Here is a 57,163-nt window from a genome sequence, read left to right on the forward strand (position 1 = left end):
CGTCAGTTTTAGCATTTCGAGGCCCCTCTGTGTTCGCTTGTTTCAGAATTGGTCAGCCCAGGGCACGTGAATCACTGTGAAAGGCTGGGTTACATCCACGGCGGTGGCGGCGGGAGATATCAAATCGAGCGCTTCGCGATCTCCTAACTGCGAGAGACTCAAGGTCAAAAGGCGGAATGTCGCGGTAAAGTACGGAAGTCCCTGATCGATCGAACGCCTCAGCCAATGGCCTGCGGCGTCGCCTTGCCCCTTCTGAAGGCATCGATAGCCGTAGATGGCCGCCGCGTCGGGCAAATTCGGAAACCAGTTGGCAAGATTTCCCAGCCAGGTATCCCAGCGTTCGTCACGACGCTCTGCGACATTGGAGACGAGAATGATGCCTCCGAGCACAGCTACAAGCGGATCCTGCAGCTTGCCCTGCAATGCGTACTCCGGTAGGCTTTTGGGAAATCCAATGCTATCGTTTTGCATGAAGCTATCTGGGGTCGGAACAAGAGCAGTGCAAAATCGTACGCTAAGGGCGAACGGAATGAGAACTTATGCGACCCGCCGTAGCCCGACTGGCAGACGGAGCGGTCGAAATCCGTTGGGCATCTGATGTTCGGCATCCCAGGTGTAGATGCCGGTAAGGTTGATATGTTCCCAACTCAGCGGCGAGATGTGCTTCAAAAGAGTATCAGGAATGTCTCGTCCCGCTCGTTTCAGCTGTGTGACCGCGCGATTAAGATAGACCGTATTCCAGTGCACGATTGCACTGACGACGAGATTGAGCCCTGAAGCGCGGAATGCCTGGCTCTCGAACGACCGATCACGGATCTCGCCTCGCTCGTGAAAAAAGACAGCGCGCTTCAACTTATGAGCGGCCTCGCCCTTGTTGAGACCGGCTTGGCATCTCCGCCGTAGTGCCGGACTTGAGAACCATTCGATCATGAAGAGCGAACGCTCAATCCGACCGAGTTCGCGGAGCGCCTTCGCGAGATGGCTTTGCTTCGGAGACGCAGAAAGCTTCTTCAAGATCGTAGACGGCACCACAGACCGCGTCGTAATCGACGCTGCAAGATGGAGCAGATCGTCCCAATGATCGAGGATCAGACTGGTATTGATCGGCGCGCCGATGTGGTTCGACAGTGCCGGATATGCACCGCTCTTTTCTAGCGTGTGGAACTTCCGGTCTTTGAGATTGCGCAGTCGCGGCGAGAACCGCTTTCCGATCAAAGCGAAGAGCCCGAAGATATGATCACTTGCGCCGCCTGTGTCGGTAAAGTGTTCATGGATGTCGAGGACAGTGTCCTGATCGAATAGCCCATCGAGCACATAGGCCGCCTCGCTCTCGGTGGGACTGATGGGCAAAATGCTGAAGTAGCCCCGTATTGATCTGACAGATGGCTATAGAATTTCGATCCGGGCTCGCTACCGTAATGCAAATTGATGTCGCCGCGCTTTGCAGCCCGGTCGCTCGTACGGAAGAATTGGCCATCGGACGATGACGTTGTGCCATTGCCCCAAAGGCGCGAATGCGGATGCTGGGTGTGGGCATCGGTGATGCACGCTTGAGCCGTGCGGTATGTCTCCGATCGCGCGTGGAATGTGCGCATCCACCCAATCTGGTGAGCGCTAATCCCTTTGGAAGCGCCCGCCATTCGTTCGGGGCCAAGGTTCGTAGCATCGGCCAATACACCAGCAAGCATGGCAGAAACATTTTTTGGGACGTCGCCGGTGCGAACATGCGTGAATAAATCTGCAAAGCCAGTCCATTCATGCACTTCCCTTAACAGGTCGGGAACCTCGACCAACGGATACATATCGCTGATCTCGGCATTCAGTGCCTCGGCGGCCACAGGGATTTCGCTGGCAGTTGGTGTGATGATCAACGTTCCGGCCTCAAGACGAACTCCTTCGAGCTTTCCGGATCGTGCCCTGTGCGCCAGACGCTGCAGGTTGAACTCGAGCATCTGACTCGCTTCGGCAAGCCACTGCGCGCCGTCGCTCTGGACCCCCAAACCGAGACGATCTTCTTCCTTCATCGTGATGAATGTTGTTCGCGGCATCAGATGCTCATCAATGGGCCGGAAAGATCGGCTGCCATCGACCCAGATCTCCGCAGATCGAAGCCGGTCTCGCAAAGAAGCGAGCGTTGCGATCTCGTAGAGACGGCGATCGGGTTTTTCCCGTTCGAAGATGAGCCGTCGATCAGTTTGGCTGAGGTGGGTGAGCGGGACGCGATCGGGGAGTGGCCGCCGCTTTTCGGCATAAAGCCGTTTAAGCAGTCCAATTGCCGCTAAAAGTGGATCGTGGCGACGCGCCGACCGGAATGTGAAGGCCTGAAGGAACGCACCAGTGTATTTGTGGACGGTCGCATATTGCTCGGCTGCTACGATCAACGACGGCGCCTCGTTGTCGTCGACCATCGACTCGAGCTCAGGCTTCATCCGAAGCAGTCGATCCCAGCCAACTCTTTGGTCGAGAACATCCATTGCATTCCGACCATTGTTGTTGGCGGACTGCAGCGCGGTGATCGTATCGAGAAACATGCGCAGCGCTTTGGCGGTGTTCGCTCTGCAGTCCATCTGTCGCTGCTTCTTTCGGTTGTTGGCTTGCGAGAACAACTTACCCATCAGCTTGATGAACATCGTCACCGCATCGTCCGTGAGCTTCTGGCAAAGCTTGATGACTTGAGCCACAATCAGAGCGTGGCGACGGCTGGCATTGAAGTCGTTGGCAAGCCAGGCCGGGGTTGCGTTACCCTCCCGGATCATCTGGCCCCACCGTCCTGCTGATATGCGCGCCTGTAACGTCGGATCGATCTCCAGCTGCCGCAGAAAGGCTATCCGCTCTGTCAGCCCGACCAGATTCGACGCACCTGGCGCTTCTGGCGCCGAGCGTAGCCAATGGAAGCGCGTCTGGCCGATCGACGGGTCCACTTCTAACAGCCGGTCCAATGATCGGAGCGTATCGAGCGGGATGTCTTTAATCAGCGTTGTCTCTGCCCAACGGCGGGCTATCGCACGGCCGGCAAGGCCAATCCGTTCGATCGTGTCGATCGCCGGTAGAAGAGCGCCGCGTTCACGAAACGCGACGACAATCGAACTGACTATCGCAGCACCGTCGTCGGACGTCGCCGCCGCCTGAATTGCAGACAATAGCGCGGCGCGGCGATCTTGCAGCGTCGCGCTTCTCGTATCCAGATACATCATTAGCCGTGCTGTGTGATCCCGACGGGTTTCTTCACGGCGTGCATAGAGCGAAAATGCTTCCGGGGCGGCGCCGATCTGATCAGCAACATATTTAAGCATGGCGCGTGGCGGAATTTCTTCTGCCCCCACCACTCGACCCGGGTATCGCATCAGACATAAATGAATGGCAAAGCCAAGCCGGTTGTGATTACGTCTGCGCAGTTCGATCTCCAGGCGATCGGCCGATGACAATGAGTAGTGTCGGATTAAGCTGTCCTCGTCGACAGGGATATCGACAAGCTTTCGGCGATCTTGATCTTTGAGAAGCTTGCGCTTTGCCATAGCCCGACTCCATTCATAACCAATCTGCGCTTAGCGTTGTCGAGTCGCGCCGGACAGAGAAATCAAAACCAGCGAATATCGATGGCAATCCACAGAGATCGAACGTCCAAAATCCGAACTGCGGCATTGTTCATGCTTCGTTCAGCCTTAGCGTACGATTTCGGACTGCTCTTGTTCTGACCCCTTTGCTGCGGAAGGTGCCAAGGTGATCGTCACCGACATGAACGGCGAAGGCGCCGAGGTGACCGTAGCCCAGATCACCGGCAAGGGAGGAACTGCTCGTGCATTGGCGAGCGACATCTCCGTAGCTCAAGGCTGCCGTGCCGTGATTGAGAATGTCATGGCGCATGAGGGCCGGATCGATGTGCCGTGCAACAATGCCGGCATCAACCGTCGTGGCAATCTCCTGTCGCTGACGCCGGAAGACTGGCGACTGAGCTTTGCCGTCAATATCGATGCCATGTTCCATCTGTGCCAGGCGGCTCTTCCGCACATGATCGAGGCTGGCGGCGGTGCGATCGTCAACACCGCGTCGCAATGGGGCCTTTATCCGGCGCCGAACCACGTCGCCTATAATGTAACAAAGGCGGCAGTTGCGAGCTTCACGCAGAATCTCGCCCGAGACTACGCTCCGAACAAAATCCGCGTCAACGCTGTCTGCCCCGGCGAAATCCACACGCCAATGCTGGAAGCGGGCGTGAAGCGCTCCGGCCGCACGATCGCTGATCTCGACAAGCTCGTGCCCTTCGGCCGGATCGGAAAACCGGAAGAGGTCGCAGCCCTCGTCGCGTTCCTCGCATCGGATGAGGCTGCCTTCATGTGCGGGTCACTGGTAGAAATTACCGGCGCGCAGGCAGTCGCCTGACCAAAATATAAATAGACTGCAGTGCTTGCCAGAAATTCGAGGCAAACTTTGGAAACTAGAGGTTCGATTCCTTCACATCAGGATTTTTGTCAATTGTTTATTCGAGTAGCATCGAATTTCTCCTTTGTAGGCGGATCCGCGGTCTGAGCCCATCGCTTTGACGTGGAAGACACGTTCCGCAATCAGAGTTTTCCGCTCCCGCCCGATACGACGGTTGTCGTCCTCCTCGGGTGTAAGAAGTTTGACCATCGAGCACGCGCGGGGCTCGCCACGTTTCCATGCCATCAACGTGCGGATCAGCGTTTCACCGTCGATGCGATCGGTCTTCGCCCGGCGATGCCGGCGCGGCATGGCAATCGATGCGGCCTCTACAATGTGGCTCTCTATCCAAGGTTCCTTGCTGAGCACTCGTCCTAGCCAGAAGCCATCAAGTCCGGCCTCCTGGATCACCACCAGCGGATAAAGCTTGTCCTTACGCCGCGTGGCCTTCTGGCGAAGTGCGGCGAAACACCAGAATAGTCCGGCGGTGTCGCCTCCAGTGATAGTATGGCGAGACATCTTTTCGCTTCCTGGCGATAAAGCCGTTACGAGCCATGTCGCTTTGCTCAATTCCAACGAGACGAAAATTGCGCCAGGATCGATGGGGGTAGCGGTCTGTGCTTTAGCTTGATATGCTGTCATCGGCATGATTGGCCTCCAGAAAGTTTTCGAGCGACCTCACTCTGCCACAGTGCTGGCCGCTGCTCACCGCTGATGGGATATCAAGGCGATTGCGCTCTGATTTTTCCAACGGGCGGCGACACTGCCTTATCAATGTAGCCCGCGCTCGGGGAAGGATCGTCGAATGATGTCGTGGATATCGGAAACCCTACGGCTCGTTGTCCGCGGGGGCCTCCACGGTCGCGATCGGTGAAGTTATGACGGCGCAAATTCTAGCGGCACTAGGTTAAAGTCTTGTCGCTCACCGTGGTTCCACCTCAGGCGTTCACTCCCCGGGCATGGTTTATCGTTTTTGGGCATCGCGACGACGGAAAATTCTAAATGACGAACTCGGGTTGCGGGGCGTCTCGACCGTCAGGGAAGGCTGCTCGTGTGGATGGCAAACTCGGGATCCGACTCGATCAGGTCCGCACGAACAGCACAACGACCTTGTTTGAGCGCCGGCCGGGCAACATTCTCCGCAGCGTCGTAGACTGTCTTTAAAATTCTCTTCTTGTCTTCGGTCGAACGTCCCGGCGCGATGCGCAATATGATCTGAACAAACTGGTTGTCGGGGTCTTCATCAGCCACCAATGAATATGTTGATTCCCGCGCGAACGTACGCACCGCATTCGGTTTCACCATCCCGCTTTCCCGAACACTTCGATGAACCGCTCTGACCAGATCGGGCATGTTGATGCGACCGACAGCACCTTCGCTGTATTCGATCACGATATGTGGCATGCCTTAGTCCCCTCATCAAAGCTATGGGAACCTCCCAATTCCAGACCCCGAATTTAGGCGCCGGTTCTGGTACGGGGTTCCGCAGTTGAAATCGCGCTGAATATATTAGGCGGCATCGGTGTCTTGGACACCTGAACATGGTGTCATCCTCAGACGATGCCTTTTTCTGACAAATGCTGTCGCAAATTGCTTCCCGTCCGATGGATGTGAAGTCGCAGTCTCTCACACGCATAATCGGAATCGCGCGCGACAGCGCCTTGCGCAATTTCGCTGTGCTCAGTGTTCACGTTGCGGTCGCCTGAAGTTCGCCTCAGGAATATTCGCCGATACCTGTCGTTCAGATTTAAGAGGAGCGTGCAAAAATTCAGCAACAGAGGCTTTTTGCATCCGGAGATCAAGGTGAGGTGAAATTCACGATGTGCGGTCTCCCACTGCTCGAAGGTTTCCGGTCTGGCTGCGTCGCGTTCGATTCGGTTGAGACGATGCAGCGCCCTCATGACGTGGCCCTCCCAATCAGCCCCTCCCACCCGTATCGATTCCCGCAGAGCATGTGTCTCGACCTCTTCGCGCAGGCTGGTGATTTCCTCGAGATTGTCGAGCGAAACTGGCGAGACGCGATAGCCCCTGTTATCTTCAAATTGAACCAACCCGTCCGAGATAAGCCGGGCCAATCCTTCGCGAAGAGGGCTCAGGCTCACGTTGAAATGTTGTCTTGCCCTATCCAGGTTGATCTTGCTGCCTGCTTTCATCTCGCCCGAAATGATTGCTTCGCGCAGTCGCGTAGCCAGTTGGCTGCCCATCGTGTTCTTGCCATTGTCCGTGAACGACGCGATGGCCTGATCTTCCGTGTAGAGCGGCTCGTCAAGGTCCGCATTCAACTTCATCGGGGTCTCCGCAGTCTGAATTCATCCAGCAGTGTGCACGGGCAGTGACAATGACGCCAGGTACAGGTCTTCTTTTGCGCCAACGTTGACCCCGAGCCTGCCTCATCCGGTCTGTTGCGCGCGTCCTTGGAATTCGATGCTCCCGACCGGCACCTGATTTCTCTCTCTTATAATCGATAATAATGTCAAGGGAAATGAGGCAATAGGGTTCTGAACCATTGTTTTTCCCTTTTTTTCCAGCTTCATGCAAAAGTTATCACTAATCCCGTTGACAGATAATCGATTATTCTTGTATTTCTGTTGCAACGAGACGGGAGAGAGGTCATGGTTATCAGAACACAGGAGGACGTTACCGACGCCGTCCTAGGGGTGATGCAGCAAACGCAGGACGAGCGATTGCGCGAGATTATGGTTGCTCTGATCAAGCATCTCCACGCGTTTGTCCGAGACGTAAAGCTGACCGAGGTCGAGTTTCGCAACGCGACGGCCATCCTGAACGAGATCGGCCAGTTGCAGACGGATAGCCACAACGAGTTCGTGCTGATGTCGGGGTCCCTCGGGGTTTCGTCATTGGTCTGCCTGCTGAACAACGGTGCCGACGGACAAACGGAAACTTCGCAGTCCTTGCTAGGCCCTTTCTGGCGGCTTAACTCGCCACGTGTGGAGAATGGCGGAACGATCATTCGCTCCGATACTCCAGGCGAGCCGCTTTTCGTCCGCGGGCGCGTCATCGATCAGGAAGGCGCACCGGTCGCGGGCGCCGAAGTGGATGTCTGGCACGCATCTCCCGTCGGTCTATATGAAAACCAGGACCCCGATCAGGCGGAGATGAACTTGAGAGGCAAGTTCACGACCGACGCAGATGGCAGGTTCTGGTTCAGAACCGTCAAGATGGTTGGCTACCCCATTCCAGTGGGCGGCGTTGTCGGCCGATTGCTGGAAGCACAGGGACGTCATCCTTTTCGCCCGGCGCATCTCCACGCCCTAATCTTCAAGCCAGGCTTCAAAACATTGATTTCGCAAGTTTTCGACCCCACGGATCCATACATCGACACCGATGTTCAATTCGGGGTTACGGCAGCGTTGACTGGTGATTTCGTCCAGCATGACGAGCCGCATTCGAATGAGCCGGAGGTCGGCACACCGTGGCTATCGCTCGACTACACCTATGTCATGGTCCCTGGCGAGGCAGTGCTGCCACGCGCACCAATCAAGTAATACGAAAGGATGTAGCGCGATGTTGACCGACGACCAACACCAAGAAGCAGCGCAGAGTCTTCTCGATGCGGAAACGAGCCGCAAGCCGATAGCGCAACTGAGCAAGACCTATCCGGATATGGAAATCGCTGATGCCTATCGCGTCCAGCACTTGTGGGCACAGGCGCGTATAGCCAAGGGTGCTCGCGTTGCGGGACACAAGATCGGCTTGACCTCGCGCGCCATGCAGATGGCGTCGAAAATGACGGAGCCGGACTACGGATGCATCCTCGACGATGCTCTTTATAACGACGGCGCGCAAATCCGCGCAGATCTGTTTATCAAGCCGCGCCTCGAAGTTGAGCTTGCCTTTATCATGGGTGAGGATCTTAGAGGACCTGCAGCGCAGGTTTATGATGTGATGCGCGCGGCGGAATTTGTCGTTCCAGCTCTGGAAATCATCGATTATCGGACCGAGGTGCCGCGCGCGATCACCGACACCATCGCCGATAATGCCGCTTTCGGTGCGATCGTCGTCGGTGGTCGTCTGATTCGGCCGATGGATGTCGATATTCGCTGGATCGGCGCGACTTTGTCGAAGAATGGGATCATCGAGGAATCCGGTGTTTCGGCCGCGGTGATGGGCCATCCGGCGGCCGGCGTGGCCTGGCTGGTGCGCAAGCTTCATGCCGTCGGTACTGGGCTCGAAAAGGGCCAGATCGTGCTGGCCGGTTCGTTCACACGGCCGGTCGATATCACCGCCGGCGATGTCATTCATGCCGATTATGGCCCGCTCGGTGCCATCGGCTTGTCGTTTTTGTGAGGGGGATGCGATGGATATGCCGATAAACACGTTCAAACAGCGCCTGATGCAGGGCCAGCAGCAGATCGGCCTGTGGTGCAGCCTGCCTGGTAGCTATGCCGCCGAGATCGTGGCCCCGTCCGGCTTCGACTGGCTGTTGTTCGATACCGAGCATTCGCCCGGAGACGTACTGACGGTTCTTCCGCAGTTACAGACCGTAGTGGCTTATGAGACAAGCGCGGTGGTGCGCCCGGCAAGCAACGATGCCGTACTGATCAAACGCTTCCTCGACGTCGGGGTGCAGACGCTGCTGATCCCCTTCGTCCAGAATGCCGAAGAGGCCCGGTCCGCGGTAAATGCGATGCGTTATCCGCCTGCCGGCATCCGGGGTGTTTCGGGGCTCACCCGCGCCACCAGATTCGGCCGCATTCCAGGCTACGCGAAGCGGGCGGAAGAGAACTTGTGCCTGCTGGTCCAGCTGGAGACACGCGAGGCGCTTGGCGAACTGGAGGCGATCGCTGCCGTGGACGGTGTCGATGGCATCTTTATTGGACCCGCTGATCTTGCAGCCAGTCTCGGCCATCTCGGTGAACCCGGTCATCCGGAGGTTGTGGCGGCCGTTGAGGATGCGATCCGTCGCATCGTGGCTTGCGGCAAGCCCGCGGGAATTCTGACGCCGGACCTTGTGTTTGCAAAGCGCTGTATCGCCCTTGGCACTACATTCACAGCCGTTGGTATCGATGTCGGTGTGCTTGCGCGCGGGTGTGAAGCGCTCGCCGGAACCATCCGGCAGTCCATACCGGGAGTGGGAACATGACGATCGCACCGGAACGACTGCTAAGCGCTTCAACGTCCCGCACATCGTTGCGTGTCGCCGTCAATTTCGGAAATGTCGCCCTTGCACGGAAAGACGCCGAGAGTGGAAAACTCGAAGGTGTGAGTATCGAGCTTGCAAAGGCGCTGTCGAGCCATGTGAACCTGCCCTTGGACTATGTCGCCTATCCGTCGGCCGGAAAAGTGGTAGATGCGGCCGAACACGACGAATGGGACATCGCCTTCCTGGCGTTTGACCTGTCGCGACAGGACCATCTGACGTTCTCCCCGCCTTATGCATTCCTGGAGGCAACGTTCGTGGTCTGCGACACTGACCCTTACCAGTCGTCGGCAGAGCTCGACGTCCCCGGCGTCAAGCTTTCCGTGACGCGAAACGCGGCCTATGAACTTTACCTTCGGGACCGTTTCCAGCGGGCGGAAATGCTGCATGCCGCAACGCCCGCAGAATCACTCGATCGCTTTGTCAATGAGGATCTCCATGCCGCTGCCGGTATCAGACAGGCGTTGGACAAGTTCGCGGCGACCAGCCCCAAATTCCGGGTTCTTTCGGACTCATTTCTCTCCATCAGACAGTGCATCGCTACGCGCAAACACACCCCAGATGTCGGATCGCTGGTCGCCGATTTTATGGACGCGCTTAAAAGCCGCGGGCTTCCCAAAACCATGTTCGATGAAGCCCGACGGTCCGGCGTGAAGTTGAGCTTTATGAATTCGTCGTGAGTGACAAGATTTTTGTTGAGTCGAGGGTCGAAGCATCAAAACCGCTCACGGCTGAGTGGACAACCAAAATCCCGCAATAGCGGAACGAGCTAGAATTTGACAGCGGAGGAGAAACTACCATGAAAAATCTTGAGCAGGTCATGAGCGCGCACGCCAACCCGGTGGAAATGCTGCGCAATTCGCAGATCGGGGCGTATGTCTACCCAGTGGTCGCACCAGAATTTTCGAACTGGCGCGACGAGCAGAAAGCCTGGCGCGAAACCGCGGTCCTTTTCGATCAGTCACATCACATGGTGGATCTGTTCATCAAGGGTCCAGACGCCCTCAAGCTCATTTCCGACACCGCCGTCAATTCGATGAACGGCTTTGTCGTCGACAAAGCAAAGCAATATGTCGCCGTGACGCCTTATGGGCATGTCATCGGAGACAGCATTCTGTTCTATCTCGGCACGGACGAATTCGTATCCGTCGGCCGTGCGCCTGCGAACAACTGGCTGATGTATCAGGCTGAAAGAGGCGGCTACGACGTCGAGATATTCAAGGATGACCGCTCGCCGTCACGCCCGATGGGCAAACCAGTAAGGCGGAAGAACTGGCGCTTCCAGATCCAGGGTCCAAATGCCTGGTCGGTCATCGAAAAGCTGCATGGCGGTCCTCTTGAACAGCTCAAGTTTTTCAACATGAGCACCATGAACATAGCTGGTCGGAAAGTTCGTACGCTCAGGCATGGCATGGCCGGCGCGCCAGGCCTCGAACTCTGGGGACCGTACGAGGAAGGCGATGAGATCCGCGCTGCGATCATCGAGGCCGGCAAGGAGTTCGGACTTGTCCAAGTCGGTAGCCGCACCTATCCATCCAACACGTTGGAGTCCGGCTGGATCCCATCGCCACTGCCGGGTATCTACACCGGCGATGAATTGAAGGCTTATAGAGAATGGCTCCCTGCCGACAGCTATGAGGCCGCCGGCAGCCTGGGTGGCAGTTTCGCCTCATCGAACATCGAGGACTATTACGTCAACCCCTACGAAATCGGCTATGGCCCGTTTGTGAAATTCGATCACGATTTCATCGGCCGTGATGCGCTTGAGGCTTTGGATCCAGCCGAGCAGCGCCAGAAGGTAACGCTCGCATGGTCAGGTGACGATATGGCGGCGATATTTGCCTCCCAGTTCGATCCGGCCGAACTGCCTTACAAGTACTTCGATCTGCCGCTGGCGAACTATGCGTCTTCCAACTACGACGCCGTCGTTGACGACAAGGGCCAGCGGGTCGGCATTTCGATGTTCACCGGTTACAGCTCGAACGAACGCACGGCGCTGAGCCTTGCCACCATCGATTCATCTTTGAAAATCGGGGACCGCGTCCGCGTGGTGTGGGGCGAGGAAAATGGCGGCACCCGCAAGACCACCGTCGAACGTCATCGCCAGAAAGAAGTCACCGCAATCGTCAGCCCCGTTCCCTACGCTGTCGTTGCGCGCGAGGCCTACGAAGGGGGATGGCGCGTGAAAGCCGCAGGATAATCGACCGTCACAGCCTCTATAGCGGAGATCACTATGTTCAATACCGAAGAGACACTGGGCGCCCGGATGCCTGAGACAGACGATGGCCCAGATTCGTCCGCGAAGCAGGCATTGATGGCGCGATACTCTATCGAGATCACGCCAAAGGATCTGCCCGCGCTGCATGAGGTGAAGTCCGATCTCCCGCCAGGCACGGCCGTGTCGGTCACGTTTCTGGCGGGGGACGGCCTCGACTGCCGTCTCAACGCTGCGGTTGATGCAAGACGGCTGGGATTTGTGCCGGTGCCACATTTGTCTGCGCGGCGGTTGCGCTCAGCCTTCGAGCTTGAAGAGTACCTGTCGAAACTCGCAGCGCAGGCGAGGATCGACCAGGTCTTCGTCGTTGCAGGCGATGCAGCGCAGCCGGCCGGGCCGTTCAAGGATGCCGCTGCCATTATCGGAAGCGGACTGCTCGGCAAATATGGCGTGCGGACCATCGGAATTGCCGGATATCCAGAGGGGCATCCGGACTTCCTGGCGGAGGTGCTCTGGCAGGCGATGGCGCAAAAGCATGCTCTCATCGCCGACCTTGGACACTCCTGCGAGATCACCACGCAATTCGGTTTCAATGCCGATCCGGTCCTCGCCTGGCTGCGGGACCTGCGGGAGAGGGGCTTTTCGTCGCCGGTCCGGCTTGGCGTTCCCGGTCCGGCTAGCGTCAAAACCTTGCTGCGGTTCGCGACGCGGTGCGGTGTCGGCGCGAGTACAAAAGTACTAGCGAAATACGGCATGTCGATCACCCGCTTGCTTTCGACCGTTGGACCCGATGCCATTGTGACGGAATTCGTCGACAGACTGGACCCGAAAGTCCACGGAGAGGTGCGGCTGCATCTCTATCCATTTGGCGGGCTGCGCCACACGGTTGATTGGAGCCGGCGGTTCGCGACTGTCTGATCTCGAAGACACCCGAGCCGGAAAATCAGTCCGAGCCGGTTCGAGTGACCAACAACTGCTTGCGGAGGAGGCGAGCAATTCATGCCACCGAATTTCATTCTGACGCTTTCATGCGAAGACAAGCCGGGGATCGTTGCGACAGTCACGACCGCCCTTGCGAACCTCGGCGCCAACATCATTGAATCGAACCAGTTTTGGGACAGAGCCTCAAACCGCTTTTTCATGCGGGTAGCGTTTGCCGGGACCGAAGATCTGTTGGAGGAGCATATCCAGCCGGCACTCGCTCCGGCCGTCGAACGTTTCTCGATGGCAATCAGCCTTTTCAATGCGGACCGCAGACCTAAGATCATCGTGATGGTCTCGAAGCACGATCACGCCCTGCTGCATCTTCTCTATCAAATCCGCGTCAACTGGCTGAAGGCTGAGGTCGTCGCAATCGTATCCAATCATGAAGATGCCAGCCTCATCGCCGAAAGAAACAACATTCGTTTCCATCATCTGCCCGTGCAAAAGGACAACAAGGTGGAGCAGGAGGAAAAGCTCCTGCGGATCGTTGAAAACACACAGGCTGACCTCGTCGTTCTGGCGCGGTACATGCAGGTTCTGTCGGACAATCTTTCGAAGCGTTTGTTTGGACGCGTGATCAACATCCACCATTCCTTTCTCCCAAGCTTCAAGGGCGCGAAACCCTACCACCAGGCGCATGAGCGGGGTGTGAAACTGATCGGCGCAACCGCGCATTACGTCACGCCCGAACTCGATGAGGGGCCGATCATTGAGCAGGAAACCGAAAGAGTGACGCATTCGATGACGTCAGACGACTTCATTGCAACGGGTCGCGACATCGAGAGCCGTGTTCTTGCACGCGCGGTGAAATCGCATCTGGAAGCAAGGGTTGTTGTGAACGGACACAAGACCGTCGTGTTCTGAACGTGTTGAAGGGTTTGGCCGATGACCGCATATTGCTACACGACCAGCAAAAATCCTGGTGTTTATCGGTCGGCCGCTGTCATCGATAAACGAGGCGACTGTTTTGCCAGCACAGGACCACGAGGCGCCAAGGTCGTCGCAGACCTTGGATACTCGAATTCAGGTGCTGCGACGTTGCCTCCCACGGCGTTTTCCATTCAAACCCTCAGGCGCAACGATGGCTTTTCGGCCCTCGCCGAGATTGACGTTCATCCGGTTCAGCAGCGAAATCAGCTGAGCGCGTTCCTTGCCAGAAAGACTCGCCGTATACAGCTCGTCCAGGTCGAGAACGCGTTGGTCCACCGAGGCAAGAAAAGCATCACCGTTGTCTGTCAGCCGCAAAGAGACAGAGCGTTTGTCATCAGGATGGCTTTCACGAACGATCAGCCCGCGCGCCTCCAACTCGGCGACCAATTTGGTCATGTTCGGGTCGAGAATATGCAAGGTCGCGGCAATGACGCCCTGACGGATGCCGGGGGATCGGCGGATCATGGAGAGCGTTGCCTGTGTAGCGGGGGACAGGCCGTCGCTACCGAACTCGTCGAAGAACGCTTCGAAAATCCGGATCTGCACCGCGCGTACCAGATAACCTACAGATGCCAGCAGATCCTTGTCCGGCGCATCGCTCGGGGATTGCCTGGGAGGATCGTCACCCTCTCGATGACGTCCGTCGTCGATCATTCACTCACCTCTTGTTTGCTGTTCGTCGCATACAACACCCGGGCCGCAAAAGCCAGCGCTATGGCTGGGCATGATGCTGGAACATTCAAGAAAATCAATGGAAAGTGCGTTCAACGCACCTCTGAAATACGGATCTATTCGATTGACATCAGTGGAGTTTATTCTTATATTAAATAAGCAATTTAGCTGGACTACGGTTTGGGAGGATCGTCATGTCGTATGGAGGAAGCGTCCCCGGTGGCGCGCTTAAAGTAGCCAACCCATCAAACGTTGCCGTCGCGGATGCGCCCGTTATGATGCGCGCTGCGCGAATGCACAAAGTCGGGCAACCCCTGTCTATCGACTGGGTGGAGAAGCCAAGACCTCGGCCCACGGACGTGCTCGTCGAAGTAAAGGCATGCGGCATCGTGCCCAATCTCGGCAATGTGCTCAATCACCTCAAGGAATGGTTTCTGCATCTCTACGTTCCCAATCTGCCGGCGATCTACGGCCTCGATGCAACGGGTATCGTCGTCGAGAAAGGTGAGCAGGTGCATGGCATTGATCTGGGTACGCGCGTCTACGTCAACCCGGCCCGCTACTGCGGCGGTTGTCGAGACTGCCGGATGGGAAAAACGACCTCCTGCCGGTCCTTTACCTTCAACGGATATTTCGGCTTCAGCCCTGCTTCCCAGCAGATCTTCGAAGACTACCCCTATGGCGGTCTGGCCGAATACATGACGGCGCCGCAATACAGCATCGTTCCGCTTCCGGACAATGTTCCTTTCGAGATGGCTGCACGCTGGGGCTATCTTGGAACCGGCTACCAAGCGTTGCAGCGCGCCGATGTCCGCGTCGGCACTACGGTTCTGATCAACGGCATCAGCGGGACACTCGGTCTCGGCGTCGCACTGTTTGCTTTGGCCCTTGGTGCATCGAAGGTTTTAGGGACTGGTCGCGAGCATGCGCTCCTGCAGAAGGTCAAATCGATCGCCCCTGATCGTATCGAGGTTCACGCGCTGGACGAAGAGGTCTCGGTTGGAGAATGGGCGCATGCGGTCACCTCTGGAAGAGGTGTCGATGTCGTGATCGATACGCTGGGGCCGGGCGCCCCTCAGTCTTCCATGCTGGCTGCCCTTGAGGCGCTTGGGCGTGGCGGGCGCCATGTCAATATCGGCGCGGTTGCAGGCGATATACCGGTCAATCTCCACAAGAACATGGACAACAACCAGGACATGCTCGGCTCTCTCTGGTTCACGCCCGCCCAAGGCCAGGAAATGGCAGATCTCGCGGCCATCGGCGCTGTCCGGTTGGATGTTTTCGAGCACGAGTTCTTCAAGCTCGAAGATGTGAACACGGCTTTAACCGTTCTGAAGAACCGCCACGGCGGCTTCAGCAACTATGTGATCTGCCCCTGAGCACATCGGCTCACGGGTCACAGCTTTAAAGGCTTCAACAACTCACTGGAGCGACGATGCCGGGGCGGAAGCGTTGGCGTTGCCGTCTGGCAATGGACAGTGGACAGTGGACAGTGGAGAACATCATGCAGGTCAGACGAGTGGTCATTGGCGAAAATTCGCAAGGGAAATCCGTTTTCGTCGAGAGTGGCGCGGCGCCGCTTGCACATGAGTTTAAACATCTTCCAGGGCAGGGGCTGGCGCGTATCTGGATGACAAACCCAGGCCAAAAGATCGGTCAGAACGCCGGATTACCTGATGGCGAACCGATGACGGCGACGGGGCCGATGCTACCGGCCGCCGGTGGCACGAGCTTCGTCATCGCGAAATACGCACCGGACAGCGTATTCCTTGCGCCGAATTTCAATGGACCGGCAGCAGGCGGCGAGTTTTATATCTACGCCCCTGACCTTGCCGCGACCATGGAACCCGACGCTCCGGGCATGCACAGGACCGACAGTATCGACTACGGCGTCGTACTCGACGGTGAGATCTGGCTGGAGGTCGATGATGGGCGGGAGGTGCAGTTGAAGGCAGGCGACACGATCGTTCAACTAGGCGGTCGGCACGCATGGCGAAACAAGTCCGATCGAACAACAACCGTTGCCTTTGTTCTGTGCGGTGCATCGCGAACCTGAAAAGGCAGACGCGCTCTGCGCCAACAGCGACATCTGGCGCAATTGAAGATCATTGACGTTTTTGCAGAGGTTTTTCGCGTGAACGATACAGGCTACAGCGAACAGGCCGCCATTATCCTGCGCCAGATAGAAACGGTGCCGGGATATGCCGTGCTTCGCGAGCGTCTCGGAGAGGCCACGGATATCTCGTGCGACGCCCTGGAGATGGTGCTCGGTGCTGCGGCGCGTTTTTCCGAGGAGATCCTGTACCCGGTCAATCGGGCAGGCGACATTCAAGGATGCCGTTTGGAGAATGGCCGTGTACATACGCCTGACGGTTACCCCGACGTCTGGCGGAAGTTCGTCGCGGATGGCTGGAATGCAATCGACTATACGCAGGCTGAGGGTGGGCAAGGACTTCCCTTCTTTGTCAACGTCGCATGCCGGGAACTCTTCGACCGCGCGGGCATGGCCTTCGGGATGTTCGGTGCATCGTCGAGAGCTGGGTCGCAAGTCCTTGCCGCCTATGCCGAGCCTGCGTTGCGCGATGAATGGATCGCCAAATTCGCGGAGGGCCGATGGTCGGCGGCGATTGCCATTTCGGAGGCCGATGCCGGCTCCGATGTCGGTCGCATCCGCACTCGCGCACTGCCGTCCGATGACGGGACCTGGCGCATCACCGGCGAAAAAATGTGGACGACGTTTGGCGACAGCGACATGGTCGAGGGCATTGGCCATTTCCTCTTGGCACGAACGCCTGACGCGCCGCCCGGCACATCTGGGCTCAGTCTTTTCCTTGTCCCTAGCGTCGTGCCGGGGGATGGCGGCCTCGTATCGAACGGTGTTCATGTTCGGCGCATCGAGGAAAAGCTCGGCCTGCATGGTTCCCCGACCTGCGTCACCGGCTTCGAGGATGCGAAGGGTTGGTTGATTGGCAGCATCGGACGCGGCCTGCCGCAACTGTTCGTCATGCTGCAGACCATGCGTGTCATGGTGGGCGTCCAGGGGATCGGTGTGGCGTTCGGCGCCGCTCAAACCGCAACCCGATATGCCTCCGAGCGACGGCAGGGCGGTGATCCCGCAAAGCCGCCGACACCGATCGCCAGCCATCCAGATGTTCAACGATTGCTGCTGGGGATGGCGTCAAGGGTCGAGGTTTTGCGTGGTCTTGCTCTCGAAATGGCCATTGGTCTCGACGCCTTGCCCCTTGAGCCAGATCAAACCGAACGCAAACGCGCCTCCGACGTCATTCAATGGTTGATGCCGATCCTCAAGGCAGCATGCTCGGAGGCCGCCTTCGATGTCTCGAGCGACGCGATCCAGGTCCTTGGTGGGGCGGGCTACACACGGGAATGGCCGGTGGAACAGTGGCTGCGCGACGCCCGCATGATGTCAATCGCGGAAGGGTCATCGGGCATCCAGGCGCTGGATCTCGTCTATCGTAAATTCTTGCGAGACGGCGGGGTCGGTCTTGGGCATTTCCTCTCTGTCGCCCGCACGGAACTCGTCGGTGCTGAACCCAGCGTGCGCCGCGATGCATCCTCTGTCCTGGATCGTTTGGAGCGCTGCGCAGGAGCGTTGCTGGCATTAAAGAAATCACCCGGTGAAGTTGAGGCTGGAGCCACCGCTTTTCTCCGGCTGGCAACGCTTGCCGCAACCGGCTGGATAGCTGCACGTCTTGCGTCTCTCGATCCGCAACGCGACACCGTCAATCGCCGACTTATTGCCGCGGGCCGTTTCTGGTTGAGCGATCTCCATACCCGTGCCGCGTTCGAAGAGGCGCAAGCGCTTGCCGGATCTGAACGGCTTGCGTTGTTCGACGCCTTGTCACCGACGACATAAGATTTTGCTTTCATCGAAAAGGAGTTCGCCATGAGTGTTGAAGATCCGGTTTCCGTCCATATCGAAGACAGAATTGCATGGGTGCGTTTTGCGCGTCCGGAGAAACGCAACGCCATGAGCCCAGAGCTCAACCGGCGCATGATGGAAGTACTGACCGAGCTCGAGTTCCGGGACGATATCGGCGTTCTCGTCCTGGGTGGCGAGGGATCCGCGTGGTCGGCCGGCATGGATCTCAAGGAGTATTTCCGCGAGGCCGAAGCGAACGGGACCGGCGGCATCCGCAAGGCGCAGCGAGAGTCCTACGGCTGGTTCCGACGGCTGCGCTGGTACGAAAAGCCGACGATCGCCATGGTGCATGGCTGGTGCTTCGGCGGCGCATTCGCCCCGTTGTTCGCCTGTGATCTTGCCGTCTGTGCCGACGAAGCGCAATTCGGTCTGTCCGAAGTCAACTGGGGAATTATCCCCGGCGGTGGCGTGACCAAGGTGGTCTCTGAACTCATCCCGATGCGAGACGCCATGTATCTGACGCTGACTGGCGAAACGTTCGACGGCAAGAAGGCCGCAGCTTGGCGCCTCGTCAACGAGAGCGTTCCGCTTGAGCAGCTTGAAGCGCGCGTCCGGGAGATCGCCGATGTTCTACTCCAGAAGAATCCTGTGACGTTGAAGGCCTGCAAGGACGCCTTACGCCGCATGCCGGACATGACCTATGACAACGCCGAGGATTACCTCGTGCGCGCGCAGGAATCCTTGAGCTTCCTCGACAAATCGGAGGGCCGCAAAGAGGGCATCCGCCAGTTCATTGACGAGAAGAGCTACAAGCCTGGGCTGGGTGCCTACGATCCAAACAAGAAGAGAGCGTGAGGGCCATGTCGAGCGCATGCGATGACGTCGGACTTCAAGCGCGTCTCAATCCGGAGCGTCTGGCATTGGTCGACCTCACGACGAGCCGGCGCTGGACCTATGCGGAACTGAACGGTTCAATCGGCCGCTGCGCAACCGTTCTGGCGAGTCTTGGTCTCACGGAAGGTCACCGGCTTGCGGCTTATGCCCGCAACCGAGCCGAACTGATCATCGTTCATCTCGCCTGCGCTCGCCTCGGCCTCATCTATGCGCCACTTAACTGGCGTTTGGCGGATAGGGAACTGGCGGGACTGATCGACGACATAGAACCATCCCTGCTGATCCACGATGATGGAAACGACCGGGGTTGCTCGGCGATTGGTCTCGATGAACTTGCCCAGTGTATTGAAACTGCGCCGCCCTTGCCCGAGCAGGCGTTCCACCGGGACCGCCCGTCGTTGATCCTTTACACGTCAGGGACGTCCGGGCGTCCAAAGGGCGCGATGCTCAGCGAGCGCAATATTTCTGAAAGCGCTATTAACTTCAGCCTGGTCGGACGAGTGGCGCGCGAGAGCCGGTTCCTGTGTGACAGCCCGCTGTTCCACGTCATCGGCCTGATCGTCAATGTGCGTCCGGCGCTCATGATGGGAGGCGCAGTGCTGATTTCGGATCAGTTCCAGGCCGAGCGGACGCTGGCGCGTCTCTCCGATCCCGATCTCGGCGCTACGCACTATGTGTGCGTTCCCCAGATGGCGACCATGATGCGAGCATGTCCCGAGTTCGATGCGGCGACGTTCAGAAATCTCAATCTGTTTATTGGTGGCGCCCCCAATCCGACTTCAGACGTGCTGCAATGGTTGTCGGAAGGCATCACCATGGTCAACGGTTTCGGCATGAGCGAGAACGGCACCGTTCTGGGTATGCCGATCGATGCCGAGATCATTGCGCGCAAACCCTCTTCGGCTGGCATCCATACGGCGCGCACGGAACTGAAGATAGCCGACGACAATGGAGAGCCCGTGCCGGATGGACATGCCGGCGAGTTGATGATCCGCGGACCGAACGTCACGATCGGGTATTGGCGTCAGCCGGAAGCGACAGCGGCGGCGTTTACGGAAGATGGTTGGTTCCGCACGGGCGACGTCGCGATGCGAGACGAGGATGGGTTCTATTTCATTCTCGACCGCAAGAAGGACATGTACGTTTCCGGCGGAGAAAATGTCTATCCGGCGGAAGTGGAACTGGCGCTTGCCGAACTGCGGCTGCCAGGCGTCAAGGAATTTGCGGTGGTTGGAATGCCCGATCAACGGTGGGGCGAAGTCGGCCATATCGCTTTGGTTCTCGAAGATGGGCGTTCGGACTTCGAGATCAATGAGATCTGCAATCGGCTGGAAGGCCGAATTGCCCGCTACAAGATGCCCAAACGCCTTTCAGTTCTGCCGGCGCTTCCACGCACTGGCAGTGGCAAAATCATGAAATCGACGCTTCGCTCCATGCTTGCTGAGCAATGAGCGGATTGGGCCAAGTTCGTATCGAGCAGACAACAAGCCGACGTGCATCAGCACCGCGTGGCCACGAGTCAGCATTTAGAGAATTCGTCGATTGAAACCTGGAGGAGACCGTTATGAATAGCATAAAGCCATCCAACTATTCCGGAGCCGAACCGACGTTCGTGCGATTGAACCCTTTGACCGGAGAGGTTGCGAGTTCCGCCCAAGCCATGAGCCCAGCAGACGCAGTCGCCATTGCCGACAAAGCCCATGCCGCCTTCGCATCATGGTCACAGACCGGTCCCAATCTCCGGCGTCAGCTGCTTTTGAAAGCGGCGGACTCCCTCCTTGCCCGCAAGGACGATTTGATCCGCCTGATGCAAAACGAGATTGGCGCCACGTCAAGCTGGGCTGGGTTCAATGTCGTGCTTGCAGCCAGCATGGCGCGGGAAGCGGCATCGCTGACGACCCAGATCGTCGGTGAAACCATCCCGTCCGACAAGCCAGGATGCCTTGCCATGACGGTCCGCGAGCCAGTCGGCGTTTGCCTTGGCATCGCGCCCTGGAACGCGCCGGTCATTCTCGGCGTTCGCGCCATCGCGACTGCGCTTGCCTGCGGAAACACGGTTGTTCTCAAGGCCTCCGAAAAATGCCCCGCAACCCATCAGTTGCTTGTCGAATGCTTCCAGTCAGCCGGCTTCCCGGCCGATGTCATCAATGTCGTAACCAACGCGCCCGAGGACGGGCCCGACGTGGTGAACATCCTGATCGATCATCCCGCCGTCTTGCGCATCAACTTCACTGGTTCTACGCCGGTGGGCAAGGCTGTCGCCAAGCGCGCTGCAGAACACCTGAAGCCGGTTCTTCTTGAACTCGGCGGCAAGGCGCCACTTCTCGTTCTTGACGATGCTAACCTCGACGAGGCCGTGGCGGCCGCCGCTTTCGGTGCCTTCTTCAACCAAGGTCAGATTTGCATGTCGACCGAGCGCATCATCGTCGTAGAGGAGATCGCCGAGGCGTTTCTCACGAAATTCCGCGAGAAGGTCGCAACGCTGGTGGCCGGAGATCCGGTCGTGGGCAAAGCACCACTTGGTGCAATGATTGGCCAGGAGGCGATCGACAAGGTGCAGGCGCTGATTGCCGACGCCGTGTCGAAAGGCGCCGAAAAGGTGGTGGGCGGGCATTCTGAAGGCGTGTTGATGTCGGCGACAGTGATCGACAAGGTCACCAAGGATATGAACCTTTACGGCGAGGAAAGTTTCGGCCCGGTCGTCGCGATCCTTCGCGCCAAAAACGAGGACCATGCCGTCGAGCTGGCCAATGATTCGGAATTTGGCCTGTCCGCTTCCATCTTCACCCGCGACGCCGCGCGCGGATTGCGTCTTTCCCGGCGCATCCGGTCGGGCATTTGCCATATCAACGGTCCAACGGTCCACGACGAGGCCCAGATGCCATTCGGTGGCGTCAAATCCTCCGGCTACGGCAAGTTCGGTGGCAAATCGGGCGTGGCGGAATTCACCGAACTTCGCTGGATCACCATCGAGACGCAGCCGGGTCACTATCCGATCTGACATCTCGACCGAAGAATTCCGGTCGGCTCGGAGGGGGAGCCGACCAATCAACACCATCTGACAGTGGCAACGCGATATTTGGGGAGAGCCATTATGGACACGAGACATCTCATCACCGGTCGACCGGACCAGGACGTTTTTCCGACGCTTCGGTATGCGTGGTATGCCGTCGCCGTTCTGCTTGTCGTCTACAGCATCGCATTCGTCGACCGCATCATCCTTAATCTTCTCGTCCAGCCGATCCGGGCGGACCTTGGGCTGAGCGATACCGGCATCAGCCTCCTGCAGGGGCTGGCTTTCACCATCTTCTACAGTATTTTCGGTCTGATACTCGGCCGGTGGGCCGACCGGAACAACCGCAAGCGCATGATCATCGCGGGCGTCATCGTCTGGTGCCTGGCGACTGCGGCCTGCGGATTTGCACAAAATTTCTGGCAGTTGTTTGTCGCTCGCATCTTCGTCGGCGCCGGCGAGGCGGCGTTGTCACCCGCCGCCTACTCACTGATCTGCGACAGTTTCCGCAGGGAGCATCGATCCCGCGCTATCAGTACCTACAGCATGGGTATTTACGTCGGTATTGGCAGTGCACTGATCTTCGGGGGGATCGTTGTCGCCGCGACGTCGAGCGCCGGTATGATCAGGCTTCCCCTTCTTGGCGAACAGGCCGCTTGGCGCGCGTCGCTGATTGTCGTCGGCCTGGTCGGGCTGCTTGCGGTCTTGCTGCTGATGACACTCAAGGAACCCTCACGAAAGGAAGTGACGAAGACCGACGGGTCCTTCCGGGATGCACTCGGTTTCTTCAGAAGCAGACTTCGCCCACTCGGAACCGTCATGTTGGCCAACGCTCTCGTAGCCTTGATGACCTACAGCATCTCGGCCTGGCTTCCTTCCTATTTCATTCGCGTCTTTGGCTGGAGTGCGTCTCAGATCGCAACGGCCTATGGCACGGTTATGCTGACAGTCGGGTGTGCAGGTGTCGTGTTCGGCGGGTGGTTGGTGGACCGGCTGACAGCCTCGGGCAGGATCAACGCGATGATGCTGGTCTTCCGCTGGAGCTTTGCGGCCCTGCTGTTGACTGCGGGATGGATGGGCTTCGTCGGTTCGCCCGCGATCGCCGTCCTTCTGCTCGGAGTGACCTGCTTTCTGATCGGCATCCCAACCGGGCTCGGGCCCGCAGCGATCAACGCCATCACCCCCAATCAATATCGGGGCCAGGCCGTCGCCATTTATCTCTTCTTCACAGCGCTCATCGGGCTGGGTATCGGACCGACCGCAGTGGCGCTGATCACGGATTATGTCTTTAAGAGTGATGTTGCTGTCGGCATGTCCTTGGGAACGGTTCTCGTCGTCGCCAGCTTGATTGCGGCAATCCTGCTGTTTTCGGGCAGCGGAAGTTACAATCGAGCGCTCAAGGATTCACAAGTCGAGCGTTAAGCTTGAGCGCAAACGCTGTTTTCTTTTGCTTGGATGACCGCTTGCGAAAAACCCCGCTAAAATCAGGTCATTTGTCTGAGTTGTTCCAAGGTTTGCGAATATTTTACGCGTTTTTAATTATATAATATCAGTATAATTCGGAGTTTTCGTCTCGGCAACGGAGGTTGGTATTTGATGTTCGGAAATCGCAAAAGGCAGATGCTCTCAGAAATCGCCTCCCTTCGAAGCCAGCTTGAAGCTTGCGAAAACAATGAGCGCACGCTGCAACAGCGATGTGGAATAGGGCTTTGGAGCGCCACCATGTCTGACAAAGCCTCAAAGCAGTCAGATGCGGCTTGGAACTGGTCTGACGAATGCAGGCGTCTCATTGGCGCAGCGGCGAAAGATATGTCGTCGACCAATTTCAATGTCCTCCTGGATCGCATGGCGCCAGTGGGCGCGACGTTCGTCCGGGAGAAATTTGAGGCTTTGAACCGCACCGGCTTTGCCGGAGACCGTTTGGTTTAAGTTATGCGGCCAATGCTGGTGCGTCCAGCATGGCGTAGTATCGTTCCTCGGCCTCTGCAGGCGGAATGTTTCCAATGGGCAGCAGCCTGCAGATCGGCTCGACCCCGAGCACCGTGCGGTGTTCGTCGATGAAGGAAATCATCGCTTCAGTGGGCGGTCGAGCTCCGCCTGGGCAAAATATGCCGAGGCTTTGCGCAAAATCTCGTTCGCCTGACGAAGCTCCCGGTTCTCCCGCTCCAGTGCCTTCATCTTCTCGGCCACGTCGCTCGGCAGGCCAGCCCGCTTGCCGCTGTCGACCTCGGCCTTCTTCACCCATTCATGGAGGGTATGCGCCGAGCAACCGATCTTGGACGCTATCGATGATACCGCTGCCCAGCGGGAGGGATGTTCGGCTTCATGCTCCGTCACCATACGCACGGCACGGGCGCGGACTTCAGGGGAGAATTTGTTCGTCGTCTTGCTTGTCATAGACCCTACTTCTCACGAGTTGGGGTCTCCGGTAAATCCGGGGCGGTTCAATTCGTTCCGTACTCGTTCGTTAAAGTTCTTTAAGATATTAGTCATAATTAAACTTATACTGCACCCGCCCGATTGACCAAACTGCCGAATACAGATTTGTCCTTGCCTGTCTGCTTGGCTTCGTAGAGCAGAGCATCGGCATTGGAAAACGCAGCGCCGAAGTCTTGTTTGACAAAATCCTCGATATGGGTGACTCCCACGCTCACGGTGAAGCGAATCTCTTGCCCGTCGAAACTGACCCTCTGATGTCTTGCCTCTTCGATGATCCGGTTACAGACCAGTTTGAGGTTTTCAGTCGATATGCCGGGGAGGATGACAAGGAACTCCTCCCCGCCCCATCTGACGGCGATATCGGTTTTCCTGACACAGCGCCTTATAATGTTGGAAACGGCGATAATCACCTCATCACCGACATGGTGTCCATAACCGTCGTTGATCTTCTCGAAATTGTCGATGTCGAGAACGGCGATTCCTATCTTCGGCCGCACGGCCAAATCTTTAATGATCCTCAGTACGAAACTGCGATTGCGCAACCTCGTGAGAGGATCGGTGTCCGCATCCCTTTGCACACCCTGTAGCAGCCGGCTTCGCTGGCTGAAGAGATCTCCCATGAATACCACAAGAGTTGCCACCATGACGATATTGAACCGGTGCGCAAAGATCTGCTGGTAGAAGGCGTCATTTTGAAAGTCGACGTTCATGGAAATATACTGGTCGAGACCACTGAAACTGATTGCCGAAGCACATGGCCTTGATGCCATTCGCCTCGCCAGAGCTTGTGACGAATACGAAATTGCCCGCCCGCTCGCCGGACACTGGCAAAAGCTGGAACACGGTAAAACTGTCGTAAAGCCTCCGCTCACCAACGGCAAGTTCGAGCCGGATGACGTTCCCGATCTGAAGGCTCGCAGACGGGTAAAAACAAAGAGATAAAGCGCATCGCATGAATCCGTTTTGACGCGATGCGCTTTAAAAAATGCCAGCGTCGGACACAGGATTGGTATCTGACGCTGGCACATAGCTTGAATAATGATTTAGTCGAGAAGGTCGGCCGGAACCTGTCCACCGTTCTCCGACAGCTTCTTGATGACAGCTTTGTGCAGCCACACGTTCAGGGTTGCCGAGTCCGAGGCGTTTCCCGAATAGCCGAGTTCGGATGCGAGTTCCTTTCTGGCAGTCAGGCTGCTATCGATTTTCAGAGCTTTGAGCAGGTCGACGATCGAGTGTTTCCAATCGAGCTTTTGGCCGCTTGCTTTGACAGCGGTATCAAGGATCGCGGCAACATCGACAACTGGAACGACAGGTGTCGCAACGGCCGCCGTCTCTGCCGCCGTGCTGGTTGTGCTCTCTGCCGAAGAGATCGGAGCGACCGCCTCGGTCGAGGCACTGATGGTTTCAGCCTTTGCTTCCCCGAAGATCGCATTTTTGATTGAAGAGAAAATTCCCATTTCGGCGCTCCTGCTACCTGTTTGATTTCATGACGAGACTACTTTTGATTGAAAAGCCTGACAAGGTACGCAGCATGTCGTCAACTACCCAAGATAGAGTGACGGTGAGCGTCCCTTTGAGGATTGCCCGGCTAGAAGCCGCCACCTGTGCGAAACCCGCCGCCACCCGATCCTGACGAACCGCCACCAAAGGCGCCTCCTCCGGGTCGAGAGGGCAGGCCAGATCGATTTCCCCCTTGCTGGTAGCCGCTTCGCAGTGCATCACGCAATTCGCGCGAGGAGAGCGCGCCGCCTATAATGCCGCCCAAAACATCCCCAATCAGCTTGTCGTTCGAAAAACCACCGCCTTGTCTTTCGTAGCGGCGTGCCTCATCACGGGACCGCTCAAGCTCGGCACGCTTGCGCGCCAGCTCAACGGTTGCGCCGCGTGCCTCATCAGCAGCCTTCGCCTGATCTGCCAGTTCGTCTTCCAATGCCAGAAGCCGCCGCACGATGCGTTCGTCGTCCGGTGTGGGTGTGTCCAGCGCCTCGCGCAGAAGCGAACGCAGATCCTCGCGCTACATGGACGCGGCAAGATCGCCAAGCACCTTTAGCTCACGATTCATGGTTGAGTGAGCGCCGGCAGCAACGCCGAACGCTGGATCAGACGATTTGTTTGATGAAGCTCTCCAACATGGTCTTGAGACGCTGAGCGTCCTCGTTGCCATAGTTGTCCTCCACCTTGGCTTCGTGTTCCTCGACGCGCTTGTTTTGTGAGGCAAGCATGGATGCTCCCTTATCGGAGAGAAACATCCGCACCTTACGGCGATCGACAGGATCGGGCACGCGATAGACGAGCGCATCTTGAACCATGCGGTCAACGAGTTTGGTCAGTGTGGGCAGATTGAGCGCCAACTCTTCGGCGAGCTTGCCCATTGGCAAGCCGCCGGCCTCCGACAGAACCTTCATCAATCGCCATTGGTCCAAGGAAACACCCTCGGCCGTGAGCTGTCGGCTCAGATGCCGATTGGCCTGGGCAAGCAGGTGTGAAAGATGTTCGTTTAACGAGCGTTCAGCCATGATACTTTAAAGAGCAATTGTTTAATCGGAAAGTATATATATAGTGCTTCTGTCGCGCCGCATAGGGCGGGATCAACGAAAACAAAAAATTCACAATCCGCCGTTGCGGATTGCGCTGTCTGGGTTGGAGCGGAGAACAAAAAGGGAGAATGCCGTGACGCTCGATTTCGCTCTGGCCAATGGCGCAGACAGGCTTTGGCTGCGCAGCCCTCCCCAACGACGACCTGCCGCCTTCGCGCGTCATGCGCTAGTTTCGCAGCGCGTTGGTGGATCCAGTTTTCCCATCCCCCGCAGACAAGATCCTATACGGATCGGACTTCTGGTTCCGTTTCAAGGTGCGGATGCTATTTGGGGACCTTCTTGCCAATACAGCGCCGTTCTTGCCGCTGCTGAGCTCAATGAAAAAGGCGGCATTCTCGGCAGACCGATTGAACTCTTGGCTGCGGATGCCGGAGGAAGCCCTCAGGCGGTGGTCAAGCGCGCACGCGATCTTGTAGACAACCAGGGAGCCCACGCTCTGGTCGGCGTGCATCTCTCGTCCGTCCGCGTCGAACTTTCGCAAGCCCTCGCAGGGTGTGTGCCCTACGTCTTCGCACCGCTATTCGAGGGCAGCGCGGAGAAAGAACAGGTTTTCAGCATCGGCGAAGTTCCGCAACGCCAGTTCTCTGGCCCTGTAAGCCATTTCATGGACCACCACCGAGCTGATCGCTGGTTTCTGATCGGGAACGACTACGTATGGCCGCGCGCCTCGCACAACTGGGTACGCGATTTCGTTCGCCGCCGCGGCGGCAAGGTAGTTGGTGAGGAATACGTTGGGCTTGGCCAGGATACATCGCACCTGCTTGACCTCATTGACGGAGCAAATCCGGATATCGTATTTCTCTCGCTAGTCGGATCCGAATGCGTCCCATTCAACCGGATGTTTGCGGAACGGGGGCTGTCGGGTCGCATCCTCCGGCTGTCCGGCGCCATTGAGGAGAATACGCTCCTAGCCATTGGCGGAGAGAATACTGAGAATTTGTTTTGCGCCGCAGGATATTTTAGCGCGTTGCAGACGCCGGAAAATCGAACTTTCCTGCAGCGATATCGGGATGCGTTCGGTGTCACGGCCCCGGTGCAGGGTGTTCTCAGTGAGGCCTGCTACGAGGGACTGCGTTTCTTTGGCGCGCTCGCAGCGAAGGCGCAATCATTGAAGCTCGACGCTTTGTCGGCTGCCTTTGAAGGCTTGAGTTTCGAGAGCCCGCGCGGGATAACCATTGTCCGGAACGGCGTCGCTTCCGGCCCGACATACCTCGCCCGCGCCGATGGGGCGGAATTCGAAGTCGTGCGCACTTTCGACGCCTTTTGAACCTTGCGCCTTCCCGAAGGACGCAGGTTCATTCCGTTCACAAAGCCAATCTTATTCTTCCATCATATTGTTTTGACATCACTTTTTTGGATCGTTCAAATCCCTCGACAAAATCTCATACCCGCATAAAAATACTTGAAAAAGAAAATATTGAATATATAAACATATTGACCGCACGAAATCCAAATCAAAACCCTCCCGCTGCAGCGCTGGAGGGAGCCTGCAGACGGCGTCTGCTGGATGGGGTTCGTGCGTCCATTGAAACCAAAATAAAGAGGGTGAGCATATGAAAATCAATCGACGCCTTTTTCTAGGCGGCACCGCGATGGCGCTCACGGCGCCATGGGTCAATCGCGCCTTTTCCGCTGACGACATCACGATCGCGAGCATCTATGACCTCTCGGGCGGGCTCGAAATCTACGGTCAGCCGATCGACGCCTGCCTCGATCTGGCAGTATCCGAGCTTAACGACGCAGGCGGCCTCCTCGGCCGCAAGATCAAAGTCCAGAAGTACGATCCGCAGTCCAATATCCAGCTCTACACACAATTTGCTACGGAGGCTGCGACAAGCCTTCAAGCTTCGGCCGTCTTCGGCGGCATCACCAGTGCATCCCGTGAAGCCATCCGCCCGCTTCTCGGTCGCTATCAGACCCTCTACTTCTACTCACCACTGTATGAAGGCGGTGTCTGCGACCGCAACACCTTCCTGACTGGCTCAACGCCGTCCCAGACGATTGGCCAGCTGATGCCATATGCCGTCAAGAATTTTGGCAAGAAGGTCTATGTTCTTGCTGCGGACTACAACTACGGCCAGATTTCCGCAAAATGGGTTCGTGACTACACCGGGAAGGCTGGTGGCGAAGTGATTGCGGCCGAATTCTTTCCGCTCGATGTGACCGATTTCAGTGCTGCCATCCAGAAGATCCAGCGTGAGAAGCCGGATGTCATCTACACGCTGCTCGTCGGCGGCAACCACATGTCCTTCTTCCGTCAATGGGCCGCGGCAGGGATGGCAGAAAAGATTCCGATCGTCTCGACGTCGTTCGGTGGTGGCAACGAACATATCGTGCTGACGCCTGCGGAATCTGATGGTGTCATGGCGGCGTTCGGATACTTCCAGGAGATCAAGTCTCCGGCCAATGACGCCTTCGTGAGGCGATATCACCAGAAGTTTGGCGACAACGCTCCGTACGTCACAGAGCACGCATCTGCCACGTACAACGCGGTTCATCACTGGGCCAACGGCGTAAAGAAGGCAAACTCTCTCGATCGGATGGCTGTGATCGAGGCCATCGAGAGTGGTGCCACGGTGGCAGGTCCAGGCGGCCCGTCCACCATTGATCCGAAGACCCATCATTGCGCTACGGACGTTCATATCGGCCGGGTCAAGAACCACAGCTTCGAGATCCTGGAGAGCTACCCGAACCAGCCGCCCGCGGATACCGCAGCCGTCTGCGATCTCGTCGCGAACCCCAACGACAATCAGCAATACGTCATCCAATAACGGCTGACCCATTGCCTCCCGGAGTGTGGCAAGCCGCACTCCGGGAGCTTGTACGGGACAATCTCAGTGGACTATTTTCTTGTTGTGCTGTTCCAGATTGTTGGAACGGTCGGCAATCTTGCGCTCATCAGCGTGGGACTAGCCGTCATCTTCGGCATGATGCGAGTGATCAACCTCGCCCATGGCGAGTTCATCATGCTGGGCGGCTTCGCCGCCATCTTCAGCGTCCAGGCAGGCGTGAGCGTCTGGATCGCAATGCTTGTCGTCGCCCCACTGAGCGTGGCGATGCTCGGCATCGTGGTGGAGCGGCTCATCATGCGCCGCCTTTATGGCCGAATGGTCGACACCATGCTGGCGAGTTGGGGGCTCAGCCTGCTGCTTATCGGTCTTGCCACGACCTTTTTCGGCAATCGGGTCGTCGGGATTGCCGCGCCCGTCGGCAGCTTTCACATCGGCGCCTATAGTCTCGGCGCCTACGACTTCGTGCTGACTGGGGTCGCCCTCGTGGTGTTCGCCGGAGGCTATGCACTCTTGCGCTTTACCCAGGCAGGGCTGATCGCGCGTGCGACCATGCAGAACCGCGAGATGGCCTCCTCCCTCGGTATCGAACCGTCTCGGGTCTACGCCATCACATTTGCGGTCGGCGCAGGTCTGAGCGGCCTCGCGGGTGGTCTTCTTGCCCCAATCTCGGGAGTCCTTCCGACCATGGGCGTCGCCTATGTCGCGAAGGCCTTCATCACCGTCATCACAGGAGGCGCCAGCGTCATCGTCGGCACGGCACTTAGCTCGGCGCTGCTGGGTAGCATCAACACCGTCTCGACCTTCCTGACCACACCTGTCATCGGAGATGTCGCGTTGCTGCTCGCCGCTACTGTCTTCCTTCGACTCCTGCCGACCGGGATCACCGGACGAATCCTCAAGGGGGCACCATGACCATTTCGGCCCTATACCGATCGAGTGGCGCGCATGTTGCCCTCGCCGCACTCGCCACGCTGACTGCCGTCGTCGTTCTGCCGAATGCAGCACCGCTCTACACGTTGATCAACGTGACGCTTTACATGTCGATGGGTGTCTTTGCGCTCAGTCTCGCTCTGCTCTGGGGCTACGGCGGCATCCCCTGCTTCGGCCAGTCGGCATTTTTCGGCCTTGGCGCATATGCCTATGCCATTGCGGCGATCAACTTCGGCGATACGACCCTGGCTGTCGCCTTCGCTATCCTGGTGCCCGCTCTTTTTGCAGCTGGGCTTGGCTACTTTCTGTTCTACGGCCGACTTAGCGATGTCTACCTCGGAGTGATCACGCTGACGGTCACCCTCATCCTGTTTAAGCTGATCAATAGCACGGGCGGAGACGCATGGCGGATCGGCACGGCGCGGCTTGGAGGCTTCAATGGCATCCCCGCCACGCCGCTGATGATCATTCCCTTTACAAAGACGCCTCTGTCCCCCTCTCAGATGTTCATCTTTGCCTCGGTCGCCCTGTTTTCAACCTATGCGCTTTACAAAGGTCTCATTGTCACGCGCTTCGGACGAGCGGTCATCGCCGTCAAGGAGAACGAGATGCGGGCTGAGTTGCTGGGATACAACGCCAAGCGGCTCAAGCTTGCCGTGTTTGTCATCTCTGCCGGAACCGCCGGGTTGGCAGGTCTGCTTTTTGCGAATTCCGTCTTCGTCAGCCCGACGATGTTCAGCCTCTCGATGGCCGCACAGGTTCTGATCTGGGTGGTGGTCGGCGGACTGGGCACGCTGTTCGGCCCAGTCGCCGCCTGCTTCGCCTTGCAGATGGCCACGACGGCGCTCGGCAAACTCGGCCTCGTTGATCCCAACATCGTGCTGGGACTGGTGCTGATCATTTTTGTCGTCTTCGTACCGGGCGGCATCCAGCCCGCCATTGCAGGGCTTCTTTGCAAACTGAGGGACCTCAGCTCGAAAAGGCACTCCGCCCGGGAGGTAGCGCAATGAGCGACTATCTCCTCGAAGCTGAGAACGTCGCTATGCATTTTGGCGGCGTTAAAGCACTGGATGGCGTCGATTTCCGACTGAAGAAAGGCGAACTGCGTTGCCTCCTGGGTCCGAACGGCGCTGGAAAGACCACGTTCTTCCGCTGCCTTACGGGAACGCACACGCCCACTCGCGGGCGTATCCTTTTCAAGGGAGCGGATATCGCCGGAAAAGAACGGCATGACATCGCTCGCTCAGGCATGGGGGTGAAAACCCAGGTTCCGAGCCTCTTCGATGGGTTGACGACCCATGAAAACCTCTGGCTCGCGCTGCGTACGGTCAGGAATGCCGCCGAGCGAGAGGCAAAGATTGCTGATGCCATGGAACGTGTTGGCGTCGGCGCGCTGCGCAACGGCGTGCTCGGGCGCATGGCCCACGGTCAGCGTCAGCTCGTAGAACTCGCCATGGTAGTGGCGAGCGACCCAGATCTTGTCCTGCTCGACGAGCCCGCGGCCGGAATGACCGACGGCGAAGTCGAACGGCTTGCCTCCATAATTCGAGACCTCAACCAGACCCACACCGTCGTTGTCGTGGAACACGACATGCACTTCATCCGCATGATCGCCGACCAGGTCACCGTGTTCCATCAGGGCCGTATTCTGGCCGAAGGCCACGTTGAACAGATCCTCACGGACCAGACAGTTCGGGACGTTTACCTGGGGAAGAAACATGCCTGACCTGCTGAACGTCAAGAACATCCAGTCCGGTTACGGGCGCATCCCGATCCTGTTCGGCATCGATCTGTCGATCGCAGAAGGCGAGTTCGTCGGCATTCTCGGCCACAACGGCATGGGAAAATCGACGCTGCTGCGGACGCTGATGGGCCATATCCCCGCAACCGCTGGCACGATCACTTTCGCCGGAACGGACGTGACCAGAGCTTCGCCAGCAGCACGATCACGGTCTGGGATCGGTTACGTGCCGCAAGGCAGACAGATCTTTCCGGCACTCTCAGTCATCGACAATCTGCGCGTCGCAGCGTCACGCGCGGGCAGAAAACAGACAGCGATTATCGAGCAAGTGATTGAGGAGTTTCCTCGCCTGAAGCCGATCCTTTCACGCGCTGGAGGCGTCCTTTCAGGAGGCGAGCAGCAGATTGTGGCGCTCGCGCGCTGCCTTTGCGCCGAGCCGCAATTGGTTCTGCTGGACGAACCCACTGAGGGTATTCAGCCTTCCATCATCGAGGAAATGAAGGACACGCTGAAGGCTCTCGCCCGCTCGCGCAACCTATCGATCCTGCTTGTGGAGCAGAACCTCGAATTCATCAGCGATCTCGCCACCCGTGTCCTCGTCATCAAGCGTGGACAGCTCTCCGGAGAGATAGATTCCGCCAAACTGCACGATGCCGACCTGGCTGGCGACATTCTGCCAGCCTGATCCCTCCAACATAACTCAACGAGGCAACCATGATCACGATCACCGCCATCATTCGCGTACGCAAGGGTTACCAGCAGACCATGGCCCAAGCCCTGCTCGAGGTCGCCGAGCACGTCCGCGCCAACGAGCCTGACACGATCGGCTTCCACATTTCTCAGGATGCTGAAGATCCTTGTCTATTCGCCACCTACGAGCGCTTCATCGATCGCGCCGCCATGGACCTGCATAACAACTCAAGCGTCGTCGCTCGCTTCTTTGGTATCGCCAAGCCGATCCTGGATGGCGACGTAACGCTGATCACCGCCGACGAAATTTCCGCAAAGGCGTAAACGCCGAAAGCAAGAGGACGATTTAGACATGAACGCACCTGTCACCCTCAAGCGCCTTGGCGCCGATGCAGCCCGTTTCGTGGCCAAGGAGAAAAAGCTCTTCATCGATGGCCAATGGGTCCCAGCGGCGGAAAACGGCACGATCGACGTAATCGACCCCGCGACCGGGCTCGTTTTTGATCGAGTTCCCGACGGGACCGGAAGCGATATCGATAAAGCGGTAGCGGCCGCTCGCCGCGCCTTTGACGACGGACCGTGGGCCACCATGACGCCCGCTGATCGTGGCAAGCTCGTATGGAGGCTTGGTGATCTCGTCGAAAAGCATGCTGACGAGCTCGCCGAACTGGAGGCTCTCGATAACGGAAAGCCCGTGACCGACGCGCGAAACGGCGATGTCACCTTTTCCTACGAGCTTCTTCGATACATGGCAGGCTGGAGCACCAAGATCTGCGGCCAAACCATCCCGCTGTCTGCGGGCGCTCCTTTCCATGCCTACACGCTACGCGAACCGATCGGTGTCTGCGGCCAGATCGTGCCCTGGAACTTCTCGTTCATGATGGCGATCTGGAAAGTTGCGCCAGCGCTTGCCGCCGGGTGCACGATTGTCCTGAAGCCTGCAGAACAAACTCCGCTTACCGCCCTGCGTCTGGCCGAGCTCGTCGAGGAAGCAGGCTTCCCGGCGGGCGTGTTCAACGTCGTCACCGGGTACGGCGAGACAGCGGGTGCAGCCCTTGCCGCTCATCCCGACGTCGACAAGGTGGCTTTCACCGGATCCACCGAAGTTGGCAAAAAGATCCTCGACGCCGCGAAGGGAAACCTCAAGAAGGTCTCGCTGGAGCTAGGCGGGAAGTCGCCGATGATCGTCTTCGCAGATGCCGATCCGGCCGTTGCCATCCCTGCTATCGCCTATGGCATCTTCTACAACATGGGTCAGACGTGCACAGCGGGCACCCGTCTCTACGTCCATAAGGATATTGCTGATACCATCCTGACTGGCCTCAAGGCGTTCGCCGAGGGCATGTCCATTGGGGTCGGACTGGATCCGAAGACGCAGATCGGCCCGCTGGTCTCCCAGGAGCAGTTCGATCGTGTCAGCGCCTATGTGAAAGCAGGTCTGGCCGACGGCGCGAAGCTCTATTGCGGTGGAAATCGCGCCGGGTCAGAAGGCTATTTTCTCGAGCCTACCATCCTGACCGAAACCTCCGCTGAAATGTCGGTGGTGAGGGAAGAGATCTTTGGCCCGGTGCTTGTGGTGGCGACCTTTGACGACGACGGTTTCGAAGCCATCGTGAAGGAAGCCAACAACTCCATCTACGGTCTTGCAGGGAGCGTCTTCACGCGTGATGTAAGTCGAGCTCACAAGGTCGCGAAGAAGCTAAAAGCAGGCACCATCGGTGTGAACACCCATCATGTGATCGACCCTGCCCTGCCCTTCGGCGGATTCAACCAGTCGGGTTGGGGTCGTGAACAGGGATACGAGGCAATCCTGCTCTACACGGAAGTGAAGTCCGTCGGAATCGCCCTCTGAACTTGGTGGACCGTGGCTGCTTATGGCGGCCACGGATCACCCTGCGAGGGACGCTGGAAAGAACAATGCCCATGCAAAACCTTATGATCGATGGCGATCGGCTCTGGCAGACGATCATGGAGACGGCTGCCTTGGGCGCCACTGCTGACGGTGGCGTGCGCCGCCTTACTCTCGGTGAAGAAGACAAACAGGTCCGTGATTGGTTTCGTGATGAATGCGAGGCAGTCGGGTGCACCGTGGAGGTTGACGAAGTCGGCAACATGTTCGCACGACGTCCCGGGCGATCCGCTGATGCGCTGCCAATCGCCATCGGCAGTCATCTCGATACGCAGCCCACGGGCGGAAAATTCGACGGCATCCTCGGTGTGCTGGCAGGCCTGGAGATATTTCGAACACTGCACGCCGCCGGATATGAGACCGAGATGCCGCTCATGCTCGTCAACTGGACGAACGAAGAAGGCGCCCGTTTCGCTCCTGCTATGCTTGGCTCCGGTGTCCATGCGGGTGTGTTCGATAAAGCCTTCGCAGATAGCCGCACCGATGCTGACGGTGTCTCCTTCGCAGAAGCCATCGAGGATATCGGATACCGCGGAACCATGCCGATCAGACAGATCCGCTTCGCGGCCATGTTCGAACTCCACATTGAACAGGGGCCCGTCCTTGAACGAGAGAACGCCGATATCGGCATCGTCACCGGGGTGCAGGCCATGCGCTGGTACGATCTGGCAATCCGCGGCCGTGAGGCGCATGCCGGATCCACACCGATGGACATGCGCTGCGACGCGCTTGCCGATGCCGCCAGCATCATTCTTGAGACGCAGGCCGCGGCGCGCTCCCTTGGGGCCATGGCGACGACAGGGCAGCTCTCGATTATCTCACCCTCGCGCAATGTCATTCCCGGCCATGTAACCCTCAGCCTCGATCTGCGCCATGAAAGCGACGAGGAACTGGATCGATTGGAAGCAGCTGTTTCTCACCTCATCGCAAAACAATGCGGGGAACGCGCACACTTGGAAGTCGTCTGGAACAGCCCAGCTGTACGTTTCGATCCGCGCTGCATCCAGGCTGTTCGGGAAGCCGCAGAAAAATCGCACGCGACCACAAGTGAGATCGTGTCGGGCGCAGGGCATGATTCAGTGTATGTTTCCCGCGTCGCTCCGACCGCGATGATCTTCATACCCTGCAAGGACGGCGTAAGCCATAACCCCGCTGAAAGTGCCGAAAAGGATCAGTGCACGATGGGCACGCAAGTGCTCCTCGAGACAATAATCGCCTACCAATCAAGCATGGCGTCCGAACAACAGACGTTCCAGCGTCAGAGCTAGGAAGTGGTTTCGGGGACGCCGTTGATAAGCGTCTTCGACTGGTCTCGCTTATGAAGGAAAACAATATGACAAACATCGAACTTTCAAATCGCCGCTCGGACGCCATCTCGCGCGGCGTGGGTGTGACTACCCAGGTTTACGCCGAGCGTGCCGAGAACGCTGAAATCTGGGATGTTGAAGGTCGCCGCTATATCGATTTCGCTGCGGGGATCGCGGTGGTCAATACCGGGCACCGCCACCCAAAAGTGATCGCTGCAGTCAAGGACCAGCTCGATCGCTTCACACACACCTGCCATCAGGTCGTTCCGTACGAGAATTACGTTCGTCTTGCAGAGCGCTTGAACAACGCCGTTCCAGGCAACTTCAAGAAGAAGACTATCTTCGTAACGACGGGCGCCGAGGCTGTCGAAAATGCCATCAAGATCGCGCGAGCAGCGACCAACCGATCAGCGATTATTGCTTTCAGTGGTGGCTTCCACGGCCGCACCTTCATGGGCATGTCGTTGACCGGAAAGGTCGTGCCTTACAAAGTCGGATTCGGTGCGATGCTGCCCGATGTCTATCACGCACCGTTCCCGGTCGAACTGCATGGCTATCCGGTCGAGGATTCGCTGGCGGTGCTCGACAAGCTATTCAAGGCCGACGTCGATCCGAACCGGGTCGCGGCCTTCATCGTCGAACCTGTGCAGGGCGAAGGCGGCTTCTACGAGGTGCCGAAGGCCTTCATGCTCAAGCTTCGTGAGATCGCTGACCAGCACGGCATCTTGCTGATTGCTGATGAAGTCCAGACTGGTTTTGCCCGTACTGGGAAACTTTTCGCGATGGAGCACTATAGTGTCGTGGCCGATATCACGACGATGGCCAAGGGGCTCGGCGGTGGCTTCCCGATCGCCGCCGTGACAGGCCGTGCGGACCTCATGGACGCTCCTGGTCCGGGCGGCCTCGGTGGCACGTACGGCGGCAACCCGATCGGAGTGGCGGCAAGCAATGCCGTCCTCGACGTTATCGAGGAAGAAGGCCTCAGCGAGCGGGCGGCGGCGCTAGGCGCCCGGCTGAAGCAGCGCCTGCAGTCGCTTACCAATGCTGTACTGCAGATCGCCGACGTTCGTGGCCCTGGCTTCATGAATGCCGTCGAGTTCAACGTTCCGGGGAGCAAGACGCCAAATGCGGAATTCACCAACAAAGTGCGCGAGAAAGCGCTGGAAAAGGGTCTGATCCTTCTCACATGCGGCGTCTACGGCAATGTCATCCGTTTCCTGGCACCGCTCACCATTCAAGATGAGATCTTCTCCGAAGCGCTCGATATCCTGGAAGATACGCTGCGCGAATGCGCGAAGGAGGCTTGAACATGGCCATCGGCAACGCTCTGCTCAACAAATTGAAGGATCCGTCGCTCGTCACGCATAAGGCCCTGATTGCGGGCGAATGGCTGGCGGCCGCCGATAGCGGTAAGACGTTCGATGTCACCAATCCGTCAACCGGAGAGGTCATCGCGACCTTGCCGGATATGGGTCGCGCAGAGACGGCGCGGGCCGTGGACGCGGCCTACAAAGCGCAGAAGGCTTGGGCGAAAAAAACGGGCAAGGAGCGCGCGTCGGTGCTTCGAAATCTATACGACCTCATGATTGCAAATGCCGACGATCTGGCTGCCATCCTTACCATGGAGATGGGCAAGCCGTTTCCGGAGGCACGCGGCGAGATCGTCTACGGCGCCTCCTACGTCGAATGGTTTGGCGAAGAGGCCAAGCGAATTTACGGCGACACGATACCGGGCCATCAACCCGACAAGCGGCTTATCGTGCTGAAGCAGCCTGTCGGCGTTGTCGCAGCGATCACGCCTTGGAATTTCCCAAACGCCATGCTCACGCGAAAGTTCGCACCTGCTGTTGCGGCTGGATGCACCATGGTCTCCAAGCCCGCGGCGGAAACACCTCTTTCGGCTCTATCCCTTGCCGTGCTCGCCGAAAGCGCTGGACTGCCCGCAGGGGTATTCAATGTGATCACATCCACGGACTCGTCCTCCGTGGGTAAGGAGTTCACGGAGAATGAGAAAGTTCGAAAACTTACATTCACGGGCTCGACTGGCGTCGGCAAGATCCTAATGCGCCAGGGCGCCGATCAGATCATGAAGCTTGGCCTCGAGCTTGGCGGCAATGCACCGTTCATCGTTTTCGACGACGCTGATCTCGATGCGGCCGTCGAAGGAGCCATGATCTCGAAATACCGCAACAATGGACAAACCTGCGTCTGCGCCAACCGTCTCTATGTCCAGTCTGGCATCTATGACGCATTCGCAAGGAAGCTGGCGGCGAAGGTTTACGCAATGAAGGTTGGTGACGGTTTCGAGCAGGGCGTCAATGCCGGGCCATTGATCACCCGGAAAGCGGTGGCGAAAGTCGAGGAACATATTTCCGACGCTGTTTCAAAGGGTGCAAAGGTCGCCGTCGGTGGCGAACCGGATGCCAAGGGCGGCCTGTTCTTCCAGCCGACGATCCTAACTGGCGTGACCGCTGATATGAAGATTGCGAGGGAAGAGACCTTCGGTCCCGTCGCGCCGCTCTTCAAGTTCGATACAGAGGAAGAGGTAATCGAACTCGCGAACGCCACGGAGTTCGGCCTTGCGTCGTATTTCTATGCCAAGGATCTTTCCAAGGTCATGCGCGTAGCAGAAGCGCTCGAATACGGGATGGTGGGCATCAACACGGGGCTCATATCGACGGAAGCCGCTCCGTTTGGAGGCATCAAGCAATCTGGCCACGGCCGGGAGGGTTCGAAGTATGGGATCGAGGACTACCTGGAGATTAAATATCTGTGCCTCTCGGTGTGATGCATCATCGGTGCCAGTGCGCCCTTAGTTTTACGCGAAGCGTGCGTGTGACGTCCTATCGGATACAAGCGACGCCTGTTAACGACCCGATGGGGTGCCTATGGAATATTTTCTGTCAAGTTAAGTCTCGGTATCGCGCTCGAACTGGCGTCGTGTTTACGTAAACCGCGAACAGACTGCGCGTCGCGCAGATAAAAATTCTATTCCTATACGGGCCGCCAAAGCATAGGTTGGCGGCCGCTTCCGGCAGAACGATCCGGCCGAGCAACGTCCCATCCGATGACAGGCATTGAACGCCATCGCCAACCCCCGCCCAGATGTTGCCATGCCGGTCGAGGCGGATGCCATCATAGATGCCGACGTCGCATTCGCGCAGTAATCGCCTGTTTGCCAAGGCGTTGTCGCCGCCGACATCAAAGGCATAGAGCGCCGCCGGCTTGCGGCCGCTGTCGACGACATAGAGTGTCCGGCCATCCGGCGAAAAGGCGAGCCCGTTCGGCTGGACGAAATCCGTCAGCACGGCTCTGATGGAGCCATCAGTCGCGACGCGATAGACGTTGCGGCTGCCGATCTCGCTCTCGATCCGCCCACCTTCGTACTCGGTTGCAATTCCATAGGTCGGATCGGTAAACCACACTGCCCCGTTGGAGGCGACGACCACGTCGTTCGGCGAGTTGAGCTGCTTGCCTTCGAAGGCATCCGCGATCACGGTGACGCTGCCATCATGCTCCACGCGCGTGACCGAGCGAGAGAGATGCTCGCAGGACAACACGCGGCCCTGCGGGTCCAGCGTGTGACCGTTGGTGAAGTTGGCGGCATGCAGGAACGGGGTGACGAGACCGTTAACCTCGTCGAAGCGCAGCACGCGGTTGTTTGGAATGTCCGAGAAAAGCAGGTAGCGGCCGGCCGGTACGTAGACCGGTCCCTCCAGCCATCTTCCCTCGGAAAACAGCGTATCCACGTGAACATTCGGCAGCACGAGACTTTCAAACCGCTCGTCGTGCACCTCGAACCATTTTGTCAGCACTTTATCCCCTCCCGCCTTGCCGCCCGTCTCAGAGCCGCTTCATCCACCCCAGCCCGGCAACCGTTTCCCCCGCCGGCCGGTATTCGCAGCCGACATAGCCACGGTAGCCGAGTTCATCGAGTGCGGCAAAGATCCTGAAATCGTCGAGTTCACCGGTTCCCGGCTCGTTGCGCTTCGGCACCGATGCAATCTGCACATGCCCGATCAAAGGCATTGCCTTTTCGAGACCGACAAGCACGTCGCCGTGCATGATCTGCCGATGATAAATATCGAACTGCAGCCTGACGTTTGCGTGGTTGAGATCGGCGATGAAGCCGATGGCGCGATTGAAGTCGTTGAGGAAATAGCCGGGCATATCGCGGCCGTTGATCGGCTCTATCACAAGGCCGATGCCATCGCGCGCCGTCAGATCGGCGGCATTCGCGAGCGCGTCGCGGTAAGACGCGGTTGCAGCCGGATTGTTCGCATCCGCGATCCCCGCCATCATGTGGAGAAGCGGCGATCCGATGGCCTTGGCGTACTCCACCGCCTTGCCCACCGCCTGGCGGAACTCGTCGCGCCGCTCGGGCAAGGCCGCGAGGCCGCGCTCGCCGGCGGCCCAATCGCCGGGTGGCATGTTGAAGAGAGCCTGCTTCAATCCGGCTGCCTGGAGCCGTTCGGCAACGACATCGGCTGAATAATCATATGGGAAGAGATATTCGACAGCTTCGAAGCCCGCATCGGCTGCTGCCTGAAAGCGATCGAAAAACGCGTGTTCGTTGAACATCATGGTGAGGTTGGCGGCAAAACGTGGGATCTCAGACCTCCTTGTCCATGCCGGGCAGTTGCAGCCCGGCGATCGACGCCAGAAGGCGGGCGACGGAAGAATCGTCATCTTGCCCCATGCCAGCCGCTTCGGTCATCAGGAAAAGCTGCAAAGCGGCGCTGGCGATCGGAAGAGGGAATTTCTGCTGCCGGCCGATGTCGGAGACGATGCCAAGATCCTTGGTGACGATCGATACGGCGCTGTGGGGCGTGTAATCGCCGGCGACGACATGCGGAATGCGGTTTTCGAACATCCAGCTGTTGCCGGCCGATCTTGTAATGGCGTCGAAGACCCGCGAGATATCGAGTCCTAGGCTCTTGGCGAAGGTGATCGCTTCGCAGGCAACGGCGATATGGACGCCCGCCAGCAGCTGGTTGACGATCTTGAACGATGAGCCAACGCCGACATCGTCGCCGAGTTCGTAAACGGTTGATGCCATCGCATCGAGCGCCGGCCGGGCCGCGGCAAAGCTCTCGGGCGAACCGGAGGCCATGACCGTCAGTGAGCCTTGATCGGCCTTGGCCGAACCGCCACTGATCGGGGCATCGAGATAAAGGATCCCATGCTTGCCGGCCCTTTGGGCGAAGTTCTTGGCCTCAGCCGGTGAGATGGTTGCCGATGATATCACGACGGAGCCGGGCGCCAACGCCGCAACAGCGCCGTCGGGACCGAACAGGACGGCCTCTGTCTGCGCCGCGTTGACGACGACGATAACGGCGATCTGCGCATCCCTTGCGGCCATCGCCGGCGTCTGAACTGGCCTTCCGCCAGCGGCCTCGAGGCTGGAAAGGGCCGCATCGCTGATGTCGCAGCCAGAAACCGTGTGGCCGGCCCGCAGAAGCGAGCGTGCCATGCCAAGGCCCATCGAGCCCAATCCGACGATTGCTACGTGGGTGGATCCGGCCATTATCGATTGTTCCTTTCAAATCTGCGTATCAGCAACATGGAGAGTATGATCAGACCGAAAACGATCTGACGGAAGGCTTCCGGCATCTGCAGCACCGAAAGAATGGAAGACAGGAGCGTGATGAACAGTGCGCCGACCACGGTTCCGGCGTAACTGCAGGCGATGGGTCGCAAGGCCGCGGCGCTCCAGCTCGACACCGGCGACGTATCGACTTTCGCCGCCTTTGGCGATGCCTTGCGCACAAGCCTCTCCGCTACTTGGGGCCGCGTCACGCTGGATCATCTGGTCAACAATGTCGGGCATGGCGATATGGCGGATTTCGCGGCAACGACAGAGGCTCAATTCGATGCCCTGTTCAACGTCCATGTGAAGGGCGTGTTCTTCCTCACCCAGGCGCTGCTGCCCGTGATCGCTGACGGAGGTCGCATCGTTAACTTCTCGTCGGGACTGACGCGTGTGTCATTTCCAGGCTTCTCCGCTTAATCGGCCGCCAAGGGTGCCGTCGAGATTCTTACGGTCTACATGGCTCGGGAACTGGGTAGCCGTGGCATCACCGCCAACACCGTCGCTCCGGGGGCAATCGAGACCGATTTGCTTGGCGGCGCCGTGCGCGACATTCCCGATTACAACACGGCATTTGCAGGCATGACGGCGCTTGGCCGTGTTGGTTTGCCTGACGATATCGGCCCTATGGTCGCGAGCCTGCTTGGCCCCGACAATCGCTGGGTCAACGGCCAGCGGATCGAAGTGTCGGGAGGTCAGACGATCTAATCGGCGGAACTGGGCGCTGCGTTCCCTGCGGCGCCGCGGTCGCCAATGGTGTGCATCACCGTGTGGACGTATGTCGCCGAATGTTCCAGCGATTACGTATTCATGGGTGGCGCCGCCGCTTATCTGCCCGTCGTCACGTTTTAGATATACGTTCTTTCCGGTGGACTTAATCAAGACGGCGAGCGACGGCTGATCGACGGGCAACAGCGATCCTTGATCGCCGCCGTAACCCGTCGGCCTTCGCAAAAAGTCTATGTCGTACCACGAGATGGCGGAACAGACGGCGAGCGATGAATTCCACTGATTTGGCTCTGATGCCAGCGACGAGCAGCTCATTGTTGACAAAGCTGTCGAGGAAGTTGTTCCATTCTTGGGGTGAGCGGCGGGCGTCTTTGAGCATCGGCTCCAACTCGTCCATCCCGTCGTCTGTCAGTGCTGTGGCGGGTTCGTCATCTCCGGTGTAGACGGAGATGACGAACCCGTAGCTCAGATTATCATCGTTGGAGACGATTGCCTGAAGAAGCTCCGGGCTCTTTGAGAGTTTCCGCAACAAATTTGATCGGGCGGACGTACGTAGGTAACTGTTGCCATCAGGCTGCCCAGGGAGAGATTGTGACGAGTGGCGACCGGTTCCACGGCAGCAGCTCGTCTAACCGATTGATCTTGTGATCGGGATGCGGCTAAGCACGTCAGCCAAGTATGCCTGTGAATCAAGACCATTCATCCTATCCGTCCCGATGATCGTCATGGCCCGCGCCAAAGTCTCCGCCCCGGTAACAATCGGCGGTTATATAATAAGTTCACGCACAAACTTTGCATCTGCGCTGGACCACTTCGGCACTTGGTTCTGGTGGCGCGCAGGGAAGGCAAAAATCTAAGCCCTCTCTGAGACAACTGCGTGCCGCTGTTTCGCCTTGGCCGAACATTTGGCGGTAGTGAGGAACTCGCCGCTAGTCGGATTCCACGCTACAGCTGTGAGCGACCTTAGTTCGTATAAGGTCGCCACCTTTCACAACTAAAGTTGGCTCTAGAAGAGTGGATATGTCCTTCGTGGGGTCCAGTTTTGTGGCAATCAAGTCAGCGAACTTGCCGACCTCGATCGAGCCTGTGACCGATTGCGATCCCAGAACTTCGGCGGCAATGATGGTGCCCGCGCGAAGAACCGCTGACGGCGCCATTCCGCATTGGACGGTAAGAACGAATTCCATGGCAGCAGCGCTTAAAGGATGAGTTGGAGCGCCGACGAGATCGGTGCCCAGTGCAAAACGGACACCATCCTCCAATCCACGTTTGAAATCTCGCAACATATAGACCCAATGACGCTCGTAAACCTCGCGCTCCCATTCCGGATAGTTGAACTTGTCGTAGGCCTGACGGTGGTAATGGATCTGCGAGAGCGTCGTGACGACGATCTTGCCTTCCGCCACGATCCTCTGCCGCGTCTCGTCGCTGATCCCGTAACCGTGCTCGATCACATCGATGCCGCCATCCAGAGCGAGTTTGACCGCGTCTTCGCCAATGGCGTGCGCGCTCACTCTCAGCCCGTTGCGATGCGCTTCATCGACGGCTGCCCGGACTTCCGCGACACTGTAGCAAGCGACCTGGTTCAGCGGATCGTCACCCCAGGCGTGATAGCGGTCATGCACGCCGCCCTTGGAAAGGCCGAGCTTGATAAAGTCGGCACCCTGCCGGACGCGCTCGCGAACTTTGAGGACAAGACCCTCGACGCCATCGGCGAGTTCCCCGCCAGAGCGCGCGATCAAAAGCGGCGTGCCGCTCGAATCCCACGTGCCTGACGTCGATGAAATGAAGCCGCCGGCAACCTTCAGGCGTGGACCTTCGGCAAAACCTTCATCGATTGCGCGACGGACCTGCGGACCGATTGTTGATCCCAAGCATCGCGCGGACGTGAAGCCTGCATGCAGCAATTCGCGCAATTCGCTCAGTGTCCGCGCGGCACGGTAGCTCTCATGCTCGGTTGCAAGCGTATGAAGCCGGGTGCTGTCCACGCCGAAAGTATGGAGGTGCGCGTCGATCAGTCCCGGTACAAGCGTGGCGTCGCCAAGGTCGATAATCTCGGTGCCACTCGGCGACTGCACGTCTGAGCGCGGGCCGACAGCCGCGATCTTACCATTCTCGACCAGGATCGCCGCATGCGCCATAGGTTCCAGATTCGGTCCCACGAGAATTCGTGCCGCGCTAAATAGCTTGACCGGTGCCATTCATTTCTCCTATTTGTTCGATTTCGAACTTATTATCAAAATGTTATGCTTGGATTTGACATATCAAAATCAACGTGTCAAACCGCTCAAAGGAGGAAGTTTCCAGTCATGTCCTTGTCCCAGCTCCGTTTAAGAACCGCGGTTCTTGATACGCTGTCAGCGAATGGCGCGCAGTCGCGTGCTGATGTCGCCAGGCGCGTGGGCGCGTCGCGTTCGACGATATCGCTGATTATTGGATCAATGATAGCGGAGGGGCTTGTGCAAGAAGTGGAGAGTGCTGGCTCGGGTGGAAAGGCGGCCGGACGTCCCAGCACCCAGATCGCGCTTGCCAGTCCTGAGGGCTTCTACATCGGTGTCGACTTCGGACGGATATTCATCAAGGCAGCCATCTCCGATGCGAATTATAGCATAATCGAACAAATCTCCGCCGACTTCGATATCGACATGCCCGCTGAGGTCGCCATGGATCTCGCGGCCGAGAAGGTCAACGAGATCATCGAGCGTTCCGGCGTTGATCGCGCCAAGATCAAAGCGGTCGGCATCGGCGTCCCCGGCCCCGTCGACGCGAGCACCGGCCACCTTCATGCCGGCTCTATCCTGGCGCGTTGGGTCGGCACCGACGTTCCCGGCGGGCTGTCGCGGCGCCTCGATCTACCTGTCTACATGGATAACGACGCCAATCTCGGCGCACTGGCCGAGAGCGTCTATGGCGCGGCACGGCAGTCCAGCGTCGCGCTCTATGTCCTTCTTTCCGTCGGCGTCGGCCTTGGCATCGCATTCAACGGACAAGTCTTCCGCGGCGCGAGCGGCATTGCCGGCGAACTCGGCCATGTCGTCGTCGACGAGCATGGAGACGTCTGCCGCTGCGGCAGCCGCGGATGCCTCGAGGCTATCATATCGGTCAATTCGCTGGCCAAGTCGCTCAGCGCCTCGCATGGCGCGATCTCCTCCGACGAGATGCTGCGGCTTGCCGTGAAGGGCGACATCGGCGCTAACCGGGTGATCGCCGATGCCGGCCATCTGGCCGGCCGGTCGGTCGGCGCGCTTTGCAGCTATTTCAATCCCGAGATCGTTATCGTCGGCGGAGAGCTCATGCGCGCCGGCGATAGCCTTCTGACACCGCTCAAGGAAGCGATGAAGCGGTTTTCCATCGCACGCGCGACGGAAAACGTCCGCGTCGTGCCCGCTGCCCTTGGCGAACAGGCCGAATTGATCGGCACCTTGCTTTACGCGGCCGAGCGCCATCGCCAAGCGGCGGTCTCGGCCAGCATTTCTGGAGAGACTGGATCATGACCGATACCCCGACCCAAGCAACCGGAAGCAGGGAAGCGACATGGCACTGGTCATCCCTGTCTGCCTACGCGCTGCCCATCATCTTCGTGTTGCTGTTGATCGTCTTCAGCCTGACCATTCCGTACTTCGCCACGTGGGCGAATTTCGCGAACGTGCTCCAGCGCAACTCGATCATCGGCATCGTTGCCTGCGGCATGCTTCTTATGATCATTACCGGCGGCTTCGACCTCTCTGTCGGCGCAGTCGGCGCGATGTCCTCGGTCGCGGCGGCTGCGGTGATCGTCCAGTATTCGATCCCGCTCGGCATCGTCACCGCACTTTTTCTTGGCCTCGTGGTCGGCGTCGCCAATGGCTTCTTCATCGCCAAGATCGGCATCAGCCCCTTCGTCACCACGCTGGCGACGCAGGTTCTCGTCACCGGCTTCCTCTTCGTCGGCACGGCCGCGCAGCCTGTCTATGGCGTGCCTGAATCCTTTACCGTTCTCGGCCTGGGCCGTATTGGTCCGGTTCCGATCCCGACGATCATCTTCGCCATCGTTGCGCTCGTCACCTGGGCCATCCTGCGCTTCACGACGCTCGGCCACTATATCTACATCGTCGGCGGCAACAAGCAGGCGGCTCGCCTTGCCGGCATCGACGTCGACCGTATCCTTCTGATCACCTACGCACTTGGCGGCCTGTTCGCAGCCGTTGCCGGCATCGTTCTCCTCGGACAGACCAACATCGGTCAACCGGCCAGCGCCACCGATTGGCCGCTGACCGCCATCGCCGCGGTCGTTGTCGGCGGCGTACCGCTTTCGGGCGGCGTCGGTCAGGTCTGGAGCGCCGTGCTCGGCACGCTGCTTCTCGGCATCATCGCCAATGCCCTCAATCTGCTTGGCGTATCCCCGTTCTGGCAGCCGGCCGTCACCGGCGCCGTCATTCTCGTGGCCGTCGGCCTCGACAGCTATCACCGCAAGCAGCGCGAACGTCGCTGATATGACTAGAGGAGGAAATGCCAATGAAACGTCTCTCGCGTAGAAACCTGATGCTCGGCGCAGCCGTCGTCGCCACCATTGCCGCGACGGGCATGACGCACGCCCAGGAGGGCAAGCGCATCGGCTTCATGATCTGGAATACATCGGTTCCGTTCTATTCAAACCTGATCAAGACCGCCAACGAAACCGCGCAGAAGCAGGGCATCAAGCTCGACATCCAAAGTGGCAACGGCGACCTGTCGGCACAGATCTCGGTCGTGCAGCAGTTCATCGCCCAACAGGTCGACATGATCATGATCGCGCCGAGCGACCCGAAGGGCATCGTTCCTATCATCCGCCAGGCCAATGCCGCCAATATTCCTGTCATGGCTGTGAACACCAGTGCCGATATCAGCACCGGCGCCAAGATCGTCACCTATGTCGGCGTCGATGACTTCGTATTCGGCCAGCGCCAAGGCGAACTCGTCATCAAGGCTGTCGGCGAAAAGGCCAAGATCGCCTACATCCTCGGCAAGCTCGGCACGTCGGCGCAGCTCGCCCGCGAGGCCGGCCTCATGGACACGCTAAAGAAGTATCCGGGCATCGAAATCGTTGAAAAGCAGGCTGCAGACTGGGATAACTCCAAGGCGCTCGCGATCACCCAGGATTACCTGAGCAAGTATCAGCCGGGCTCGATCGCCGCCATCGTCGACCAGGGACCGGAGGGCGTGAACGGCGCCAACTTCGCCAGCGAAAACGGCCGCACCGACGTGAAGTTCATCCTCGGCGACTATCCGGCCGACGTTCGCAACGCGATCATCAAGGGCACGGTCTACGGCACGGTCAACCAGGATCCGGCACCCCAGGGCTCGACGGCGATCGAAGACGCCGCTCTCGTCTTTTCGGGCAAGGCCGACCAGGTCCCGACCCCGAACCACTACCTCGACCTGCCGACGATCACCAAGGACAACGTCGAGCAGTACAAGGCTGCCTGGGGCGGCTGATAGAATGGGAGAAAAGTCGATGCTTCTCGAAATGCGGAACATCCGCAAGGCGTTCTCGAACGTGCAGGTTTTGCGCGGCGTCGACTTCTCGCTGAAAGCCGGAGAAATCCACGCTCTCGTCGGCCATAACGGGGCCGGCAAGAGTACCCTGATGAAGGTGCTCGGCGGGAATTTTTCCGACTATGAAGGCGATATCCTGCTGGAGGGCGAAAGCGTTCATCTGCGTAGCCCGAAGGAAGCGCTGCAGCGCGGCGTCGCCATCATCTACCAGGATTTTTCACTCGTTCCCGAACTGACGGTTGCCGAAAACATCACGCTTGGTCGCGTGCCGAAAGGCAAGGTCGGCGGCACGATCGGACATGGCGAGATGCGTAAGCGCTCGGCGGCCGAAGCTGCCGCGCTTGGCGTCACGCTTCCGATGGACGCAGCCGTGCGCACGCTCGGTGTCGGCGGCCAGCAGCTGACGGAAATCGTTCGCGCCTGCTCGAAGGACGTCAAGATCCTCGTCATGGACGAGCCGACCGCGCGCCTGGCACCGGCCGAACGCGAACTGCTTTTCGCCACCATGAGGCGCATGGCCGACGAGCGTCAGGTCGGCATCGTCTATATCAGCCACTTCCTCGACGAGGTCTGCCGTCTCTCCGACCGCATCACGCTGATGCGTGACGGACTGATCGTCGAAACAGGACCGGGCAAGGATTACACCGTCGAGCGACTGGCCGAAGTGCTGGTCGGCCACGAGATATCCGAGAACAAGACCGCGGCGCCGACATCCGAGCTCGGCTCCGAGGCATTGTCGGCTACCGGCCTGGCCGTGCACGGCCGCCCGCCGATCGATTTCGCCATTCGCAAGGGCGAGATCGTCGGCCTCGCCGGCCTGGTCGGCTCCGGCCGCACGCGCCTCGCGCGCGCGCTCATCGGCGACGTCCGCTCCCAAGGGACGATCGCAATCGACGGACGGCCTTTTCGGCGGCTGAGCCCGGAGAAGGCAACCAGGCGCGGGCTGGCGCTGGTTCCGGAAGACAGGAAGATTGCCGGGCTCGCGCTTGGCGCGTCCGTCGAAACCAATATCTGCGTCAGCGCGCTCGGCAAGCTCATGTCGGTTGCCGGCTTCATCAGGCCCGGCAGCAGGCGGCGCCTGGCTGAGGACATGATCAAGCGCTTCGTCATCCGCCCGCCGGATCGCAAGAAGATCGTTGGCAATCTCAGCGGTGGCAACGCGCAGAAGGTGCTGCTTGCAAGAGCCGTCGGCTCCAAGCCGGTCGCCCTCATTCTCGACCAGCCGACGGCGGGTGTCGATATCGGCGCGAAGGGCGAACTGCACAACCAGATCCGCCTGGCGGCCCAGCAGGGAACCGGCGTGCTTGTCATTTCTGACGATCTCGACGAGCTTCTCGAGCTCAGCGACAGCTTGCTTGTGATGAATGCGGGCGCGCTGACGGGACGTTTCCGCAAGGACGAGCTTACCCGCGCCTCGCTTCTTTCCGCGATCAGCCGGGCAAAAACCGCCTAGCGCGGCCTCAGTCCCGCCTGAAACCCTTCAGAGCCTCGATCACCCGCCCCCCCTTTTCGGTCTGGCGGAGATCGAGAAGATCGGAGAAGGTGAAGACGCATACGCCCTCGACCGGGCTCGCGGCCAGCGCGTCGAGCGCGCGGCCAAACTCATCGGCGGAGATATCGGTCGACCTGCCGCGGCCAGCATGCATGCCATCGAGATAGAGGGCTTGGCCCTGTAAAGTGCAGATCGCCTTCTGGCCGCTGCGCTGGATGATATCGGTCGCGACCGCCGCCGGCCATGTCGCAGGCTTTGCCAGAATCTGATGGTACGCCATGACCTCGAAGACATCGACCACGCTTGCAAGCATCGACATGTTTTGGCCGAATACCTCTTCGACCGCATTGCCGAAATCCGAGCGGAAGAACGGCAGCGTGTTGATGGAGTATTGAAGCCCCGATTTGACCGGCTCGAGCGCCTTGCGAATCCGGGCGATCGCATTGCCCGTTCGCTCGCACTTCCATCGCGTCCAAGCGTCACGCTCGGCACCCATCAGAACGGCCGCGGCCGCCGCTGGTTCGGTGGCAGGAACATCCCGCCCGGTTTCACGATTGAAGCGTTCGACTGTTTGTGCCGAGAAGCAATATTCGGGCTTCACACGTCTCTCGTCACCGTCAAGCCAAGTTTCCCAGAAGCCGGGCCAGCGGATGAAGCCGAGGTGGACCGCGTCCGGCTGCAAAGCCGCAACGCCCTTTTCGAGCAGCCCGATCTTGTGGGCGAGGTTTTCTTCGCGATCCGGCGGCATGCCGACATACCAATCCTGCTGCGTACCCTTGCCCCCCCACTGGTCCGTGCCCAGAAGTCCGGGATTCGCGTCGGAAAAGTCGGGATCGAAACAGATGTTCAGGCAGGCGAAATACGCAATTCCCCGATCGGCCAGCAGTTTGCGAAACGCCACATCATCAAGCGCCTCGTACGCAAGGCGATCCTCCGCGGCGACGCTGCTGGTCACGGCGGAATTCGGCATGGGCAGGAATTTGCTTTGCGCGATCACATAGGTGGCGCCCCATTCTGCAAGCAGATCGGCCGTCTGCTCGGCCGAGAGACGATGCCTCAGGAACCAGTCATTGTCGTAGATCTTGACGCCAAATCGCAAATCCAATTCAGTCTCCCCGGCCACGCCATACCCCAAGGTGATTTAAAAGATCATCGGCGCAATGCAATGGCGAGATCAAATTCCCGACTTTTCCGATCCGGGTGAAGCGGCCGCAAAGCGGCCACCTGCGGCAATGGAACCAGAACATTTTTATCAAACATTACAACAAATTAACTCGCTCACCATCTGCTTTGATGCGATGATTCACCGTGTCTCGGATTGATTTGCGGTGTGCGTTTAGTTCACCGCAGTCGGCGGGGCGCCCGGCACCCCGCCGGGTTTTGCAATCCACTTCCCAAGTACAATTCCAGGCATTCCTATCGGAGCAGAGAATGAAGAAAATAGCGCTCGCGGCAACCTTGGCCGCCGTCGCCGGTTTTTCCGGTCAGGCCTTTGCGGACCAGCCCCATCATGGCAAGCCTCACAAGCTGGTGTGCCATACCGAGCACCACAAAGTGAAGGTCCACGGCAAGTGGATCATCAAGGAAACCAAGATCTGCAAGTAACTCGGCGGATGTCGATTGCGGAGGGGCGATGCAGCTTGCCCCTCCAACCCTGGGGCTTTTAATTCGCAAGCATCATGCAATGAGCAAGTCCACCGACCTGTCGCCTGCCGCGACATCCACCGCGTATCGCTATGGCACCATGCAGAGATCGCTGCATTGGACAATGGCAACCGTCATCCTCATAGCGCTGGCAATCGGGCTTTACTGTTCGTATCTCGGCCACGGCTCGGTCCAGCGGCAGTTTCTCATGGACATCCACAAGTCGCTCGGCATGACAGCCTTGGCACTCCTGATCATCCGTATCCCGATCCGCGCCGCGACGGCTGAGCCGGACTGGCGACGCAGGCCGCCGCTCTACGAGCGTCTTGCATCTAAGATCGTCCACCTTGCGCTCTACGCACTGATGATGCTGATGCCCATTTCCGGTTACGTCACCTCGTCTTCGGGAGGCCGGACAGTGCCGTGGTTCGCGCTATTCACTTGGCCAAATCTCCTCACGGAAAACCGTCCACTCGGACGGATGGTTGGCGTGATTCATCATTATGGCGGCTACACGTTCTTCGCGCTGCTTTTCCTCCACCTCGGCGCCGTCGTCCGGCACAGGCTGATCAGGCAGGACGAAGTGCTATCCCGCATGCTGTAGGCTCTTCGTGCCGTGGCACCTTACGAGCCACTGAAATATTCGAGCTCATTGGCGATCCGCTCCACCGTCCGTAGCAGCGCGTGCGTCCGCGCTTCATCCGCGGCGGTGCGGTCCGCGAAAAAGACGCGTCCGTCGGTCAGCGACGGCTCGGTCAAGATAGTCCGCAGAGCGCCCTTGAGCGGATAGGCTTCGACCACCTTGGATGGGAATATGCCGATGCCGGTTCCGGCCGCGACAATCTGCAGGGCGGCATTCAGGCTCGAACACAGGCAGGTCTTTTCCGGCGTGATCTTCGCTCCGGCGAACCAGCCGATCGTTGTTCGATACATGGCGGTCGGTGGCGGCGTCGTAACGATCGTCGATTGCGCCAGCTGGCGGGGCGAACTCCCAACGTTCTGCATGCCCGAAGCACCGACCCAATCGTTCGTCTGCACTCCGAGCGCCGATAGCCGGACTTCGCGCAACCCGATTGGATCGACGAGGATCGCGACATCGAGCTCGCCGTTCGTCAGCGATTGCTCGAGCACGTCGCTGGTGGCAACCACCCACTCGGGTCGCAGAAGGGGGAAGTCGGTTCGCATGCCATCGATAAGGCGTGGCATGCAGGTGACCGCGAACCCTTCCGCGACCCCGAAGCGCACATTTCCCTCCATTTCCGGTGTCCGCGAGAGATTGGCGAGGCCACGATAGGCATCCAGCACGATCGATGTGCGCCCGAGGAAAGCATGGCCATGCCGCGTCAGCCGCAATCCCCTGCCCTGTCTCTCGAACAGCGGAACCTCGATCTCGCTCTCCAGCTGCTTCAAGCGCAGCGACAGGGTCGGCTGCGTGACGTTGAGGCGGTCGGCGGCTTTCTGAACGCTGTTCAGCTGCGCCGTCCAATAGAAAGCCTCAAGCTGCGGAATGGATGGTCGATTCATTGAAAAAACCTATACGTGTTTCCGAAAAATCCCAATTGGACATTGGAAACCTATGCATCGAATAATCCGCGTCAAGAAGGTTGTCTGGGAGGAGACCTGAATGGCGAAGCGCAGCTGGATTGCGATCCTCATATTTACCGCCGTCATCATCAACTACATCGACAGGATTGCGCTCTCGATCGCCTCGAAGCCGATCGTTGAGGAGTTCGGCTTCACACCGGTGCAGATGGGCTATCTGTTCTCGGGCTTTCTCTGGACATATGTGATCTGCCTCATCCCCATCGGCCTGCTCGTGGAGCGGATCGGCGCCAAGCGAATGGTCGGCGGCGGCATCGCGATCTGGTCGGGCGCAACGATCCTGACGGCGGCGACGTCCGGTTTCACAAGCCTGCTCGGCGCCCGCCTTGTTATGGGTGCCAGCGAAGCTTCGACCTTCCCGGCCTGCGGCCGCATCATCCGAAACTGGTTTCCCGAGCGCGAGCGTGGTCTGGTAACGACGCTTTTCAACGGCGGTTCTTCGGCTGGTCCCGCGCTCGGGGCGCTCGTCACCGCAGCACTGGTGGAGGCCGCCGGCTGGCGCACGACATTCGTCGTGCTCGGCATCATCGGTTATGTCTGGCTGGCCGCCTGGTGGTTCTGGTACGCCGAGCCCGAACGCGCCACGTGGCTCTCGGAAGATGAACGCCGGACAATTCTGGCCGGGCGCGATGGCGACAACAGCGGCGAGCCGACCCCGCCCTCCTCGCTTCGATATCTGCTGTCGCAGACCAGCGTCTGGGGCCTTGTGATCACGCAGGCTTGCCTCGTCTATACCGCCTATCTCTTCCTGACCTGGCTTCCGACTTTCCTGCAGTCGACGCGCGAACTCTCGACGCTCAACACCGGCTACCTCACCGCCATCCCCTATCTGATCACCATCGTGCTCAGCGTGCTGATCGCCTGGGCCAGCGACAAGTCCCTCTCCTCCGCGCGTATTCGGAGCGGCGCACGGCGCTATTTCATCGCGGCGATGGCGATCCTCTCGCTGCTTATCCTGCTCGCACCATCCGTCAGCGATCTCTCGGAGCTACTGATCGTTCTCACGCTAGTGCTCACCGGCTCGACGACCGGCGCCGGGCTGAACTTCACGCTTGCGAGCGATCTCCTGCGCAATCCCGCCGATGTATCGCGCGTGATCGCGATCACCGCCCTTGGCGGCAATCTGTTCGGGCTCATCGCACCGATCATCACCGGCTATGTCGTGGCCGGTACCGGCGGCTACGACTGGGCATTCGCGGTTGCCGCCGGACTGCTGCTGGTGGGCGCGATCGCGACCCTGACGATGACCCGCCGGCCGATCGATCCGGAATTCGAAGCCGGCGCGGACGACGTTTCGCTGTACCAGACACAATAGGCACGCCCATGACCTATCACTACGCCCGTCCCCGCCGCGAGGTCACCGACGCGACACGCAGAATGGTCGTCCAGGATTTCCCCGAAATCGCGGAGATACCCGACGATGATCTTCGCAGGCGAACCATCGAGGCGTGGAGCTACTCGCTGAGTTGCTCCGGTTTTCAGCGCCTGTCGGACATTCCGCCGGAGGGCAACCCGGGCTCGCCAGCACTGATCAGCGGCAGCCAGGCGGACCATGTGCGCGGCGTGTTCCGCTATACCAACGTCATCGCGCGCGAATTCCAGGATGCCTATCCGGCCGTCTCTATCGACTGGGGCATCCTGCTCGCTGGCGCCGCGTGCCACGACGTCGGCAAACCCTATGAGTTTGATACCGAGAACCGCCAGCGCTGGCAGAGAGATCCGGCGGGCGCCGGCGCTCCGACATTCCGGCATTCGGTTTTCGGCATGCACGTCTGTCTGACCGTCGGCCTTCCCGACGAGGTCGCGCATATCGCCGTCGGTCATTCATTCGAGGGGAATCACACGGGAGTGAGTACGGAGTGCATGATCGTTCGCCAGGCGGACCATGGTTGGTGGCATGTGGCCGCAGCGCTCGGGCTGGCCGATCCAGCGACACTTGGCGGACTGGCATCCAACCTGACCGTGCGCCCTCTTCGACCTAGCTAAGACTGTGCGACGACCATTGGTGGCCGCAGAGGATCAGATTCGCAATCAACGATGGAGGAGAAGTTGATGAGACGATTGTCCCTATTGAGCCGGGCGGGAGGATTGGCCCTGCTGACGATGCCGCTGATATCGGCCTCGCCTGCCACTGCCCAAGAGTTTATCGCATCGCAGAGCAAGACGACCGTCGAGACGAACAAGGGAAGCCTCGTCGGCGCTCTTGATGACGGCATCTACAGCTATCTGGGAGTGCCCTACGCAGAGGCCGAACGCTTCATGCCGGCGAAGGAGATCGAACCCTGGAAGGGGGTGCGTCCGGCGGTCACCTATGGCGAGAATTGCTTCATCCCGCAAATGAAGGAAGTTGCCGGCGACGAACTCTTCAACCCGCACCGCTATATGCCGATGAGCGAAGCGTGCCAGTTCCTCAACGTCTGGACGCCAGCGATCAAGGACGGAAAGAAACGGCCGATCATGGTCTGGATCCACGGCGGTGGCTTCACCAACGGTTCCGGTATCGAGCTGACATCCTATGACGGGCATAATCTCAGCAAGGAAGGCGATGTCGTCGTCGTCACGCTGAACCACCGCCTGAATGTACTCGGCTTCCTCGATCTTTCCGCCTATGGAGACAAGTACAAGCAATCGGGCAATGCCAGCGTCACCGATCTCGTCGCGGCGCTGAAGTGGGTTCACGACAATGCCGAGGCTTTCGGCGGCGATCCCCGCAATGTCACGATCTTCGGCCAGTCCGGCGGTGGCTACAAGGTGCGCGCGCTGATGGGAACGCCGGCTGCGAAAGGCCTGTTCCAGAAGGCGATTGTCCAGAGTGGCTCGCGGACCGATTCCGTGACCGACCAGAAATCCTCGCGAAAGGTCGCGGAACTTACGCTGAAGAACCTCGGCCTGAAGAAGAACGAGGTCGATAAGCTGGCGAAGGTCAACTACTACGACCTGCTTGCCGCATCCGACAAGGCGCTCAAGGACGCGGCGGCCGCGGGCGCCAAGGATGCCCGCTACGCGCCGGTCGAGGACGGTTCCTACATTCCCGAGAACCCGGTCGGGACACGCTGGGTCGATCAGGCGAGCGACATTCCGCTCATGGTAGGGAACACGCTCAACGAATTCGAGACCGTGATCAACCACAAGAGCGCCGAGCTGCTTGCCGACAACCGAAGCGGCTGGGACGACGCCAAGGTCAAGGCCAAGCTCAAGGAACGCTTCGGCGACAAGGCCGACGCGGTCGGCACGGCATTCGCGGCCGCCTACCCGGAGAAGAAGCCGGCCGACGCTTACTTCATCGACCTTCGCTTCCGCCCCGGCGCGATACGCGATCTCGACCTGAAGGCAAAGCAGAACGGAGCGCCTGTTTATTCCTACATGTTCGCTTATGAATCGCCGGTGCTCGATGGCATCGCCATGTCGTGGCATTGCTCAGAACTGCCTTATGTCTTCGCCAATGCCGGGCTGGTCAAGACCTCGACCGGCGGTGGCGCGGAAGCGCTCGAACTCTCGAAGAAGATGAGCCAGGCGTGGGTGAATTTTGCCCGCAAGGGCAAGCCGAGCGCCGAAGGCCTTCCGGATTGGCCCGCCTACACGAGCGACAAACCATCGACGATGGTCTTCGACAAGGATAGCCGCGTCGCCGTCGATCTCGACCGCAAGCTGCTGCAGGCAGCCGGCGCGCTCTAGATTGCGCCGCTGCGCCGGGCGGGTCGATCGCCCGGCGCTTTTCTCGCTTGCCCTTCGACGACGGGCGAGCGCGACCATGTATTTCAGGAGGTATAATGAAGACGATTGCCCTATTGACCGCCCTCACCGCCGTTCCCGCAATTGTATTGGCTCAGCAGGACAAGACGCCCGCGACAGCGGATCAGGCGCCCTACGAATCCCACTACATCAGGCTGAGCGACGACACGGAAGGGCTGCTGCTGCAGCCGAAGGCGCCCAATCCGAACGCGCATGTCGCCTTCGTGTTCTCCCACCCCAATCGCGACAACTTCAAGGAGCTTCCGGGACCCGCCATTGCCAGC

At 58.9% G+C, this 57,163-nt stretch carries 54 protein-coding genes, 6 pseudogenes and 1 other annotated feature (2 of these 61 running past the window's edge); of the genes and pseudogenes, 40 read left to right on the forward strand and 20 right to left on the reverse strand.

Annotated features, from left to right (window positions below; all coding sequences use genetic code 11):
* The 3 genes and pseudogenes from FY152_24750 to FY152_24760 form a co-directional block, all read right to left on the reverse strand.
* Nucleotides 1-15, reverse strand: partial view of a hypothetical protein gene (locus FY152_24750; GenBank protein UXS35358.1) — the beginning only. It extends 1,065 nt beyond the left edge of the window; only the first 15 of its 1,080 coding nucleotides appear in the window; the start codon lies at nt 13-15; its stop codon lies off the left edge, out of view.
* Nucleotides 16-42: 27 nt separating this feature from the next.
* Nucleotides 43-471 (reverse strand): hypothetical protein, encoded by a 429-nt coding sequence (locus FY152_24755; GenBank protein ID UXS35359.1) that lies wholly within the window; start codon nt 469-471, stop codon nt 43-45.
* 66 nt (nt 472-537) lie between these two features.
* A pseudogene (locus tag FY152_24760) lies at nt 538-3,515 on the reverse strand (Tn3 family transposase).
* 220 nt (nt 3,516-3,735) lie between these two features.
* On the opposite strand from FY152_24760, the gene FY152_24765 reads away from it, so the two are divergent.
* Entirely contained in the window at nt 3,736-4,380 is a 645-nt protein-coding gene (locus FY152_24765) for an SDR family oxidoreductase (protein ID UXS35508.1), read from the forward strand.
* A gap of 159 nt (nt 4,381-4,539) precedes the next feature.
* On the opposite strand, the pseudogene FY152_24770 reads toward FY152_24765, so the two are convergent.
* From FY152_24770 to FY152_24780, 3 genes and pseudogenes are all read right to left on the reverse strand, one after another.
* Nucleotides 4,540-5,067: pseudogene (locus tag FY152_24770) on the reverse strand (transposase).
* 387 nt (nt 5,068-5,454) lie between these two features.
* Nucleotides 5,455-5,823, reverse strand: coding sequence for a 5-carboxymethyl-2-hydroxymuconate Delta-isomerase (locus tag FY152_24775; GenBank protein UXS35360.1), 369 nt, complete (start codon nt 5,821-5,823; stop codon nt 5,455-5,457).
* A gap of 149 nt (nt 5,824-5,972) precedes the next feature.
* On the reverse strand, nt 5,973-6,707 hold the full coding sequence (locus FY152_24780) for a GntR family transcriptional regulator (protein UXS35361.1): 735 nt from the start codon (nt 6,705-6,707) through the stop codon (nt 5,973-5,975).
* Nucleotides 6,708-7,031: 324 nt separating this feature from the next.
* Between FY152_24780 and FY152_24785 the strand changes: the two genes are divergently transcribed.
* The 7 genes from FY152_24785 to purU all read left to right on the forward strand — a co-directional run bounded on the left by FY152_24785 (nt 7,032) and on the right by purU (nt 13,643).
* Nucleotides 7,032-7,925, forward strand: coding sequence for a catechol 1,2-dioxygenase (locus FY152_24785; GenBank protein ID UXS35362.1), 894 nt, complete (start codon nt 7,032-7,034; stop codon nt 7,923-7,925).
* A 19-nt stretch (nt 7,926-7,944) separates the two neighbouring features.
* Nucleotides 7,945-8,727 carry a 2-oxo-hepta-3-ene-1,7-dioic acid hydratase gene (gene hpaH / locus FY152_24790; protein ID UXS35509.1) on the forward strand — a complete coding sequence of 261 codons (783 nt, stop codon included), beginning with the start codon at nt 7,945-7,947 and terminating at the stop codon, nt 8,725-8,727.
* Nucleotides 8,728-8,737: 10 nt separating this feature from the next.
* Complete coding sequence (hpaI, locus tag FY152_24795; protein ID UXS35363.1) at nt 8,738-9,523, forward strand: 4-hydroxy-2-oxoheptanedioate aldolase; 786 nt, start codon at nt 8,738-8,740, stop codon at nt 9,521-9,523.
* The gene (locus FY152_24800) at nt 9,520-10,260 is read left to right on the forward strand and encodes a transporter substrate-binding domain-containing protein (GenBank protein UXS35364.1); all 741 of its coding nucleotides are present in this window, start codon (nt 9,520-9,522) and stop codon (nt 10,258-10,260) included. The genes hpaI and FY152_24800 overlap by 4 nt, the downstream gene beginning before the upstream one ends.
* A 119-nt stretch (nt 10,261-10,379) precedes the next feature.
* Complete coding sequence (locus FY152_24805) at nt 10,380-11,780, forward strand: aminomethyl transferase family protein (GenBank protein UXS35365.1); 1,401 nt, start codon at nt 10,380-10,382, stop codon at nt 11,778-11,780.
* A gap of 66 nt (nt 11,781-11,846) precedes the next feature.
* Complete coding sequence (locus FY152_24810; protein ID UXS35510.1) at nt 11,847-12,713, forward strand: methylenetetrahydrofolate reductase; 867 nt, start codon at nt 11,847-11,849, stop codon at nt 12,711-12,713.
* An 81-nt stretch (nt 12,714-12,794) separates the two neighbouring features.
* Nucleotides 12,795-13,643: a formyltetrahydrofolate deformylase gene (gene purU / locus FY152_24815; GenBank protein UXS35366.1), complete on the forward strand. Its 849-nt coding sequence runs from the start codon at nt 12,795-12,797 to the stop codon at nt 13,641-13,643.
* A 159-nt stretch (nt 13,644-13,802) separates the two neighbouring features.
* On the opposite strand, the gene FY152_24820 is transcribed toward purU, so the two are convergent.
* Entirely contained in the window at nt 13,803-14,363 is a 561-nt protein-coding gene (locus FY152_24820; GenBank protein UXS35367.1) for a MarR family transcriptional regulator, read from the reverse strand.
* Nucleotides 14,364-14,659: 296 nt separating this feature from the next.
* On the opposite strand from FY152_24820, the gene FY152_24825 reads away from it, so the two are divergent.
* From FY152_24825 to FY152_24860, 8 genes are all read left to right on the forward strand, one after another.
* Nucleotides 14,660-15,760 carry an alcohol dehydrogenase catalytic domain-containing protein gene (locus FY152_24825; GenBank protein UXS35511.1) on the forward strand — a complete coding sequence of 367 codons (1,101 nt, stop codon included), beginning with the start codon at nt 14,660-14,662 and terminating at the stop codon, nt 15,758-15,760.
* A 125-nt stretch (nt 15,761-15,885) separates the two neighbouring features.
* The gene (locus FY152_24830; GenBank protein ID UXS35368.1) at nt 15,886-16,437 is read left to right on the forward strand and encodes a cupin domain-containing protein; all 552 of its coding nucleotides are present in this window, start codon (nt 15,886-15,888) and stop codon (nt 16,435-16,437) included.
* A gap of 78 nt (nt 16,438-16,515) precedes the next feature.
* Complete coding sequence (locus FY152_24835; protein ID UXS35369.1) at nt 16,516-18,258, forward strand: acyl-CoA dehydrogenase; 1,743 nt, start codon at nt 16,516-16,518, stop codon at nt 18,256-18,258.
* A 30-nt stretch (nt 18,259-18,288) separates the two neighbouring features.
* On the forward strand, nt 18,289-19,119 hold the full coding sequence (locus tag FY152_24840) for a p-hydroxycinnamoyl CoA hydratase/lyase (GenBank protein ID UXS35370.1): 831 nt from the start codon (nt 18,289-18,291) through the stop codon (nt 19,117-19,119).
* A 5-nt stretch (nt 19,120-19,124) separates the two neighbouring features.
* On the forward strand, nt 19,125-20,609 hold the full coding sequence (locus tag FY152_24845) for an AMP-binding protein (protein UXS35371.1): 1,485 nt from the start codon (nt 19,125-19,127) through the stop codon (nt 20,607-20,609).
* Nucleotides 20,610-20,722: 113 nt separating this feature from the next.
* Nucleotides 20,723-22,159 (forward strand): aldehyde dehydrogenase, encoded by a 1,437-nt coding sequence (locus FY152_24850; protein ID UXS35372.1) that lies wholly within the window; start codon nt 20,723-20,725, stop codon nt 22,157-22,159.
* A 93-nt stretch (nt 22,160-22,252) separates the two neighbouring features.
* The gene (locus tag FY152_24855; protein UXS35373.1) at nt 22,253-23,593 is read left to right on the forward strand and encodes an MFS transporter; all 1,341 of its coding nucleotides are present in this window, start codon (nt 22,253-22,255) and stop codon (nt 23,591-23,593) included.
* 174 nt (nt 23,594-23,767) lie between these two features.
* Entirely contained in the window at nt 23,768-24,100 is a 333-nt protein-coding gene (locus FY152_24860; GenBank protein ID UXS35374.1) for a hypothetical protein, read from the forward strand.
* 61 nt (nt 24,101-24,161) lie between these two features.
* Nucleotides 24,162-24,284 (reverse strand) — a sequence feature (AL1L pseudoknot).
* Here the strand turns inward: FY152_24860 and FY152_24865 are convergent.
* Together FY152_24865 and FY152_24870 are read right to left on the reverse strand one after the other, a co-directional pair.
* A pseudogene (locus FY152_24865) lies at nt 24,174-24,568 on the reverse strand (transposase). (Overlaps the previous feature by 111 nt.)
* A 104-nt stretch (nt 24,569-24,672) precedes the next feature.
* Nucleotides 24,673-25,320 (reverse strand): GGDEF domain-containing protein, encoded by a 648-nt coding sequence (locus tag FY152_24870; protein UXS35375.1) that lies wholly within the window; start codon nt 25,318-25,320, stop codon nt 24,673-24,675.
* Here FY152_24870 and FY152_24875 point away from each other — a divergent pair.
* On the forward strand, nt 25,319-25,552 hold the full coding sequence (locus FY152_24875; GenBank protein ID UXS35376.1) for a hypothetical protein: 234 nt from the start codon (nt 25,319-25,321) through the stop codon (nt 25,550-25,552). The two genes, FY152_24870 and FY152_24875, sit on opposite strands and share 2 nt — an antisense overlap.
* Nucleotides 25,553-25,653: 101 nt before the next feature.
* On the opposite strand, the gene FY152_24880 is transcribed toward FY152_24875, so the two are convergent.
* On the reverse strand, nt 25,654-26,067 hold the full coding sequence (locus FY152_24880) for a DUF3597 domain-containing protein (GenBank protein UXS35377.1): 414 nt from the start codon (nt 26,065-26,067) through the stop codon (nt 25,654-25,656).
* Nucleotides 26,068-26,303: 236 nt separating this feature from the next.
* Between FY152_24880 and FY152_24885 the strand changes: the two genes are divergently transcribed.
* Nucleotides 26,304-26,660: a hypothetical protein gene (locus FY152_24885; protein ID UXS35378.1), complete on the forward strand. Its 357-nt coding sequence runs from the start codon at nt 26,304-26,306 to the stop codon at nt 26,658-26,660.
* A gap of 49 nt (nt 26,661-26,709) precedes the next feature.
* Here the strand turns inward: FY152_24885 and FY152_24890 are convergent, their stop codons facing one another.
* The gene (locus FY152_24890) at nt 26,710-27,126 is read right to left on the reverse strand and encodes a MarR family transcriptional regulator (GenBank protein ID UXS35379.1); all 417 of its coding nucleotides are present in this window, start codon (nt 27,124-27,126) and stop codon (nt 26,710-26,712) included.
* 154 nt (nt 27,127-27,280) lie between these two features.
* Between FY152_24890 and FY152_24895 the strand changes: the two genes are divergently transcribed.
* The 11 genes from FY152_24895 (at nt 27,281) to FY152_24945 (ending at nt 39,364) form a co-directional block, all read left to right on the forward strand.
* Complete coding sequence (locus FY152_24895; protein ID UXS35380.1) at nt 27,281-28,474, forward strand: substrate-binding domain-containing protein; 1,194 nt, start codon at nt 27,281-27,283, stop codon at nt 28,472-28,474.
* Between the two features lie 286 nt (nt 28,475-28,760).
* Complete coding sequence (locus FY152_24900) at nt 28,761-29,978, forward strand: transporter substrate-binding protein (protein UXS35381.1); 1,218 nt, start codon at nt 28,761-28,763, stop codon at nt 29,976-29,978.
* A 66-nt stretch (nt 29,979-30,044) separates the two neighbouring features.
* Complete coding sequence (locus tag FY152_24905) at nt 30,045-30,911, forward strand: branched-chain amino acid ABC transporter permease (protein UXS35382.1); 867 nt, start codon at nt 30,045-30,047, stop codon at nt 30,909-30,911.
* Entirely contained in the window at nt 30,908-31,939 is a 1,032-nt protein-coding gene (locus FY152_24910) for a branched-chain amino acid ABC transporter permease (protein ID UXS35383.1), read from the forward strand. The genes FY152_24905 and FY152_24910 overlap by 4 nt, the downstream gene beginning before the upstream one ends.
* Nucleotides 31,936-32,655, forward strand: a complete 720-nt coding sequence (locus FY152_24915; protein UXS35384.1) for an ABC transporter ATP-binding protein — start codon at nt 31,936-31,938, stop codon at nt 32,653-32,655. Before FY152_24910 ends, FY152_24915 begins: the two co-directional genes overlap by 4 nt.
* Nucleotides 32,648-33,355: an ABC transporter ATP-binding protein gene (locus tag FY152_24920; protein ID UXS35385.1), complete on the forward strand. Its 708-nt coding sequence runs from the start codon at nt 32,648-32,650 to the stop codon at nt 33,353-33,355. The genes FY152_24915 and FY152_24920 overlap by 8 nt, the downstream gene beginning before the upstream one ends.
* Before the next feature lie 29 nt (nt 33,356-33,384).
* Nucleotides 33,385-33,684: an antibiotic biosynthesis monooxygenase gene (locus tag FY152_24925; GenBank protein UXS35386.1), complete on the forward strand. Its 300-nt coding sequence runs from the start codon at nt 33,385-33,387 to the stop codon at nt 33,682-33,684.
* Nucleotides 33,685-33,712: 28 nt separating this feature from the next.
* Complete coding sequence (locus FY152_24930) at nt 33,713-35,212, forward strand: aldehyde dehydrogenase family protein (GenBank protein ID UXS35387.1); 1,500 nt, start codon at nt 33,713-33,715, stop codon at nt 35,210-35,212.
* 71 nt (nt 35,213-35,283) lie between these two features.
* Complete coding sequence (locus FY152_24935) at nt 35,284-36,537, forward strand: Zn-dependent hydrolase (protein ID UXS35512.1); 1,254 nt, start codon at nt 35,284-35,286, stop codon at nt 36,535-36,537.
* Nucleotides 36,538-36,602: 65 nt separating this feature from the next.
* Nucleotides 36,603-37,883 carry a 4-aminobutyrate--2-oxoglutarate transaminase gene (locus tag FY152_24940; protein UXS35388.1) on the forward strand — a complete coding sequence of 427 codons (1,281 nt, stop codon included), beginning with the start codon at nt 36,603-36,605 and terminating at the stop codon, nt 37,881-37,883.
* A gap of 2 nt (nt 37,884-37,885) precedes the next feature.
* On the forward strand, nt 37,886-39,364 hold the full coding sequence (locus FY152_24945; protein ID UXS35389.1) for an NAD-dependent succinate-semialdehyde dehydrogenase: 1,479 nt from the start codon (nt 37,886-37,888) through the stop codon (nt 39,362-39,364).
* A gap of 115 nt (nt 39,365-39,479) precedes the next feature.
* Here the strand turns inward: FY152_24945 and FY152_24950 are convergent, their stop codons facing one another.
* The 4 genes from FY152_24950 to FY152_24965 are packed head-to-tail and all read right to left on the reverse strand — an operon-like array spanning nt 39,480 to nt 42,276.
* The gene (locus FY152_24950) at nt 39,480-40,391 is read right to left on the reverse strand and encodes an SMP-30/gluconolactonase/LRE family protein (protein UXS35390.1); all 912 of its coding nucleotides are present in this window, start codon (nt 40,389-40,391) and stop codon (nt 39,480-39,482) included.
* 28 nt (nt 40,392-40,419) lie between these two features.
* Complete coding sequence (locus FY152_24955) at nt 40,420-41,187, reverse strand: hydroxypyruvate isomerase family protein (protein UXS35513.1); 768 nt, start codon at nt 41,185-41,187, stop codon at nt 40,420-40,422.
* 1 nt (nt 41,188) lies between these two features.
* A complete protein-coding gene (locus FY152_24960) occupies nt 41,189-42,103 on the reverse strand; it encodes an NAD(P)-dependent oxidoreductase (protein ID UXS35391.1) in 915 nt (304 codons plus the stop codon).
* The gene (locus FY152_24965; GenBank protein UXS35392.1) at nt 42,103-42,276 is read right to left on the reverse strand and encodes a hypothetical protein; all 174 of its coding nucleotides are present in this window, start codon (nt 42,274-42,276) and stop codon (nt 42,103-42,105) included. Before FY152_24965 ends, FY152_24960 begins: the two co-directional genes overlap by 1 nt.
* On the opposite strand from FY152_24965, the pseudogene FY152_24970 reads away from it, so the two are divergent.
* Nucleotides 42,266-42,874: pseudogene (locus FY152_24970) on the forward strand (SDR family oxidoreductase). The gene FY152_24965 and the pseudogene FY152_24970 sit on opposite strands and share 11 nt — an antisense overlap.
* A 301-nt stretch (nt 42,875-43,175) precedes the next feature.
* On the opposite strand, the pseudogene FY152_24975 reads toward FY152_24970, so the two are convergent.
* From FY152_24975 to FY152_24985, 3 genes and pseudogenes are all read right to left on the reverse strand, one after another.
* Nucleotides 43,176-43,434, reverse strand: a pseudogene (locus FY152_24975) (hypothetical protein).
* Nucleotides 43,435-43,464: 30 nt separating this feature from the next.
* A pseudogene (locus tag FY152_24980) lies at nt 43,465-43,649 on the reverse strand (transposase domain-containing protein).
* A gap of 175 nt (nt 43,650-43,824) precedes the next feature.
* Complete coding sequence (locus tag FY152_24985) at nt 43,825-45,096, reverse strand: amidohydrolase family protein (GenBank protein ID UXS35393.1); 1,272 nt, start codon at nt 45,094-45,096, stop codon at nt 43,825-43,827.
* A 108-nt stretch (nt 45,097-45,204) separates the two neighbouring features.
* Here FY152_24985 and FY152_24990 point away from each other — a divergent pair, with 108 nt between their 5' ends.
* From FY152_24990 to FY152_25005, 4 genes are read left to right on the forward strand one after another with little or no spacing between them, the layout of a single operon-like run.
* Nucleotides 45,205-46,389, forward strand: coding sequence for an ROK family transcriptional regulator (locus FY152_24990; GenBank protein ID UXS35394.1), 1,185 nt, complete (start codon nt 45,205-45,207; stop codon nt 46,387-46,389).
* Nucleotides 46,386-47,366: an ABC transporter permease gene (locus FY152_24995; protein UXS35395.1), complete on the forward strand. Its 981-nt coding sequence runs from the start codon at nt 46,386-46,388 to the stop codon at nt 47,364-47,366. Before FY152_24990 ends, FY152_24995 begins: the two co-directional genes overlap by 4 nt.
* A gap of 23 nt (nt 47,367-47,389) precedes the next feature.
* Nucleotides 47,390-48,349: a sugar ABC transporter substrate-binding protein gene (locus FY152_25000; protein ID UXS35396.1), complete on the forward strand. Its 960-nt coding sequence runs from the start codon at nt 47,390-47,392 to the stop codon at nt 48,347-48,349.
* Between the two features lie 19 nt (nt 48,350-48,368).
* The gene (locus FY152_25005) at nt 48,369-49,862 is read left to right on the forward strand and encodes a sugar ABC transporter ATP-binding protein (GenBank protein ID UXS35397.1); all 1,494 of its coding nucleotides are present in this window, start codon (nt 48,369-48,371) and stop codon (nt 49,860-49,862) included.
* Between the two features lie 7 nt (nt 49,863-49,869).
* On the opposite strand, the gene FY152_25010 is transcribed toward FY152_25005, so the two are convergent.
* Complete coding sequence (locus FY152_25010; GenBank protein UXS35398.1) at nt 49,870-51,006, reverse strand: hypothetical protein; 1,137 nt, start codon at nt 51,004-51,006, stop codon at nt 49,870-49,872.
* Nucleotides 51,007-51,332: 326 nt separating this feature from the next.
* Here FY152_25010 and FY152_25015 point away from each other — a divergent pair, with 326 nt between their 5' ends.
* Nucleotides 51,333-51,506, forward strand: coding sequence for a hypothetical protein (locus FY152_25015; protein UXS35399.1), 174 nt, complete (start codon nt 51,333-51,335; stop codon nt 51,504-51,506).
* A 79-nt stretch (nt 51,507-51,585) separates the two neighbouring features.
* Entirely contained in the window at nt 51,586-52,149 is a 564-nt protein-coding gene (locus tag FY152_25020) for a cytochrome b (GenBank protein ID UXS35400.1), read from the forward strand.
* A gap of 20 nt (nt 52,150-52,169) precedes the next feature.
* On the opposite strand, the gene FY152_25025 is transcribed toward FY152_25020, so the two are convergent.
* A complete protein-coding gene (locus FY152_25025) occupies nt 52,170-53,069 on the reverse strand; it encodes a LysR family transcriptional regulator (protein UXS35401.1) in 900 nt (299 codons plus the stop codon).
* Nucleotides 53,070-53,169: 100 nt separating this feature from the next.
* Between FY152_25025 and FY152_25030 the strand changes: the two genes are divergently transcribed.
* The 4 genes from FY152_25030 to FY152_25045 form a co-directional block, all read left to right on the forward strand.
* Entirely contained in the window at nt 53,170-54,462 is a 1,293-nt protein-coding gene (locus FY152_25030; GenBank protein ID UXS35402.1) for an MFS transporter, read from the forward strand.
* Between the two features lie 8 nt (nt 54,463-54,470).
* Nucleotides 54,471-55,133 (forward strand): HD domain-containing protein, encoded by a 663-nt coding sequence (locus tag FY152_25035; GenBank protein UXS35403.1) that lies wholly within the window; start codon nt 54,471-54,473, stop codon nt 55,131-55,133.
* Between the two features lie 51 nt (nt 55,134-55,184).
* A complete protein-coding gene (locus tag FY152_25040; protein ID UXS35404.1) occupies nt 55,185-56,822 on the forward strand; it encodes a carboxylesterase/lipase family protein in 1,638 nt (545 codons plus the stop codon).
* Between the two features lie 95 nt (nt 56,823-56,917).
* On the forward strand, nt 56,918-57,163 hold the start of the coding sequence (locus FY152_25045; protein UXS35405.1) for an alpha/beta hydrolase. Its footprint extends 1,098 nt past the window's final position; 246 of the gene's 1,344 nt are visible here — the first part of the coding sequence; it begins with the start codon at nt 56,918-56,920; the stop codon falls past the right edge of the window.

It is taken from the genome of Agrobacterium tumefaciens (assembly GCA_025560025.1).
Lineage (GTDB): Bacteria > Pseudomonadota > Alphaproteobacteria > Rhizobiales > Rhizobiaceae > Agrobacterium.

Coding starts and splice junctions, on each gene's coding strand:
- FY152_24920 (UXS35385.1), top strand. CDS start 32,648: ATGCCTGACCTGCTGAACGTCAAGAACATCCAGTCCGGTTACGGGCGC.
- FY152_24880 (UXS35377.1), bottom strand. CDS start 26,067: ATGGGAATTTTCTCTTCAATCAAAAATGCGATCTTCGGGGAAGCAAAG.
- FY152_25025 (UXS35401.1), bottom strand. CDS start 53,069: ATGAATCGACCATCCATTCCGCAGCTTGAGGCTTTCTATTGGACGGCG.
- FY152_24805 (UXS35365.1), top strand. CDS start 10,380: ATGAAAAATCTTGAGCAGGTCATGAGCGCGCACGCCAACCCGGTGGAA.
- FY152_25035 (UXS35403.1), top strand. CDS start 54,471: ATGACCTATCACTACGCCCGTCCCCGCCGCGAGGTCACCGACGCGACA.
- FY152_24915 (UXS35384.1), top strand. CDS start 31,936: ATGAGCGACTATCTCCTCGAAGCTGAGAACGTCGCTATGCATTTTGGC.
- purU (UXS35366.1), top strand. CDS start 12,795: ATGCCACCGAATTTCATTCTGACGCTTTCATGCGAAGACAAGCCGGGG.
- FY152_24945 (UXS35389.1), top strand. CDS start 37,886: ATGGCCATCGGCAACGCTCTGCTCAACAAATTGAAGGATCCGTCGCTC.
- FY152_25015 (UXS35399.1), top strand. CDS start 51,333: ATGAAGAAAATAGCGCTCGCGGCAACCTTGGCCGCCGTCGCCGGTTTT.
- FY152_24845 (UXS35371.1), top strand. CDS start 19,125: ATGTCGAGCGCATGCGATGACGTCGGACTTCAAGCGCGTCTCAATCCG.
- FY152_24850 (UXS35372.1), top strand. CDS start 20,723: ATGAATAGCATAAAGCCATCCAACTATTCCGGAGCCGAACCGACGTTC.
- FY152_25030 (UXS35402.1), top strand. CDS start 53,170: ATGGCGAAGCGCAGCTGGATTGCGATCCTCATATTTACCGCCGTCATC.
- FY152_24870 (UXS35375.1), bottom strand. CDS start 25,320: ATGAACGTCGACTTTCAAAATGACGCCTTCTACCAGCAGATCTTTGCG.
- FY152_24820 (UXS35367.1), bottom strand. CDS start 14,363: ATGATCGACGACGGACGTCATCGAGAGGGTGACGATCCTCCCAGGCAA.
- FY152_24985 (UXS35393.1), bottom strand. CDS start 45,096: ATGGCACCGGTCAAGCTATTTAGCGCGGCACGAATTCTCGTGGGACCG.
- FY152_24855 (UXS35373.1), top strand. CDS start 22,253: ATGGACACGAGACATCTCATCACCGGTCGACCGGACCAGGACGTTTTT.
- FY152_24925 (UXS35386.1), top strand. CDS start 33,385: ATGATCACGATCACCGCCATCATTCGCGTACGCAAGGGTTACCAGCAG.
- FY152_25000 (UXS35396.1), top strand. CDS start 47,390: ATGAAACGTCTCTCGCGTAGAAACCTGATGCTCGGCGCAGCCGTCGTC.
- FY152_25040 (UXS35404.1), top strand. CDS start 55,185: ATGGAGGAGAAGTTGATGAGACGATTGTCCCTATTGAGCCGGGCGGGA.
- FY152_24935 (UXS35512.1), top strand. CDS start 35,284: ATGCAAAACCTTATGATCGATGGCGATCGGCTCTGGCAGACGATCATG.
- FY152_24840 (UXS35370.1), top strand. CDS start 18,289: ATGAGTGTTGAAGATCCGGTTTCCGTCCATATCGAAGACAGAATTGCA.
- FY152_25005 (UXS35397.1), top strand. CDS start 48,369: ATGCTTCTCGAAATGCGGAACATCCGCAAGGCGTTCTCGAACGTGCAG.
- FY152_24995 (UXS35395.1), top strand. CDS start 46,386: ATGACCGATACCCCGACCCAAGCAACCGGAAGCAGGGAAGCGACATGG.
- FY152_24775 (UXS35360.1), bottom strand. CDS start 5,823: ATGCCACATATCGTGATCGAATACAGCGAAGGTGCTGTCGGTCGCATC.
- FY152_24960 (UXS35391.1), bottom strand. CDS start 42,103: ATGGCCGGATCCACCCACGTAGCAATCGTCGGATTGGGCTCGATGGGC.
- FY152_24785 (UXS35362.1), top strand. CDS start 7,032: ATGGTTATCAGAACACAGGAGGACGTTACCGACGCCGTCCTAGGGGTG.
- FY152_24830 (UXS35368.1), top strand. CDS start 15,886: ATGCAGGTCAGACGAGTGGTCATTGGCGAAAATTCGCAAGGGAAATCC.
- FY152_24825 (UXS35511.1), top strand. CDS start 14,660: ATGCGCGCTGCGCGAATGCACAAAGTCGGGCAACCCCTGTCTATCGAC.
- FY152_24800 (UXS35364.1), top strand. CDS start 9,520: ATGACGATCGCACCGGAACGACTGCTAAGCGCTTCAACGTCCCGCACA.
- FY152_24990 (UXS35394.1), top strand. CDS start 45,205: ATGTCCTTGTCCCAGCTCCGTTTAAGAACCGCGGTTCTTGATACGCTG.
- FY152_24875 (UXS35376.1), top strand. CDS start 25,319: ATGGAAATATACTGGTCGAGACCACTGAAACTGATTGCCGAAGCACAT.
- FY152_24940 (UXS35388.1), top strand. CDS start 36,603: ATGACAAACATCGAACTTTCAAATCGCCGCTCGGACGCCATCTCGCGC.
- FY152_24910 (UXS35383.1), top strand. CDS start 30,908: ATGACCATTTCGGCCCTATACCGATCGAGTGGCGCGCATGTTGCCCTC.
- hpaH (UXS35509.1), top strand. CDS start 7,945: ATGTTGACCGACGACCAACACCAAGAAGCAGCGCAGAGTCTTCTCGAT.
- hpaI (UXS35363.1), top strand. CDS start 8,738: ATGGATATGCCGATAAACACGTTCAAACAGCGCCTGATGCAGGGCCAG.
- FY152_24755 (UXS35359.1), bottom strand. CDS start 471: ATGCAAAACGATAGCATTGGATTTCCCAAAAGCCTACCGGAGTACGCA.
- FY152_24765 (UXS35508.1), top strand. CDS start 3,736: ATGAACGGCGAAGGCGCCGAGGTGACCGTAGCCCAGATCACCGGCAAG.
- FY152_24810 (UXS35510.1), top strand. CDS start 11,847: ATGCCTGAGACAGACGATGGCCCAGATTCGTCCGCGAAGCAGGCATTG.
- FY152_24780 (UXS35361.1), bottom strand. CDS start 6,707: ATGAAGTTGAATGCGGACCTTGACGAGCCGCTCTACACGGAAGATCAG.
- FY152_24890 (UXS35379.1), bottom strand. CDS start 27,126: ATGGCTGAACGCTCGTTAAACGAACATCTTTCACACCTGCTTGCCCAG.
- FY152_24900 (UXS35381.1), top strand. CDS start 28,761: ATGAAAATCAATCGACGCCTTTTTCTAGGCGGCACCGCGATGGCGCTC.
- FY152_25020 (UXS35400.1), top strand. CDS start 51,586: ATGAGCAAGTCCACCGACCTGTCGCCTGCCGCGACATCCACCGCGTAT.
- FY152_24930 (UXS35387.1), top strand. CDS start 33,713: ATGAACGCACCTGTCACCCTCAAGCGCCTTGGCGCCGATGCAGCCCGT.
- FY152_24860 (UXS35374.1), top strand. CDS start 23,768: ATGTTCGGAAATCGCAAAAGGCAGATGCTCTCAGAAATCGCCTCCCTT.